Source organism: Paraburkholderia sp. BR10936, assembly GCF_040965735.1.
GTDB lineage: Bacteria > Pseudomonadota > Gammaproteobacteria > Burkholderiales > Burkholderiaceae > Paraburkholderia > Paraburkholderia nodosa_A.
In genome coordinates, this window is sequence record NZ_JBFRCM010000001.1 from 680,014 (window position 1) to 736,534 (window position 56,521).

Below are 56,521 nucleotides of genomic sequence, written 5' to 3' on the forward strand. Positions count from 1 at the left end.
CGGCGAGCGAGTCGGCGGTCACGAAGAAGCCGAGGTTGCGCTTGACGATGCGGCGCTCGTCCTCGGTCAGACCGTTCGGGTCCTTCCACAGGGCGATGTCGCGGGACATGTTGATTTCCTGCGGCATCCAGTGGTTCGCGCAGCCTGCCAGGTATTTTTCCCAAGCCCACTTGTACTTGAACGGGACCAACTGATTCACGTCGGTCTGGCCGTTGATGATGCGCTTGTCGGCGACATTCACGCGCGCTTCGGTCGAGACCGGCGCTTGCGGCGGCGGTGCAACGGCGAAGTCGCTGGCGAAGATGTTGGTCGCCGTGGAAGCCTGAGGAGCGGAACGCAGACCAAACTGCACCTCGGCAGCCTGGACAGCCTGACCCGCGGGGTTGCGCATTGCGTTTTGCTGCGCACCGCTCGACGGAGTTACGGCCGTGATCTCGTCATCCCAGTTGAGCATAAATGTCACCATCAATTTAGATCGGTTTGTACCATCTTTTCGTGAGCGATAAAAGGGTTCGCACACGAAAAATCCTGTTTTCGATTCGCGTTGCGACCTCGATACAACACTTTGTTATCGCATCGTGTCGATTGCATCGCGTGAGCACTGTGTAGAGAGCACTGATTCGTCGTGCTCACTTCGCATGTGCGATGTGCTTCGAAGGTCTTCGCGACATCGAGAGCGTGTGTGAAAGACGGGGTTCGCCGCGCGCTTTTCGCTCGCGCTGCGAGCGCGTTTTCACTCGCCGCTCACTGCCTGCCGCGCGCGGCGCTGGAAGCTCGCGCGGCCTTGAGTCTTGTCCCTGCGAGAAACTCCAGGGATTCCTTCCTGTTGCCTCTTTCGCGTACCGCAACGCGCGTGGTGCGAGTTGCCGGGAGAGCCGGCGCGCATTGCGCGCGCCTCGTTCGTTGTTACATCTCGCTACGACTGCTTCGACTACTGTTTACTACTGATGCTGCGGTCCTCGCATGATGCGAGCGGCCTTGCACCGCACGCATCATGCGCAGCCAGCTTTACTGGCAAGCCTCGCACTCTTCGAAGCCGGGGTCGCCCGGACGCATCATGCACACCGGACCATCGGCTTCCGGCGCCGCCTCAACCGCGGCTTGCGGTGCGGCCTGCATCGTGGTCGACCCTGCTGCACCGCCGAATGCGCCGCCCGTTGCACCGCCGAACGCGCCGCCTGCATTGCCGCCGCCCTCGCCGCCCGTCGGCACGGCGTTGAGCGCGCCGTGCGCAACCGTCGACTTCTCGACGTGCGTCGCCCCCATCGTGCGCAGGTAGTACGTGGTCTTCAGACCGCGCACCCATGCGAGCTTGTAGATCTCATCGAGCTTCTTGCCCGATGCGCCCGCCATGAAGATGTTCAGCGACTGCGCCTGGTCGATCCACTTCTGACGACGCGATGCGGCTTCGACGAGCCACGTCGGGTCGACTTCGAACGCCGTTGCATACACAGCGCGTAGATCGGCCGGCACGCGGTCGATGCGCGAGAGCATGCCGTCGAAGTACTTCAGGTCGGCGACCATGACTTCGTCCCACAGGCCGCGCGCCTTCAGGTCGCGCACCAGGTAGTCGTTCACCACCGTGAATTCGCCCGAGAGGTTCGACTTCACATAGAGGTTCTGGAACGTCGGCTCGATGCAAGGCGACACGCCGATGATGTTCGAGATGGTCGCGGTCGGGGCGATCGCGATGCAGTTCGAATTGCGCATGCCGTGCGTCGCGATGCGCTCGCGCAGCGACGTCCAGTCCATCGATTCGCTCGAGTCGACTTCGACGTAGCCGCCGCGTGCTTCGGCGAGCAGCTTGAGCGTGTCCTGCGGGAGGATGCCGCGATCCCACAGCGAGCCGCGGTAGGTCGAGTAGCGGCCGCGCTCGGCTGCCAGCTCCGTCGACGCCCAGTACGCGTAGTAGCAGACGGCTTCCATCGAGCGGTCGGCGAACTCCACGGCTTCCTGCGAAGCAAACGGCGTGCGCAGAACGTGCAGGCAGTCCTGGAAGCCCATGATGCCCATGCCCACCGGACGGTGCTTCAGGTTCGAGTTGCGTGCCTTCGACACCGCGTAGTAGTTGATGTCGATGACGTTATCGAGCATGCGCATCGCCACGCTGATGGTGCGCTTGAGCTTGTCGTGGTCGAGCGCGAACGTGCCGTCGGCCTGTTCCACCATGTGCGCGACGAGGTTCACCGAGCCCAGGTTACACACGGCGATTTCGCTGTCGCTGGTGTTCAGCGTGATTTCCGTGCACAGGTTCGACGAGTGGACGACGCCCACGTGCTGCTGCGGCGAACGGATGTTGCACGGATCCTTGAACGTGATCCACGGGTGACCCGTTTCGAACAGCATGCCGAGCATCTTGCGCCACAGTTGCGCGGCCGGCAGCTTCTTGAACAGCTTGATCTCGCCGCGCGCGACCTTTTCTTCGTAAGCCGTGTAAGCCTGTTCGAACTCGGCGCCGAACTTGTCGTGCAGATCCGGGCAGGTCGAGGGCGAGAAGAGCGTCCAGTCGCCGCCTTCCATCACGCGCTTCATGAACAGGTCGGGAATCCAGTTCGCCGTGTTCATGTCGTGGGTGCGGCGGCGGTCGTCGCCCGTGTTCTTGCGCAGCTCGAGGAATTCTTCGATGTCGAGGTGCCACGATTCCAGGTAGGCGCACACCGCGCCCTTGCGCTTGCCGCCCTGGTTCACGGCGACAGCCGTGTCGTTCACGACCTTCAGGAACGGCACGACGCCTTGCGACTTGCCGTTGGTGCCCTTGATGTGCGAGCCGAGCGCGCGCACGCGCGTCCAGTCGTTGCCCAGACCGCCGGCAAACTTCGAGAGCAGCGCGTTGTCCTTGAGCGCTTCGTAGATGCCGTCGAGGTCGTCGGCAACCGTCGTGAGGTAGCACGACGAGAGCTGCGAGCGATGCGTGCCCGAGTTGAACAGCGTGGGCGTGGACGACATGAAGTCGAACGACGAGAGCACGTTGTAGAACTCGATCGCGCGCGCTTCGCGGTCGATCTCGTTGAGCGAGAGGCCCATCGCGACGCGCATGAAGAATGCCTGGGGCATTTCGATGCGCGTGCCGCCGACGTGCAGGAAGTAGCGGTCGTACAGCGTCTGCAGACCGAGGTAGCCGAACTGCAGGTCGCGGCTCGCGTCGAGCGCGTTGCCGAGACGCTTGAGGTCGAACTGCTGGAGCTTGTCGTCGAGCAGGCCCGCTTCCACGCCGCGCTTGATGAACTGCGGGAAGTAGTCGGCGTAACGCACGGCCATTTCGGCTTGCGTCACTTCCTCTTCGAGAATTTCGCGACGGATCGTGTGCAGCAGGATGCGCGAGGTCACCTGGCTATACGCCGGGTCCTTTTCGATCATCGTGCGCGCAGCGAGGATGGCCGAGTCGTAGACCTGGCTCATCGGCACGCCGTCGTACAGATTCTTGACCGTCTCCGCGACGATCGGGTCGGCGTTGACCGCGTCGCCGAGACCGTCGCACGACGAGTCGATCAGCGCGCGCAGCGCCTGCATGTCGAGCGGGCGCGTCACGCCGTTGTCCGTGACGTTGATGCCGGGCGCTGCGCTCGCTGCCGTTTCCGGCGCGTTGGCGCGCTCCTGGTTGCGCTTCTCGCGATACAGCACGTAGGCGCGCGCGACGTTGTGCTCGCCGCCGCGCATCAGCGCGAGTTCGACCTGATCCTGGATGTCTTCGATGTGGAACGTGCCGCCGTTCGGACGGCTGCGCACGAGTGCGCGCACGACGTTCTGCGTGAGCTGTTCGACGAGCTCGCGAATGCGCGCAGACGCCGCGCCCTGGCCGCCGTTCACGGCGAGGAAGGCCTTCGTCATCGCGATCGCGACTTTCGAAGGTTCGAACGACACCACGCTACCGTTGCGGCGAATCACCTTGTGGTCGGCGAACTGCTGCGCGCTCGTCTGGCCGTCTTGCGGTTGGCCACCCAGCGTGTGCGCGGCGGGCGCGCCTTCATACCGGGTCGAGACGTTATCGGTCGTTTGCATGTGCAAAGCTCCTGGGTCCTGGAAAGGTGCGAAGAGAGTTCGCGGATTAAGACGGACGCCGACGTCGTGCCCCCGTGTGCACGCTCGATCGGGCAGAGAAAAAAGTCCAGCCTGGCGAGGCTGCCGGATGCGACAAGGCAGATGAATCACGGACTGCTTCGGTCTTCATCGTGGATGTCGCGATCATTGGCTGTACCTTCTCTCTCGATTACAGCCGGTGCGCCGGTTCTCTCGGCCGGCGGCACCGTACAAAGTTTCTGTTTTTTCTATGCCGGTAACGCGCGCGGCGCCTTGCGAGTGAAGCGGGGCGCCGCGGTACAACACAACATATGGTGTGAAGCCTTGTTTCGGGTACCAAGTATAGTGGAAGAAACAGTACGATCAAATGGCTTTTTTTGCTGGTCCTATCTTGACAAGACCACAAGCCAAGCGGCGCGGGGCCTGGCGGCGAATGCCCCTTCGAGTGGTCTGCGAGGCGCGCGCGAAGACCCTGCGTTTGCGCGCAAAAGGTGCTTATTTCTTGTGCAGCTTGAGAGGGTTCAGCAGGCGATCGAACGTGTCACGACGCCGCGTCCTGCGCGCCGTGCCCCTGGATATAGGGGAAGCTGGCATCGGCGAGCTGCGTATCGTGTTTGAGGCGCGCCCAGTCGAAGTGCGGGCCGGGATCGGTCTTGCGCCCGGGCGCGATGTCCGAATGGCCCGCCAGCGCCTCGATCGGATAGTGCGCGACGAGCGCCTTCACGAGCGCCGCGAGCGTCGCGTATTGCGGCGCCTCGAAGGCCGTCGTGTCGCTGCCTTCCAGTTCGATGCCGATGGCGAAATCGTTACAGCGCTCGCGCCCGAAGAAGCTCGACGCGCCCGCGTGCCACGCGCGCTCGTCACACGAGACGAACTGCTCGAGCGTGCCATCGCGATGAATGACGAAGTGCGCCGAGACGCGCACGCCGCGCAGGTTGGCGTCGAAGTACGGATGCGCGTCGCAGTCGAGGCGGTTGAGGAAGAGATCGGCGATCTCGGGGCCGCCGAAGACGTTGGGCGGCAGGCTGATGTTGTGGACGACGATGAGCGTCGGCACGGCGCCTGGCGGGCGGGCCTCGAAGTTGGGCGAAGGCAGTTGGCGTGCGCCGGGCACCCAGCCCTGCGCATCGACTGCGTACGCGCGCGATCCTGGCAGTCCTGGCGATCCAGCAGCGCTCATCGTGCGGGGCGATCCTGGGCCGTGGTGCGCGCGTCCCAGGCACGCGCGTGCTCGGAACTGCAGAACGAGCGCGCGCCGACACTCACCGATTCACTGCGCGGCGCATGCACGCCACACTCGGCGCAGCGCACCATCGGCTCGGGCAGCGCAGCCTTGCCGCTCGTGCTCGCGCCGCCAGTGGCGCTTTGCGCGGCGCCCTGTCCCGGCTGCGCGCCCTGTCCCGGTTGCGCACCGGCGCGCGTCTGCGTCTGCGCACGGCGCAGCGCCTTGACGAACCACTGTCCGACCACGAACAGCAGGACGAGGAGAAGAATCTGTCTCATCGGAACACGCGACTCACACGACTCAAACCACAGGGCGGTGCAGCAGCACCTCGAAGACGAAACGGCTGCCCACATAAGCGAGCAGCAAGGCGATGAACGATGCGATCACCCAGCGCAGCGCAGCGCGGCCGCGCCAGCCGGAAATCTTGCGCGCGGTGAGCAACGCACCGAACATCAGCCACGAGAGAATCGCGAAGACGGTCTTGTGATCGAGCGAAAGCGGCCGGTCGATCAACTGCTCGCTGAACACGATGCCCGAGACGAGCGTGGCCGTGAGCAGCACGAAGCCCGCGCCGATCAGGCGGAACAGCAGCTTTTCCATCGTGAGGAGCGGCGGCAGCGTCTCGATCCAGTTCGAGAGCCAGCCACCGCCGCGATTGCCCGCGTTGCGCTGGAAGCCGGCGCCCTTGAGCGCATGCAGCCGGCGCTCGACGGCGAGCATCAGCACCGCATGCAGCGCGGCGATCGCAAAGAGCCCGTAGGCGATGTTCGCGATGACGAAGTGCAGCTTGAACATCGGCGCGGCCGCGTAGGGCAGCACGCGCACGCCGCCGAACACGAGCGGCAGGATCGACGCGACGGCCGCCAACGGCAGCAGCAGGAGGCGCAGGCCGTCGAGCGCAAAGAAAAAGCTCTCGATCCAGTAGATGCCCGCGCCGAGCCAGAACATGGCCGACAACGCGAAGGCGAAGCCGAACACCATTTCGTTGGCGGGGAAGATCGTCATGTGCAGGAGCACGCCGTGCGCGGCGAGCGCGGCGAACAGCAGCGCGCGCGAAAGCGGGCCGAAGGTCCGCGCGCGCAGGGTGTCGCCGCCCGCGCCGAGCGTCACCGGAACGGGAGGCACGCTGCCGAGCAGCGGCGCGGTGCCCGCGCGGCGCAGCGCGCGCCAGTCGGCGGCGCACAATCCGCCGTACAGGAGCACGGTGAGGGCATACAGTACAATATCCATGTTCGAAGTTTACTATAGGCCCCCTGGCCGCGCGCTCCCCTAACGATTCGGCGACGAAACGCGGCGCATTCCCGTTTTGCGCGCGCGGGCCGGGCCGCACTGCTCACCGCCTCCCCATGCTCGACAATCTCACTCAACGGATGGCGCGCGTCGTCAAGACGCTGCGCGGCGAAGCCCGGCTGACCGAAGCCAATACGCAGGAAATGCTGCGCGAGGTGCGTCTCGCCCTGCTCGAAGCGGACGTGGCGCTGCCCGTCGTGCGCGAATTCATCGCCAAGGTGAAGGAGAAGGCGCTCGGCGAAGAAGTGATCTCCAGCCTCTCGCCGGGCCAGGCGCTCGTCGGCGTGGTGCAGCGCGAGCTGACCGCCGTGATCGGCGGCGACTACGAAGGCCGTGCCGCCGAACTCGATCTCGCCGTCACGCCGCCTGCCGTCATCCTCATGGCGGGTCTGCAGGGCGCCGGTAAGACCACCACCACCGGCAAGCTCGCCAAGCTCCTGCGCGAGAAGTACAAGAAGAAGGTCCTCACCGTTTCGTGCGACGTCTACCGCCCTGCCGCTATCGCGCAGTTGAAGACGGTGACGGAACAGGTCGGCGCCGACTTCTTCCCCTCGCAGCCGGACCAGAAGCCCGTCGAGATCGCCGCCGCCGCGGTCGACTGGGCCAAGCGCCACTATCACGACGTGCTGCTCGTCGACACGGCCGGCCGCCTCGGTATCGACGAGGCGATGATGAACGAGATCACCGCGCTGCACGCCTCGCTCAAGCCCGCCGAAACACTGTTCGTGGTCGACGCCATGCTCGGTCAGGACGCGGTCAACACCGCGAAGGCGTTCAACGACGCCCTGCCGCTCACCGGCGTCGTGCTCACCAAGCTCGACGGCGACTCGCGCGGCGGCGCGGCGCTCTCCGTGCGCCACATCACGGGCAAGCCGATCAAGTTCGTCGGCGTCGCGGAAAAGCTCGATGGCCTCGAGGTGTTCCACCCGGACCGCATGGCGAACCGTATTCTCGGCATGGGCGACATTCTCGCGCTCGTCGAGGAAGCGCAGCGCGGCGTGGACGTCCAGGCCGCGCAAAAGCTCGCCGACAAGGTCAAGAAAGGCGGCGACTTCGACCTCAACGACTTCCGCGCGCAGCTCTCGCAGATGAAGAGCATGGGCGGCCTGTCGTCGCTCATGGACAAGCTGCCCGCGCAGTTCCAGCAGGCCGCCTCGGGCGCCAACATGGGCCAGGCCGAGAAGCAGATGCGCCGCATGGAAGGCATCATCAACTCGATGACGCCCGCCGAACGCGCCAAGCCCGAGCTCATCAAGGCCACGCGCAAGCGCCGCATTGCGGCGGGCGCGGGCGTGCAGGTTCAGGAAGTGAACCGCATGCTCAACCAGTACGAGCAGATGCGCACCATGATGAAGAAGCTCAAGGGCGGCAATCTGCAAAAGATGATGCGCGGCATGAAGGGCATGATGCCCGGCATGCGCTGATCTTGCGGGCCGCGCGGCGCACATCGCGCGCACGGCGGCCCCATTCGACGCGGCGCGCGACGGACCGAATGCGCGGGTTTATGCTGTAGCGCGCGCCGCCGTTATTTTCCACACTTCAATAGCTACAGCTACCTTCCCGCCAGAGTCATGAATCGCGAAGAAGCCCTGCACATTTTCCGCCACTCCGAAGAGATCGTTTCGGAGGGCGACGTCAATGCGTCGATCGGCCGGATGGCCGAAGCCATCCGCGCCGAAATCAGCGAGGACTTCCCGCTCGTGCTGTCGGTGATGGGCGGCGCCGCCGTGTTCACCGGCATGCTGCTGCCGCACCTCGACTTCCCGCTCGAGTTCGACTACATCCACCTCACGCGCTACCGCAACGCGATCAAGGGCAGCGCCGAGATGCAGTGGCGCGTGGCGCCGCGCGAGTCGGTGAAGGACCGTGTGGTGCTCGTGCTCGACGACATCCTCGACGAAGGCGAGACCATGGCCGCGATTCGCGACCGCATCATGGACATGGGCGCGAAGCGTTTCCTTTCGGCCGTGCTGTGCGAGAAGACGCTCACGAAGGCCAAGCCGCTGCATCCCGACTACTGCGGTTTTTCGGTGCCGGACCGCTACGTGTTCGGCTGCGGCATGGACGCCAAGGGTTACTGGCGTAATCTGCCGACTATCCGTGCGCTGACCGAAGGCGCGTGAAGCGCGCATTGACTGTCTGACGCACCATGAAAAAAGCAGCCCGCGGGCTGCTTTTTTGTTGCCTGCGACGCGCGCTGCACGCGGCGTCAGAGGTGATGCACGAAGGTCGCGATGCCCGCGAGGATCATCTCCACCGATATCGCCACGAGCACGAGGCCCATCAGCCGCTCGAAGGCCGTCACTACGCGCTCGCCGAGCCACTGCTGGATGCGCTCCGCCATCACCAGCACGACCGCGCAGATCACCATCGTCACGACGAGCGCGGTCATCCATTCGTAGAGTTTGCCCGGCGCCTGAGAGGTGAGCAGCATGACCGTGGCAAGCGCCGAAGGCCCGGCCAGCGCAGGAATGGCGAGCGGCACGATGAGCGGCTCGCCGCCCTTGTCGCCGCTGCCGAACGGGCCGCCCGGATGCGGAAAGATCATGCGCAGCGCGATGAGGAACAGCACGATGCCGCCGCCGATGCGCAGCGAGGTATCGGTGAGCCCCATCATGCGCAGGAAGCTGTTGCCGGCGACCATGAAGATCAGCAGGATCACGAACGCAATCGCGACCTCGCGCAGGATCACGATGGCGCGGCGCTGCTTGGCAACGCCGCGCAGGCAACTGATGAAGAGCGGAATATTCCCGAGCGGGTCGGTGATGAGGAGCAGCAGGACCGTAGCGGACAAAAAACTGTACTCCACGCTCGCAGCGCTCCTTTAACCGGGATGGATCGTCGTTAAACCGCGAGTGCCGCGCGGATCTTCTGCGCCACCGTCTGCGCGGCCTCATCGGCCGCGAGCAGCGTCGCTTCGGTATCGCGGCGGCCCTGGTACTCGATCTTGCCGTCCTTCAGGCCCCGCTCGCCGATCACGAGACGATGCGGCACGCCGATCAGCTCCCAGTCGGCGAACATCACGCCCGGGCGCTCGCCGCGGTCGTCGAGAATCACGTCGACGCCCGCTTCGAGCAGTTCGTTGTAGACGCGCTCGGCGTGCTCGCGCACGAGCTCGCTGCGGTCCATGCCCATCGGGCACACGACGACCTGGAACGGCGCGATCGACTCAGGCCAGATGATGCCCTTCTCGTCGAAGTTCTGCTCGATGGCTGCACCGAGGATACGCGTGACGCCAATGCCGTAGCAGCCCATCTGCATCGGCGCAGGCTTGCCGTTCTCGGCGAGGAACGTGGCGTTCATCGCTTCCGAGTACTTCGTGCCGAGCTGGAACACGTGGCCCACTTCGATGCCGCGGCAGATGTCGATCACACCCTTGCCGTCCGGCGAGGGGTCGCCCTTCTTCACGTTGCGGATGTCGGCAACGACCGGCTCCGGCAGATCGCGGCCCCAGTTCACGCCCGTGGTGTGGAAATCGACTTCGTTCGTGCCCACGACGAAATCGCTCATGTTCGCGACCGTGCGATCGGCGATCACCTTGACCGGCTTCTTCGTGCCCAGCGGACCGAGGTAGCCGGGCGGCGTGCCGAACCACTCGACGATTTCCGCTTCGGTCGCGAAGCGGAAGCCGCTCAGGCCTTCGAGCTTGCCGACCTTGATCTCGTTCAGATCGTGGTCGCCGCGCAGCATCAGCAGCCAGATCGTGGGCTCGGCGCCTTCGTTGTCCGTCGCGAGGATGATCGACTTGATCGTGCTTTCGAGCGGGATGCCGAGAAGTTCAGCCACAGCCTCGCATTTCGCCGCGCCCGGCGTGGGCGTCTTCGTGAGCGCTTGCGTGGGGGCGCCGCGCTGCGCGATGAGCGGCAACGCTTCGGCGGCTTCGACGTTGGCCGCGAAGTCCGAGGTCGGGCAGTAGGCGATGTCGTCCTCGCCCGTTTCCGCGATCACGTGGAATTCGTGCGAGCCGCTGCCGCCGATCGAGCCGTTGTCGGCCGCGACTGCGCGGAACTGCAGGCCGAGACGCGTGAAGATGCGCACGTAGGCGTCGTACATTTTCTGGTACGAGAGCTTGAGACCTTCGACGTCCTTATCGAACGAATACGCGTCCTTCATGATGAATTCGCGCCCGCGCATCACGCCGAAACGGGGACGGATTTCGTCGCGGAACTTCGTCTGCACCTGGTAGAAGTTCACCGGCAGCTGGCGATAGCTCTTGATCTGGCCGCGCGCGATGTCGGTGACGACCTCTTCGTGCGTCGGGCCCATCACGAAGTCGCTCTGCTTGCGATCCTTGAAGCGCAGCAGTTCCGGCCCGTATTGTTCCCAGCGACCCGACTCCTGCCACAGCTCGGCCGGCTGCACGGCCGGCATGAGCAGCTCGATGGCGCCGGCGCGGTTCATTTCTTCGCGCACGATCTGCTCGACCTTGCGGATCGAACGCAGACCGATCGGCAGATAGTTGTAAATGCCGCCAGCGATGCGACGGATCATGCCCGCGCGAACCATCAGCTTGTGGCTAACGATTTCCGCGTCAGCGGGCGCTTCCTTCAGGGTGCCGATAAAGAAACGGGAGGCTTTCATTCAAATTATCCAAAAGCGGCGGCCCGGTGCAGACCGCCCGAAGAAGTGACCAACGGAGGAGTTCACGAACCCGCCATTATGACAATGTGCCGCATGCGGCGCCGATGACGCGGGCCAGATGCCAGACCGATCGCGCCCCGAGACCGTTTTGCGCGGCCGCGGCCATTCGCTCGCTTTTCGGACGGCGGGTCACGGACGGCGGGTGCGTGAGGGCCGTTATCTGTTTATAATCAAAGCAATTTTAAAGGATTCGAAGGTGGTTGTATGCTGGATCGTGAGGGGTTTCGCCCGAACGTCGGCATCATCCTCTTGAACGCGCGAAACGAGGTGTTTTGGGGCAAGCGGGTTCGCGAACATTCCTGGCAGTTTCCGCAAGGGGGCATCAAGTATGGTGAAACCCCCATGCAGGCAATGTTTCGGGAGTTGCACGAAGAAACCGGTTTGCATCCGGAGCACGTCAAGATCGTCGGTCGCACACGCGACTGGTTGCGTTATGAGGTGCCGGACAAGTTCATCAAGCGCGAAGTGCGCGGCCATTATCGCGGCCAGAAACAGATCTGGTTTCTGCTGCGGATGGTCGGGCGCGACTGCGATATCTGCCTGCGGGCAACGGAGCATCCTGAGTTCGACGCGTGGCGCTGGAATGAATACTGGGTGCCGCTCGAAGCGGTCATCGAGTTCAAGCGTGACGTCTATCAACTCGCGCTGACCGAACTCTCGCGCTTCCTGCGCCGGCCCGCGCCGCGTCAGGAGCGTCTGGGCGTGCAGGCTCACGAGGTGCGCTACCCGCGCATCGTGACGTCGGCGCACGCAGACGCGGTGCACGCCGAGCCGTATGAGGCCATGCCGGAAGGCGTAGCCGCACGGACAGCGCGCACGCCGATCGAAAGCGATTGCGAGTCGGCGCAGAGTATCATCGAGCCTGCGCAGGACGAGCAGGATCAAGGGGCTTGAGCCAACGCAAAGAACGCCCGAACCGGCGGGGTCCGGCGCATCACGCGCCGGGCCCCGCCGGTTCGCATTCGCGGCGCAGTTCGTTCGTAACTGACGCCCGTGCTTCGAGGAAAACCAATTTGAAACGATTTGCTCTTGCTGCGGCATGCGCCGCAGGCGGTGTGCTGCTTGTGTCAGGACTGGCCGCGTGCTCCAGTTCCGGTCCCACGAACAAGGACGACAGCGCGTTCGTCTACCTTCTGGACCGCAAGGGCGAATGGCAGGAGAACAAGCTCGAAGGCTTGCCGCCGCTGCCGCAGGCCGGCGCGACGCTGCTGCCGTTCGACGTCTCGAACAACTCGCCGCTCAAGTTCGCCATCGACCCCGCATCGCTCACGGTCGGCACGGATGGCGTCGTGCGCTACACCATCGTCATCTCGAGCCCGAGCGGCGCGCGTAACGTGAACTACGAAGGGATTCGTTGCGACACCTACGAGTGGCGCCTCTACGCGAGCCTCGACGCCGATCACAACGGCTGGGACCAGACCGTCGCGAACAACTGGTCGCGCATCGAGAACGGCACGCTCAATGCGTACCAGTCGAGGCTCTATCAGGACTACTTCTGCGCCAACAAGATGCCGATCGCGAAGGCGTCGACCCTTATCGAGAACCTGCGCTACGGCCGCACGCAGTCGACGCTGGTGCGTTAAGCCGCGCCACGCCATGCTGCGAAGGGCATGAAAAAAGCCGCTGCGGCCTTTGGCCACAGCGGCTTTTTGACTTTTGGCGCTGCGCGGCTGCGCGGGAACGCTCGTCAAACCAGCACGAGATTGTCGCGGTGAATCAGTTCCGGCTCGAGCATATAGCCAAGGATGCCCTCGATCTCGCCGCTCGGATGACGCTGGATCAGCTTGGTTTCCGCGCTGCTGTAGTTGGTGAGTCCGCGCGCCACTTCCACGCCCGCGCCGTTCAGGCAAGCGATCACTTCACCTCGCGCGAACGCACCCTGCACGCCGGTCACGCCGATGGGCAGCAGGCTCTTGCCATCCGCCGTGAGCTTCTGCACCGCACCGTCGTCGATCACGACGTGGCCGCGCACCTGCAGATGGTCGGCCATCCACTGCTTGCGCGCCGCCATGCGCGCCGTACGCGCGATGAGCTGCGTGCCGATCGCCTCGCCCGCAGCCAGACGCACGAGCACTTGCGCTTCGCGCCCGCTTGCGATCACCGTATTCGCGCCGCTATTCGCGGCGCGCTTGGCCGCGAGGATCTTGGTGAGCATGCCGCCGCGGCCGATGCTCGATCCCGCGCCGCCCGCCATTGCCTCAAGCTCCGGCTTGCCTGCATCGGCTTCCTGCACGAGCGTCGCGCCCGGGTCCTTGCGCGGATCGGCCGTATAAAGGCCGCTCTGGTCGGTGAGGATGATGAGCGCGTCGCCTTCGATCAGGTTCGCGACGAGCGCGCCGAGCGTGTCGTTGTCGCCGAACTTGATTTCGTCGGTGACCACGGTGTCGTTCTCGTTGATGATCGGCACGACGCCCAGGCGCAGCAGCGTGAGCAACGTCGAGCGCGCATTGAGATAGCGTTCGCGGTCCGCCAGATCCGCATGCGTGAGCAGGATCTGCGCAGTGCGGATATCGTGCTCGGCAAAGCGGCTCTCGTAGACCTGCGCGAGCCCCATCTGCCCGACTGCCGCGGCAGCCTGAAGCTCGTCGATTTCGCGCGGCCGCTTCGTCCAGCCGAGCCGTTGCATGCCTTCCGCGATCGCGCCCGAACTCACGAGCACGACTTCCTTACCCTGCGCACGCAGCGCCGCAATCTGCTCGGCCCAGCGGCCGATTGCCGCATGATCGAGCCCGCGGCCGTCGTTGGTGACGAGGCTCGAACCGACTTTCACTACCAGACGCCGCGAATCGGCGATGACGGAACGCATGCTGCGCGGTCTCCCAAATGACTGATGACGCGTGAAGATTCCTTGGCGCGACCGGCGCGGCTCGCGCACCGGCCGGTGCGGCGAATTACTCCTGCGGCTGCTGCGCGTTCCCGCCCTGCCCCTCGCGGAAGCGCACGTCCGAGGCGAGGTCTTCGGCTTCGGCCGCACGGCGCGCGTCCGAGTGCGAGGAGACGTAGTCGTACACCGCGTAACACAGGTTTTCGCAGCCCTGCCCCGTGAGCGCGGAAATCTCGAACACGGGACCGTCCCACTCGAAGCGCTTCACGAAGTCGGCAATACGCTCGGCGCGCTCCTCCTCCGGCACCATGTCGAGCTTGTTCAGCACGAGCCAGCGCGGCTTGTCGTAGAGCGTCTCATCGTACTTGCGCAGCTCGCCGACGATCGCTTTTGCCTCCGCAACCGGATCGACGCTTTCATCGAACGGCGCGAGGTCGACCAGATGCAGCAGCAGGTTCGTGCGCTGCAGATGTCGCAGGAACTGGTGGCCGAGGCCCGCGCCTTCGGCGGCGCCTTCGATCAGGCCCGGAATATCGGCGATCACGAAGCTCTTGCTCGGCCCCACGCGCACCACGCCCAGATTCGGCGCAAGCGTCGTGAACGGGTAGTCGGCGATCTTGGGCTTCGCATTCGACACCGAGGCGATGAACGTGGACTTGCCCGCGTTCGGCATGCCGAGCAGGCCGACGTCGGCCAGCACCTTCAGTTCCAGCTTGAGCATGCGGCGCTCGCCGGGCTTGCCGTCGGTCTTCTGACGCGGCGCGCGGTTCGTGGACGACTTGAAATGCAGGTTGCCGAGGCCACCTGCGCCGCCCTTCGCGACCATCACCTGCTGCTCGTGCTCGGTCAGGTCGGCGATCAGCTCGCCCGTGTCCTGGTCGGTGATGACCGTGCCCACCGGCATACGCAGCGTGATGTCGTCGCCGCCCTTGCCGTAGCAGTCGGAGCCGCGGCCGTTCTCGCCGTTGCGCGCCTGGTGCTTCTTCGTGTAGCGGTAGTCGATGAGGGTGTTGATGTTGCGGTCGCCGACAGCGTAGACGCTGCCGCCGCGCCCGCCGTCACCGCCGTCCGGCCCGCCGAACGGGACGAACTTCTCGCGTCGCATCGACGCGCTGCCATCGCCCCCATCGCCGGCGATGACTTCGATCTTCGCTTCGTCAATGAACTTCATGAGTTACTCCGTCCCGTGGATATCGATATTTTGCCCGCCATGGCCAAAAGTGGCCAACAACGCACCGCAAGTCAAACGCAAGCCCGTTACGACCCCGAAAGACTGCGGATAAATAAAAAGGCCCCGCAAACTTCGCGGGGCCTTCCTTGCGTCGCGTGCAGCCCGCTCGCGAGCGGTCTAAAGCTTGAAAGCTTAGGCCGCTGCCGGGACGACGTTGACCAGTTGCTTGTTGGCTGCGCCCTTGATCGTGAACGCGACGTGGCCGTCGACCAGCGCGTAGAGCGTGTGGTCCTTGCCGATGCCGACGTTCAGGCCGGGGTGCATGCGCGTGCCGCGCTGGCGAACGATGATGCCGCCTGCGAGGATCGCCTGGCCGCCGTACACCTTCACGCCAAGTCGTTTCGACTCTGAGTCGCGGCCGTTACGTGACGACCCGCCTGCCTTTTTGTGTGCCATTTGTTTGCTCCTTTACCTGCGTGCGCTTACGCGTTGATCGCGTCGATGCGCAGTTCGGTGTAGTTCTGGCGGTGGCCGCCATGCTTCTGGTAGTGCTTCCGGCGACGCATCTTGAAGATGGTCACTTTGGCGTGTCGGCCTTGCGACACAACGGTGGCCTTGACGGAAGCCCCACTGACCAGCGGCGTACCGAACTTAATCGATTCGCCTTCGCCCACTGCGAGAACCTGGTCGAGCGTGATTTCTGCGTCAATGTCAGCCGGTATCTGTTCTACTTTAAGTTTTTCGCCAACGGCAACTTTGTACTGCTTGCCGCCGGTTTTTATGACCGCGTACATTGAGAACCTCACTCTGAGTAATCTTTTCAGGCACACTGCGCGCCCGAAACCTTAGATTATACATAGAGTTAGCTGCGCGGTCAAAAGACATGCAAGTCCGTTGCGCGACTGCTAGCGAGGGGTTGGGGGCCCGTCAGACAGGCTCCAAGGCTATCCGCACGGCATAGCGCCAGCATCCATGCGGCCGCCCGGGCCGCGTGAAAATAGAGGGAGCCATCGGCAGGGCGGCAGCGGAGCGTCCGGCATGCAGTCGATTCGCCTTATAATCCGCGGCACTACCCCTATTTGCCATCATGTCGTCCACCGCCACTCCATCCCCCAGCGCAGCCACCCTGCTTGCCCCCATCGCCAGTGACATGGAGCAGGTGAATCGTGTCATCCGGCAGAGCCTGGCGTCCGAGGTGATGCTGATCAACCAGATCTCCGAGTACATCATCGGCGCGGGCGGCAAGCGGCTGCGCCCGGCGCTCCTGCTGATGGTGGCCGGCGCGCTCGGCGACCACGGCACGGAGCGCCATGTGCTCGCGGCGGTCGTCGAGTTCATTCACACGGCGACCCTCCTGCACGACGACGTCGTCGACGAATCGGACCTGCGGCGCGGCCGCCAGACGGCCAACGCGCTGTTCGGCAACGCCGCCAGCGTGCTGGTGGGCGATTACCTGTATTCGCGCTCGTTCGAGATGATGGTGGGCGTCGGCAAGATGCGCGTGATGGAAATCCTCTCCGCCGCCACGACGATCATCTCCGAGGGCGAAGTCCTGCAGCTGCTGAACATGCACGACGCCGACGTGGACACCGACCGCTACATGCAGGTGATCCGCTACAAGACCGCCAAGCTTTTCGAAGCCGCGGCGCAGCTCGGCGCGGTGCTTTCGGGAGCGGATGCGCGCACCGAGGAAGCGGCCGCCGAATACGGGCGGCGCATCGGCACGGCATTCCAGATCATGGACGACTGGCTCGACTACACGGGCACGCCTGAATCGATGGGCAAGAACGCGGGCGACGACCTGCGCGAAGGCAAGCCCACTCTGCCGCTCATCTGGCTGATCGAGCACGGCACGGCCGCGGAAGCCGCGCTTGCACGCGAAGCGATCGAGCAAGGCGGCACGACGCGCTTCGACGAAATCTTCGCGGCAATCACGCGCTCGGGCGCGCTCGAGCACACGCTGCAATGCGCGCGCACCGAGGCCCAGGCCGCCGCCGACGCGATTTCAGCGTTCCCCCCTTCCATTTACAAAGATAGCCTGCTAGAATTATGTTCTTACTCAACGACGCGCCAGTCTTGAAACAGGCGAAGCGAGTTGTGGAGTCCAGCAGTCAATTCGGGGTGTAGCTTAGCCTGGTAGAGCGCTACGTTCGGGACGTAGAGGCCGGAGGTTCGAATCCTCTCACCCCGACCAGAATTCGAGAAAAACCGCGCATGCATTGCGCGGTTTTTTTTCGCCTGTATCTCCCGCACTTCCATCCTGTCCGGCAACTCGCGGCGCGTAACCGGCAACCGCCTTGTCCGTTCGGCCAACCGCCCTGGAACTGCGGTACCCCTCTGTTATAGTTTCCCCATCCGCCCCCCTCATTGTCTCGACGCGTGGACCACCTTCCCTTATGGGCGCAGATATGCGCCGTCTTCGTCCTGCTCATCTGCTCCAGTTTCTTCTCCATCTCCGAAACGGCGATGATGGCGCTCAATCGCCATCGGCTCAAATACCTCGCCAATCACGGCACGCTCGGCGCGAAGACCACCCAGAAGCTGCTCGCGCGCACCGACCTGCTGCTTTCGGTGATCCTGATCGGCAACAATCTCTTCAACACCATCATCCCGGTCCTCACGACCTCGATCGCGCTCCATACGTTCGGCCGCAATAACCTCGTGCTCTCGATCGCGACGGGCATCGTCGCGTTCCTCATCATCGTGTTCGCGGAAATCACGCCGAAGATTGTGGGCGCAACGTTTCCGGAAAAAATCGCGCTGCCCGCGAGCCTCCTGATCGCGCCGCTCATGCGTGTGACGAAGCCACTCATCTGGTTCGTCAACATGTTTGCGAACACCATCCTGCGCATCCTGCACATCAATACGCACAAGGCGCATGACCAGCGGCTTTCCACCGAGGAGTTGCGCACCATCGTGCTCGAGTCGGGCAGCTTCATGCCGACCAAGCACCGCAGCATCCTGCTCAACCTGTTCGACCTGGAGAACATCACCGTCGACGACGTGATGATTCCGCGCCGGCGCATCGAGGCGCTCGACTACGACGCCCCGCTCGAAGACATCCTGCATCAGCTCGAGACCTGCTATCACAACAAGCTGATCGTCTATCAAGGCGACATCGACCGGGTGCTCGGCGTGCTGCATGTGCGCAAGACGTTGGCCGCGCTGCACAACCAGGAATTCGAGCGCGAGACGCTGCGCGAACTGCTCGCCGAGCCGTACTTCGTGCCCACGGGCACGCCCGGATTCCAGCAACTTCAGTACTTCCAGGAAAGCCGCCATCGCATCGCGCTCGTCGTGAACGAGTACGGTGAGATGGAAGGACTCGTGACACCCGAAGACATCATCGAGGAGCTGATCGGCGAATTCACCACCTCGATGCCGCGCAGCGGCACCGGACGCGGCGGCTGGAACGACGAAGGCGAATGTATCGTGCCGGGCAGCATGCCTTTGCGCGAACTCAATCGCTGGCTTCATATCAAGCTGCCCACGGATGGGCCCAAGACGCTCAACGGCCTGATCCTCGAAGTGCTCGAAGAGATTCCCGAAGGCGACGTGTGCCTGCAGATCGGCGACGTGAAGCTCGAAGTGCTACGCAGCGACGACCAGGCCGTACGCACGGTCAAGCTCTTCAAACCCGGCGCCAAGCCGCGCCAGGGCACGCTGCAAAAGGCGAAGAAGCTGCTGCCGGGACGTTAGCCGTTCGGCCGGGTGGCGGCGCAGTGCGCCTCGCGCCATGATGAAGGCGTCATCTGTTCGAGGCGGCTTCGCGCCGGCATGCCGATGCTTTCTACTCCTTATCGTGCGCGCCCTTTCGCCGCCGCGGTTGCCGAAGGCGGTACGGGTGGTGGCTCGACGGCGCGCACATCTGCGCCTGTCTCTGTACCGCAGCTAGACGACGCACCCGCCGTTCGGCTGCTCTCCGAAACGCTGCGCGAAGCCGCGCGGCGCAACGCCTCCGATCTGCACATCGAGCCGATGGAACACGGCTGGCGCGTGCGTCTGCGCATCGACGGCGTACTGCACGAAATGGCGCGGCCGCCCGCGCATCTGCGCGATGCGTTCGTCACGCGCATCAAGGTGCTCGCCCGCATGGACATCGCCGAACGACGCATTCCGCAGGACGGCAGGCTGCGGCTCGCACTCTCGGGGGCGTCGCAAGCCGCCGAGGACTATCGCGTGAATTCGCTGCCCACACTTCATGGCGAAAAGCTCGTCTTGCGCAGGCTCGAAGCGCTTCCCGCCGAACTGTCGCTAGCCGAACTCGGGCTCGATGAAGCGCAACAGCACGCCGTAGCCGAAGCGATCGGCGCGCCGCATGGTCTTGTCCTCGTCACGGGCCCTACCGGCAGCGGCAAGACGCTCTCGCTCTACTGTTTCCTGCAAAGGCTCAACGGCACGGCACACAATCTCTGCTCGGTGGAAGATCCCGCCGAAATCCAGCTTGCGGGCATCAATCAGGTCAACGTGCGCGAGAAGGCCGGGCTCACCTTTGCGGTGGCACTGCGTGCGCTGCTGCGCCAGGATCCCGACGTCATCATGATCGGCGAGATTCGCGACGAAGAAACCGCCAGCGTGGCCGTCAAGGCCGCGCAGACCGGCCACCTCGTCCTCTCGACCGTGCACACGAACGACGCCAGCGCGGCTTGCGCACGGCTCGTCGACATCGGCGTAGAGCCGTACAACCTGGCAGGCTCGCTGCGGCTCGTCACGGCGCAACGCCTCGTGCGGCGGCTATGTCAGCAATGCCGCGTGCGCGGCGAGGCTTCGCCGGCGGCGCTCGTCGCGGCAGGCCTGACCACGCACGGCGGTAACATGATGCAGCCTTATGTCGCGCGCGGCTGCGAGGCTTGCCACGGCATCGGCTATCGCGGCCGCGTGGGAATCCACGAGGTCTTGCCGATCTCGGAAACCATACGCGACCTGATCGTCACAAGGCGCGGCGCGCACGAAATCGCTCGGGAAGCACGCAGAAGCGGTGTCGCAACCTTGCGCGACGCGGCGCTCGCGCGCGTGCGCGACGGCACCACGAGCCTCGCCGAAGCGCTTGTCGCAACGGATGCGCCATGAGCGCCGCGCACGCCCCTCAAGGCCCATCCGAGTGGCGCTTCGCGTGGCGCGGTCTCGATGCATCGGGCGCGACGAGGCGTGGCACGCTGATCGCGCTCGACGCCGCGGCGGTGCGCGACGCACTCAAGCGCGAGCGCATCACTGTGCTCGCCATCGAGCGCAGGTCGAGCGCGGGCGCGCCTAAAGCACGCCACGCGGACGTCACGTGCTTTACACGCCAGCTAGCGAGCCTCCTGCGCGCCGGCCTGCCACTTGCGAACGCGCTCGAACTGCTCGCGCTCTCGCCCGGGCCAAACGGCATGCCACGCATTGCCGCGGCGCTCGCGCGCGACATCGCCGGCGGACTGCGCTTCGCCGACTCACTCGCGCAACATCCGGCGCGTTTCAACGCGCTGTATTGCCAGCTCGTTGCCGTAGGCGAAGCCTCGGGAGCGCTCGCCGCCGTACTTGCCCGCCTCGCCGACGACCGCGAGCGTGCCGCTGCGCAGCGCGCCAAAGTGCGCGCCGCGCTCACCTACCCCGTCGCGGTGCTGTTGCTCGCGCTTGTCATTACCGCGGCGTTGCTGGTCTGGGTCGTACCCACGTTCAAGCAGATCTTCGACGGCTTCGGCGCCGCACTGCCCGCGCCCACGCAAATCGTGCTGATGCTGTCGGCGGGCGCCGCGCGCTGGAGCGTGCCGGCCGCCGTAGCTGCAGCCACCGGCGCGCTCGCCATGCAAGCGGCCTTGCGCCGCTCGGAAACCGCGCGCATCGCTTTCGGACGCACGCTGCTGAAGCTCCCGCTTTGCGGCACGCTGCTCACAACGCTGTGCGCCGCCCGCTGGAGCCGCGCGCTCGGCACGCTCCTCGCCGCCGGCACGCCACTCGCCGACGCCTTCGATTCGCTCGCGCACGCAAGCGGCAACGCATTCTTCGATCGCGCGAGCGCAGGTATCAGCGAGCGCCTGCGGCACGGCGAGCGGCTCGCCGCAGCCATGCGCGCGGCGGGATGCTTTCCGGCCGATGTGGTTCAGCCCGTTGCGGTTGCGGAAGAATCGGGCGCGCTCGACGCGATGTTGCTCGATGTGGCCTCGCTCGCCGACCGTCAGGTCGACGAAAAGATCGCGCTCGTCTCGAGCCTGTGCGAGCCGCTCGTGATCGTCGTGCTTGGTGCGCTGGTCGGCGGCCTCGTCGTCGCGATGTATCTTCCCATCATTCAACTGGGCAACGTGGTGTAGCATCGCTGCCAGATTCCGGTTCCGTCTCATGCCCGCCCAACTCCTGTCCGCGCCCGATACCGCAACGCCGCTCGCAGCCGCTCTCGCCGGTCTGCCATTCGGCGTGCTCATGGTTTTCGCCATTGCGTTCGGGCTCGTCATCGGCAGCTTTCTCAACGTCGTCGTGCACCGGCTGCCGATCATGCTGGAGCGCGCGTGGCGCGCCGATGTGGCCGAAGCGACCGGCACGCCCGGTCCGCTCTTCGAAGAAGACGGGTTGCCCGCGCGCTACAACCTCTGGCTCCCACGCAGCGCGTGCCCGCACTGCGGCCACGTCTTGCGCGCCTGGGAGAACATCCCTGTGCTCAGTTGGCTCGCGCTGCGCGGGCGCTGCTCGCACTGTCATGCGCGCGTGAGCGTGCGCTACCCGCTCATCGAAATCGCGAGCGGGGCCTGCGCGGTCGGCGCAGTGCTCGCCTTCGGGCCCACCGGCAAGGCGCTCGCCGCCTTCGCGCTGTGCGCCACGCTCATCGCCGCAAGCGCTATCGACCTCGAACACCAGATGTTGCATGACGAGATCACGCAACCGCTGCTGTGGGCCGGGTTGCTGGTCAATTTTGCCGGCACCTTCGTCGCGCTGCGCGAAGCGGTGATCGGTGCGGTCGCGGGTTATCTGGCGCTCTGGTGCGTGTACTGGGTCTTCAGGCTGTTGCGTGGCGTGGAAGGCATGGGCCACGGCGACTTCAAACTGCTCGCCGCGCTCGGCGCGTGGCTCGGCTGGAGCGCGTTGCCGCAGATCGTCGTGATCGCCGCAGTGGCCGGCGCGCTCGTCGGCATCATCGCTACGTTGACGGGACGCATGCGTTTCGAAGAACCGTTGCCGTTCGGCCCGTATCTGGCCGCTGGCGCGCTCGTCACATTGTTTGCGGGCACACCGCTGTATGGCGTATTTGCGTGGGGGAACTGATCAAATGTTCGCGGTCGGATTGACGGGTGGCATCGGTAGCGGCAAGTCCACGGTTGCTGATGGCTTTGCCGCGCGCGGCGTAACGATCGTCGACACCGATCTCATCGCGCATCGCATTACCGCGCCGCACGGCGTCGCGATGGCGCAGATCGTTGCGGAATTCGGCCCTGAATTCGTCGCGCCCGACGGCTCGATGGACCGCGCGCGCATGCGCGCGCTCGTGTTCGGCGACGAGTCCGCGCGCAAGCGGCTCGAGGCCATCACGCACCCGCTGATCCGCTCCGAGACCGAACGCGAAACGCGAGAGGCCAGCGGGCCTTACGTCATCGTGGTCGTGCCCCTGCTCGTAGAGTCGGGCACCTGGAAGACGCGTGTCGATCGCGTGCTCGCCGTCGATTGCAGCGTGGAAACGCAGATCGAGCGCGTCATGCGCCGTAACGGCTTCGCACGCGAGCAAGTGCTCGCGATCATCGCGCGGCAGGCCACGCGCGAGGCACGCCTCGCGGCCGCCGACAACGTGGTGGTAAACGACAACGGCGCGACGCTCGAATCGCTCGATCAAGACGTCGACGCATTGCATCAGACGTATCTCAGGCTCGCGGCCGAAAAGGCCGGCAAGACGTAAAACGCGCCATCGGCGCGCGATTAGCGGGTCACATCGGCATAGCGCCGGGCCGGCGCGATTGCGACCGTGGTCCCACGGCATTAGAATGTCCTGCAATCCGTCACCTACCACGCCCGAGGCGAGCGCGCTTGATTCTTTACGAGTATCCCTTCAACGAGCGAATCCGAACGCTGCTGCGCCTCGAAGACCTGTTCGAGCGCTTCACGTTTTTCCTGACCCAGGAGGATCCGAGGGAACATCACGTCGCGCTCACGACGCTCTTCGAAATCGCCGAAGTCGCAGGCCGCGCCGATCTGAAGTCGGATCTCATGAAGGAACTCGAGCGGCAGCGCCAAACGCTCGCGCCGTTCCGCGGCAATCCCGGCATCGAGCAGAATGCGCTCGAAACCGTGCTGGGCGAAATCGAGCAAACGCTCGCTGGCCTCACGCAGATGCAAGGCAAGACGGGCCAGCATCTGATGGACAACGAGTGGCTCACGAGCATCCGCAGCCGCGCGATCATTCCCGGTGGCACCTGCAAGTTCGATTTGCCGTCGTATTACGCCTGGCAACAGTTGCATCCCGATCAACGCCGTCAGGACATCGCGAAGTGGGTCACGCCGCTGCTGCCGTTGCGCGACGCCGCCGCCATCGTGCTGCGTCTCGCGCGCGAGTCGGGCCAGGCGTCGAAGGTGATGGCGATGCAGGGCAGCTATCAGCAGATGCTGTCGGGCCGCGCGTATCAGCTCATGCAGGTACGCGTGGCACCGGAATTGCGCATGATTCCCGAAGCGAGCGCCAACAAGTACATGCTGTGGGTGCGCTTCACCGTGCAGGACGGCGATCTGCGTCCGCGAGCCGTCGATCAGGACGTGCCGTTCCAGCTCACGCTCTGCAGCTTGTGAAAGCAAACGCGTCGCCAGGCCAGACTCAACGCAAACCAAGTTCTATCGCATGACCACTGTCGTCAAATGTCCGAGCTGCGGCAAGGAAGTCCGCTGGGTGCCGGAGAACCGCTTCCGGCCGTTCTGCTCCGAGCGTTGCAAGCAAATGGATCTCGGTGCATGGGCAGCCGAAAAGTACCGTATTGGCGGCGCCGACGATGAAACGCCGCCGGAAGACGCGCCGCCCACGGATACGCGCCAATAACGATTAAAGCGCCGCGACGCGCTTGCGCCAGGCGAAAAAAAGGCCGCTGTGCGTGATGCACAGCGGCCTTTTGCATCGTGGCGGCCTCGTAGGCCGTTATTCCGCCGCAAGCCACTCCAGCACAGGAATCGTCGCAGGCAAGAGCGGCTCGACGCTCGCCGGCAGCGACTGCCAGACGAACGCCTGACCTTCGCGACCGTGCGGCTCGCCGGTCCACTCGGTCACCTTGCAGAAGTAGAGCCGTACGTAGGCGTGCGGGTAGTCGTGTTCGAGCGTGTGCCACAGGTGGCACGCCTTCACGTCGATGCCCAGTTCCTCGTGCAACTCGCGCGCGAGCGCCGCTTCGACGCTCTCGCCCGCTTCCAGCTTGCCGCCCGGAAACTCCCAGTAGCCTGCATAAGGCTTGCCTTCGGGGCGCTGGGCGAGCAGGTAGCGGCCATCGGGCTGCACCAGCACGCCCACCGCGACTTCCGTCACGGGGCGCGTCGTTGCGGAAGCGTCGTTTGCGCTGTTGGCCTCGGCGCTCATGCCTCTTGCGCCTTCTTGCCCGACCAGTCGCGTGCGAATTGCCACGCCACGCGGCCCGAACGCGAGCCGCGCTCCAGCGCCCAGACGAGTGCGTCGCCGCGCGCCGATTCGACTTCGGCGTCGTCGCAGCCGAAATGGCGCAGCCAGTGGGCGACGATCGTCAGATAGTCGTCCTGCTTGAACGGATAGAAGCTCACCCAAAGCCCGAAGCGCTCGGACAGCGAGATCTTTTCTTCCACCACTTCGCCCGGATGAATCTCGCCGTCGGGCATGTGCTTGTACGTCTCGTTGTCGCTCATGTACTCGGGCAGCAGATGGCGCCGGTTCGAGGTCGCGTAGATCAGCACGTTGTCCGATTGCGCGGCCACCGAGCCGTCCAGCGCCACCTTCAGCGCCTTGTAGCCCGATTCGCCTTCCTCGAACGAGAGATCGTCGCAGAACACGATGAAACGCTCGGGGCGCGTCGAGATGAGATCGACGATATCGCCGAGGTCATGCAGATCGTCCTTGTCGACTTCGATCAGGCGCAGGCCCTGTTGCGCGTACGCGTTCAGGCAGGCCTTGATCAGCGACGACTTGCCGGTGCCACGCGCGCCGGTGAGCAGCACGTTGTTCGCGGGCTTCTTCTGCACGAACTGGCGCGTGTTGCGGTCGATGAGATCTTTCTGCCGGTCGATGTTCTGCAGGTCGTCGAGCGAGATCAGCGAGATCGCGGGCACCGGCTGCAGGAAGCCGCGCCCCTGGCGCTTGCGCCAGCGAAACGCGACGGCCGCGTTCCAGTCGACATCGGGTGCCGACGGCGGTAACACGGCTTCGAGGCGGCCGAGCAGCGCTTCGGCGCGGGTCAGAAACTGTTCGAGCTTATCCATGTGGTGAGCGCGCTTGAAATCAGGAGCGGTAATCCGCGTTGATGCTCACGTAGTCGTGCGAGAGGTCGCAGGTCCAGATCGTGGCCTGCGCGTCGCCGCGGCCGAGCAGCACGCGAATCAGGATCTCGCTCTTCTTCATGACGCGCTGGCCGTCTTCTTCGCGGTAGTCCGGGTTGCGACCGCCCGCTTTCGCCACGAGCACGTCGTCGAGATACAGGTCGATCTTGTCGACGTCGAGGTCCGTCACGCCGGCATAGCCGATCGCGGCGAGGATACGGCCGAGGTTGGGGTCCGATGCGTAGAACGCCGTCTTCACGAGCGGCGAATGGCCGATCGCATAAGCGATCTGGCGGCACTCGGCCACGTCCTTGCCGCCTTCCACCTGCACCGTCATGAACTTGGTTGCGCCTTCGCCGTCGCGCACGATGAGCTGCGAGAGTTCCTGGGCGACGGCCGTCACGGCGTCGCGCAGCGCGGCGTAAGCGGGCGTGTCCGTCGACGTGATCGCGGGCAGGCTCGACTTGCCCGAGGCGATCATGATGAACGAGTCGTTGGTCGAGGTATCGCCGTCGATGGTGACGCAGTTGAACGAGCGGTCGGCCACGTACTTCACGAGTTCGTCGAGCACGGGCTGCGCAACGTTCGCGTCGAAAGCGAGGAAGCCGAGCATGGTCGCCATGTTCGGCTTGATCATGCCAGCGCCTTTGCTGATGCCCGTGAACGTGATGGTGTGGCCGTCGACCGTGACCTGGCGCGACACGGCCTTCGGCAGCGTGTCGGTCGTCATGATGGCCTGCGCGGCGTCGTACCAGTTCGCGGCCCGGCGATTCGCCAGCGCGGCGGGCAGGCCCGCCTTCAAACGGTCGATCGGCAGCGGCTCGAGGATCACGCCGGTCGAGAACGGCAGCACCTGCGAGGACTCGAGGCCGGCCAGGCGCGCGAGTTCATCGCAGGTCTCGCGGGCGTGCTTCATGCCCGGCTCGCCGGTGCCCGCGTTCGCGTTGCCGGTGTTCACCACCAGCGCACGAATGCCCTTGCCGCCCGCGCGCACCTTCGCGAGATGTTCGCGGCACACCGTCACCGGCGCGGCACAGAAGCGATTCAGCGTGAACACGCCGGCCACGCTCGCGCCTTCGTCGACGGAGATCACCAGGACGTCCTTGCGATTGGGCTTGCGAATGTTGGCTTCCGCCCAGCCGAGCGTCACGCCGGCGACCGGATGAAGTTGTGCGGGATCAATCGAGGGGAAATTGACAGCCATGGTGGCGACCTGTCGAAATGGCGATGCCGGCCAGGGCGCTGGAGCCTGGCCGGCATCGGGAATCAAAACGCAAGGCCCACCATGGGAAGCGGGCCACCGGAATCTACGTTCAAGCCTGCGTCACGCGATCTTGCCGTGACACTGCTTGTACTTCTTGCCGCTGCCGCACGGGCACGGATCGTTGCGGCCCACCTTCGGCATTTCGCTGCCCACCGGCGGCGTATGGCTCATGGCCGCGCCCACCATTGCAGCGGCGGCGTCGGCAGCCACCGGTGCGGCAGCCGCCGGAGCCGGCGCCGCGTCGGCTTCGGCGAATTCGGCATGGCGGAACTCGACGTTCTCGACATGATGGCCCTGCTCTTCGATCTGCTCGGCCGCCTGTTCGAGCTGCTCCGGCGACTGGATCTGCACGTTCATCACGATACGCGTGACTTCGAGCTTCACGGCTTCGAGCATCGCGGCGAACAGTTCGAACGCCTCGCGCTTGTACTCCTGCTTCGGGTTCTTCTGCGCATAGCCGCGCAGATGGATGCCCTGACGCAGGTGGTCGAGCGCCGCGAGGTGTTCGCGCCAGCTGCGGTCGAGCGTTTGCAGCATGACCGAGCGCTCGAACGCGCTGAACGATTCGCGGCCCACGAGCGCCACCTTCTGCTCGTAAGCTTCGTCGCCCGCGGCGAGCACGGCCTCGAGAATTTCATCGGCATCGATCGACGACGACTCGTTGATCATCTCCTGGATCGCGAGGTCGAGCTGCCATTCGTTGCGCAGCACTTCTTCGAGCTCGGGCACGTCCCACTGCTCTTCGATACTGCCGTGCGGCACGAACTGGCGCACGATGTCGGTGATCACGCCATGACGCATCGCGCCGATCGTTTCGGTGATGTCATGCGCTTCGAGCAGTTCGTTGCGCTGCTGGTAGATCACCTTGCGCTGATCGTTCGAGACGTCGTCGTATTCGAGCAACTGCTTGCGGATGTCGAAGTTGCGCGCTTCGACCTTGCGCTGCGCCGACTCGATCGAGCGCGTGACGATACCCGCCTCGATCGCCTCGCCTTCCGGCATTTTCAGGCGGTCCATGATCGCGCGCACGCGGTCGCCCGCGAAAATGCGCAGCAGCGGGTCTTCGAGCGAGAGATAGAAACGCGACGAGCCCGGGTCGCCCTGACGGCCCGCACGACCGCGCAGCTGGTTGTCGATCCGACGCGACTCGTGACGCTCGGTGCCGATGATGTGCAGACCGCCCGCGGCCTTTACCCGATCGTGCAGCGTTTGCCACTCGTCGTGCAGTTGCTGGATGCGGCGCGCCTTTTCGTCGGCGGGAATCGCTTCGTCGGCTTCGATAAACGCTGCCTGCTTCTCCGCATTGCCGCCCAGCACGATGTCGGTACCGCGGCCTGCCATGTTGGTGGCGATGGTGACGCGCTGCGGACGGCCCGCTTCAGCGACGATCGCGGCTTCACGCGCGTGCTGCTTCGCGTTGAGCACTTCGTGCGGCAGACCGGCCTTCGTGAGCAGGTTCGAAAGCAGCTCCGAGTTTTCGATCGACGTCGTGCCGACCAACACCGGCTGACCACGCTCGTAGCATTCGCGGATATCGCGAATCACGGCGTCGTAGCGTTCGTTCGCCGTCTTGTAGATCTGATCCTGCTTGTCGATCCGCTTGGGTGTCCGGTTCGTCGGGACCACCACCGTTTCGAGGCCGTAGATCTCGTTGAATTCGTACGCTTCGGTGTCGGCCGTACCCGTCATGCCCGAGAGCTTCGCGTACATGCGGAAGTAGTTCTGGAACGTGATCGAAGCGAGCGTCTGGTTCTCGCTCTGGATCTTCACGTGTTCCTTCGCTTCCACGGCCTGGTGCAGGCCGTCCGACCAGCGGCGGCCGGCCATCAGACGGCCGGTGAATTCGTCGACGATGATGACTTCGCCGTTCTGCACCACGTAGTGCTGGTCCTTGTGGAACAGCGTGTGGGCACGCAGCGCGGCGTACACATGGTGCATCAGCGTGATGTTCTGCGGCGCATAGAGGCTTTCGCCCTGGCCGATCAGGCCCCACTCGGAGAGCATGCGCTCGGCCTTCTCGTGGCCCGATTCCGTGAGGAACACCTGGCGCGCCTTTTCGTCGAGCGTGTAGTCGCCCGGCTTTTCCACGCCCGTGCCGTCGGCCTTCTCTTCGCCGATCTGCTGCTCGAGCAGCGGCGGCAGCGCGTTCATGCGCACGTAGAGTTCGGTGTGGTCTTCGGCCTGGCCCGAGATGATGAGCGGCGTACGCGCTTCGTCGATCAGGATCGAGTCCACCTCGTCGACCACCGCGAAGTTCAGCGTACGCTGCACGCGCGCCTCGGTCTCGTAGACCATGTTGTCGCGCAGGTAGTCGAAGCCGAACTCGTTGTTCGTGCCGTAGGTGATGTCCGCGGCGTACGCTTCCTGCTTCGTCGCGTGGTCCATCTGCGACAGGTTGATGCCGACGGACAAACCGAGGAAGTTGTAGAGGCGCGCCATCCATTCGGCGTCGCGCTGCGCGAGGTAGTCGTTCACCGTCACGACGTGCACACCGCGGCCCGACAGCGCATTCAGGTAGACGGGCAGTGTGGCGACGAGCGTCTTGCCTTCGCCGGTGCGCATTTCAGCGATCTTGCCGTAATGCAGCACCATGCCGCCGATCAGCTGCACGTCGAAGTGGCGCATTTTCAGCACGCGCTTGCTCGCCTCGCGGCAAACGGCGAACGCCTCGGGCAGCAGTTCGTCGAGCGATGTACCTTTGGCCACGCGCTCGCGGAACTCGGCCGTTTTCGCGCGCAGCTGCTCGTCGGTGTACTGCTCGATCTTCGGTTCGAGCGCGTTGATCGCCGCGACCGTCTTCTGATATTGCTTGATCAGGCGCTGATTGCGGCTGCCAAAGATTTTCTGTAAGAAACCGGTGGTCATCGGATCGGTGTCTGCGTCGCGGCTTCGGCCGGGATTCCTGAGGGTGGGTTCAGCGGGTTGTGCAGGGTGTGCACTACGCATCCGGACCGGCGGGACCTCGGCGGCTTTAGCCCAAAATGGTGGATTCGAATCGGGCATTTTAGCACGCGCCCTCTCACCCGCCTGTGTCAGCGCGAAGACGGCTCTGGCGCGCGCGGTGCCCGCACGGACGGCCTTCCCGCCGGGCGGCGAAGGGCCGCGATGCGGCCCTGGCCGAATGGCCTGAAGGCGCTTGAATGAGCGGTGCGCAGGCTACAATGACGACATCGCAGTGCCGCCTGCGCGCTCGCCCATCCTTACGCCACATGAGCCGTTTCTCGCCGTTTTCAAGGTCCAGGGGACCACGCGCCCCCCAGCCGCTCGCCGAAGTGCTGAGCCGCACGGACGCGTTCGCGCCGCTGCGCGCCGGCGTGGAGCAGATCGCGGCGATCCAGCGCGACCTGAATGCGCTGCTGCCCGACTATCTCGCGGCGAGCGTCGAGCCCGGCTTCATCAAGGACGGCACGCTGGCCCTCTTCACTGCGCACAACGCGCTCGCCGCGCGGTTGCGGCATCTGGAGCCGCGGCTCGTGGCCGATCTGCAGGCGCGCGGCTGGGCATTGAACAGCGTGCGCATCCGCGTGCGTCCTCAGGCCGTGAAAGATCCGGCACCGCCCAAGCAGGCGCGCATGACGCCGGTTGGCGCGGCAGCGCTTCAGGCGCTGAGCGAAACGCTCGAGGCCTCGCCGCTGCAGGCAGCCCTCGCGAAGATGGCGGCGCGCCACATGAAAAAGCGCTGATCCGGTGCGCCCAGGGCTCGCGACCGCGCTCACGAAGCCGCGCAAAAAGAAAAAGGGCAGCATATCGCTGCCCTTTTTACTGCCTATACGCTCGAAACTCAGGCGAATGCGGTCTGTGCCTCGTAGCCGAAGCCGCGCGGCGCCTTCTGCGGATCGTCGAACGTGACGATCTCGTAGGCGTCCTCATTCGCGAGCAGCTCGCGCAGCAGCGCGTTATTGAGGCCGTGGCCCGACTTGTATGCGTCGTACGCTGCCAGCAGCGGATGGCCGACCACGTACAGATCGCCGATCGCGTCGAGCATCTTGTGCTTCACGAACTCGTCGTCGTAGCGCAGGCCGTCGTTGTTCAGAATGCGGTACTCGTCCAGCACGATGGCGTTGTCCATGCTGCCGCCGCGTGCGAGGCCGAGCTCGCGCATCATCTCGACTTCGTGCGCGAAGCCGAACGTCCGGGCGCGCGCGATTTCACGCACGTACGAGGTATTCGCGAAGTCCACTTCGAGCGCCTGGCCCGTCTTGTCGACAGCCGGATGGCGGAAGTCGATCGTGAACTTGAGCTTGAAGCCGAAGTAAGGCTCGAGACGTGCGAACTTGTCGCCGTCGCGGATCTCCACGGGCTTCTTGACCTTGATGAACTTCTTCGGAGCGTTCTGCTCCTCGATACCCGCCGACTGGATCAGGAACACGAACGAAGCCGCGCTGCCGTCCATGATCGGAATTTCCTCGGCGGTCACGTCCACGTAGAGGTTGTCGATGCCAAGGCCTGCGCAGGCGGACATGAGGTGCTCGATCGTCGAGACACGTGCGCCGTCTTTCTGCAGCACCGAGGCGAGGCGGGTATCGCCAATCGCCATCGCCGACGCGGGGATGTCCACCGGCGTCGGCAAATCCACGCGCGAAAACACGATGCCCGTGTTCGGCGCCGCCGGACGGAGCGTCAGGTCGACCTTGCGCCCCGAATGCAGGCCGATGCCGACTGTCTTCACGATTGATTTGATGGTTCGCTGCTTCAACATGGTCTTCTTGCTCATTGAAAATCCCAATCGGGACTTTTTAATTCATAGCACGAATTATACTCCAGTTGCGCCGAGTCCGTCTTTTTCACCGGCGTGACAAACTGTTTCCCCGTGTTACCCAATGGGGATGGAGCGCGGGCCGATGCCCGGAACGGAGGCGTTCCCGGGGTAATCGGCCCGCTGGGCTCACGTAATGGCCTGTCACATTTACGCCGCAGGTGCACGTTGCTTCGGGGCAACGCCGCGCCCGCGAACGCGCTCATGCGCGGGTCAACGTGGCGAGTATGCTCGCAGCATCGCTCACTTCGAACTTGCCGGGTGCTTCGACGTGCAGCGTCTTGACCACGCCGTCGTCGACCACCATCGCATAGCGCTGGGAGCGGATTCCCATGCCACGCGCCGACAAATCCTGCTCCAGTCCGAGTGCACGAGTCAACGCTGCGCTGCCGTCGGCCATCATGCGTACCTTGCCCGAGGTACGCTGATCGCGTCCCCACGCGCCCATGACGAACGCGTCGTTGACGGACACGCACCAGACCTCGTCGACACCGGCCGCGCGCAGCGCGTCGAAGTGTTCGACGTAACCCGGCACGTGCTTCGCGGAGCACGTTGGCGTGAATGCGCCCGGCAATCCGAAGATCACCACGCGCTTGCCCGCCGCTTCCTTTTGCACGTCGAAGCTGTTCGGCCCCAGCGTGCAACCCTCGCGCGCGTCTTCGACGAACTCGAAGAGGGTCGCTTCGGGCAGCGTTTCACCCTGTTTGATCATGACTCGTCCTTCGCAACGATGCGCAAGCGTGTCGCGCTGGCGTCGTGCAATGTTGGGCAACGATGTACTCCAAGGTTACACAGGAACGCCTGGCGACACCGCGCCTTTCCCCCACGCTCAACGCGTGGCGGGCAACCGTCCCTGCCGCGCATCCTCGCGGATGCGGCCTTGCTGGTCTTGCTCGCCTTCATTGCTACGCAGCGCGCTGTCTGTCTGCGGGCGAGGGCAACGCGTGCCCTGCCGCAGTCAGATCGGCTCGCGTGTCAGTCCGCCTGCTTGCGCAGGAACGCCGGGATATCGTACGTGTCGACGCCCTTTTCCTGCAGCGCCTGCACGTGCGAAGCCGCGGTGTCGCGCGACGTGCGCCACACTGCCGGCGTGTCGAGCGCGCCGTAGTCGGCCGTGTTGCCGTGGCCGCTGTGCTGCGGTGCGTACGAACCCGCCGGAGCCGGGATCGGCTGGTTGTCCGTGCCCGTGCGCAGCAGTTGCATCGGCGCGGCTTGCTGCTTCTTCGCAGCGCGGCCGAGGCCCGTTGCCACCACCGTCACGCGCAGAGCGTCGCCCATCGCGTCGTCGTACACCGCACCGAAGATCACCGTCGCGTCTTCTGCAGCATAGCTCTTGATGGTGTTCATCACTTCGCGCGTTTCCGACAGACGCAGCGAACGGCTCGACGTGATGTTGACCAGCACGCCGCGCGCGCCCGACAGATCGACGCCTTCGAGCAGCGGGCTCGCCACGGCCTGTTCCGCCGCGAGGCGTGCGCGATCGACGCCGGCGACCGTCGCCGTGCCCATCATCGCCTTGCCCTGCTCGCCCATCACCGTCTTCACGTCTTCGAAGTCGACGTTCACGAGACCGTCGACGTTGATGATTTCGGCGATGCCTGCGACTGCGTTGTTCAGAACGTCGTCCGCGCACTGGAAGCACTTGTCCATCTCGGCGTCATCGCCCATCACGTCGAACAGCTTGTCGTTCAGGACGACGATCAGCGAGTCGACGTGATCCTCCAGTTGCTGCGAGCCGGCTTCCGCCACGCGCATACGCTTGCCGCCTTCGAACTCGAACGGCTTGCTCACCACGCCAACGGTGAGAATGCCCATCTCCTTGGCGATCTGCGCGACGACCGGGGCTGCGCCCGTGCCGGTGCCGCCGCCCATGCCGGCGGTGATGAACACCATGTGCGCGCCGCGCAGTGCGTCGGCGATGCGCTCACGGGCTTCTTCTGCTGCCGCGCGGCCCATCTCCGGCTTCGCACCGGCGCCGAGGCCCGTGTTGCCGAGTTGAATCACGGCCGATGCACGCGAGCGCGAGAGCGCCTGTGCGTCCGTGTTCATCACGATGAAATCGACGCCTTGCACGCCGCGGTTGATCATGTGCTGCACGGCATTGCCGCCCGCACCACCAACGCCTACCACCTTGATGATGGTGCCGTTGGTTTCGGTTTCCAGCATCTGGAATTCCATGTTGCCTCCGTCAAGAAAAAGATTCCGCTCCTCGGCCGTTATCCAGTGGAAGATCGGGCAACCTTCCACTGCGCGCTAGCCGCCGTCACCAGCGCGATTTTCGAAGCTTGTACTTCGCCTTCTGTCCTGCGACTTCTGTCGTCAGAAGTTGCCGAGGAACCAGTCCTTCATGCGTGAAAAGACCTGGCCCATCGACCCCGACTGCACTGCAACCTTGCGCCCGCGCATACGCTGCGAGCGGCCTTCGACGAGCAGGCCCATCGCCGTCGAGTAGCGCGGATTGCGCACCACGTCGGCCAGACCGCCTGCGTATTCCGGCACGCCGATGCGCACCGGCTTCAGGAAAATGTCCTCGCCCAGCTCCACCATGCCCGGCATCATCGCGGCGCCGCCCGTCAGCACGACGCCCGAGCTCAACAGTTCTTCGTAGCCCGACTCGCGCACCACCTGCTGCACGAGCGAAAAAAGCTCTTCCACGCGCGGCTCGATCACGGCGGCAAGCGCCTGGCGCGACAGCGTGCGCGGACCGCGCTCGCCCAGCCCCGGCACTTCGATCATCTCGTCCGGATCGGCGAGCGCCTGCTTCGCGATGCCGTAGCTCACCTTGATGTCTTCCGCGTCGGGCGTGGGCGTGCGCAGCGCCATGGCGATGTCGCTCGTCACCTGGTCGCCCGCGATCGGAATCACCGCGGTATGGCGAATCGCGCCTTCGCTGAAGATCGCGATGTCGGTCGTGCCGCCGCCGACGTCGACGAGCACCACGCCCAGTTCCTTCTCGTCCTCGGTCAGCACCGCCAGCGACGAAGCGAGCGGCTGCAGGATGAGGTCGTTCACTTCGAGACCGCAGCGGCGCACGCACTTCACGATGTTCTGCGCCGCGCTCACCGCGCCCGTCACGATATGCACCTTCACTTCCAGACGGATGCCGCTCATGCCGATCGGCTCGCGCACATCTTCCTGGCCGTCGATGATGAATTCCTGCGTGAGGATATGCAGCACCTGCTGGTCGGTCGGGATGTTGATCGCCTTCGCCGTTTCGATCACGCGCGCGACGTCCGCCTGCGTGACTTCCTTCTCCTTGATGGCAACCATGCCGCTCGAGTTGAAGCTGCGAATGTGGCTGCCCGCAATACCGGTGAATACGTTAGTGATCTTGCAGTCGGCCATGAGTTCCGCTTCTTCGAGCGCTCGCTGGATAGACTGCACAGTGGCCTCGATGTTCACCACCACGCCCTTCTTGAGACCTTTCGATTCGCTCTGGCCGAGACCGATCACTTCGTAGTGGCCTTCGCCCTTCAATTCGGCGACGACGGCCACCACCTTCGACGTCCCGATGTCGAGGCTGACCAGCAGATCCTTATAGTCTTTACTCATATCGTGCTCGTTGCGTGTGATGTCCTGTTACTTCTTGCCCGGAGCGGGCGTGTCACTGATGAAGCGCATACCGGCCGCCCTTATCGCAAACCCGTTCGGATAACGCAAGTCCGCGTATTCGATTGCTTTGCCCCAACGTTGCGTCACCGCCGACCATGCCGCGATGAGGCGGTGCGAACGCTCGCTCAGTGTGTCGGCGTTGCGCTCGCGGCCCAGCTCCACCTGCATGCCGTTCGAGAGCTTCACCGTCCATGCGTAACGCGGCGAGAGCGTCACTTCGTCGGGCGTGAGCCCGAGCGGCGCGAACCACTTCTCCAGGTCGCGGTAGCGCGCAACCACCTCGGGCGCGGTGCCGTCGGGGCCGTCGAACGCGGGCAACTCTTCGTCGAGTTCGCCCTGGTTCGCCGTGAACAGCTCGCCGTCCGTGCTCACGAGCTGATCGCTGCCCCACGTGCCCAGCGGTTTGTACTCTTCGAGCGTGACAGCCAGTGCGTTGGGCCACACGCGGCGCACACTCGCATGACGCACCCACGGCATCTGCTCGAACGCGGCGCGCGCCGTATCGAGATCGACCGTGAAGAAGTTGCCCTTCAGCCGGCCGACCACGCTCGCACGCACGGTGGGCGAGTTGATGTGCTCGGTATCGCCCTCGATGCGGATCTCTCGCAGCGCGAAGTTCGGACGCTGCACGAGCCAGTAGCAGCCCGCCGCCAGCAGCGCGAGCGCGAGCAGCGCGTGCAACGCGTTGGCGGCAAGGTTGAGCTGGCGTACGTTATTCCACATTTCGAGATTGTCGCTTCACTACCGGTTCGGCAATTCGTCGGTCAGAGATTAATCAGGGGTTCAATCTTTTAGCGTCTGTGCCAGCACGCGCACCACCAGATCGCGATACTCGATGCCTACCGAGCGCGCGGCCTTCGGCGGCAGCGAGTGATCGGTCATGCCCGGCGCCGTGTTCACTTCGAGGAAGTACGCGTTGCCTGCGCCGTCCATCATGAAATCGGCGCGGCCCCAGTCGGTGCAGCCGAGCACGTCGAATGCGCGGCGCGCGAGCTTCTTCAGTTCCGCCTCTTTCTCCGGCGCGACGCCGCAGGGAATCAGATACTGCGTCGTGTCGAGGATGTACTTCGCGTCGTAGTCGTAGAACTCACCCGCCGGCACGATCTTGATGATCGGCAGATCGAGGTCGCCCGCGATGCACGCGGTGTACTCGCCGCCGCCTTCGATGCTCTTTTCCACCAGCACGATCTTGTCGAACTTCGCGGCTTCTTCGAGCGCCGGCACGAGTTGGCTTTCCGCCTTCACCTTGATCACGGCCACGCTCGAGCCTTCGCTCGCGGGCTTCACGAAGAGCGGCAGGCCGAGCTTCGCGACGATCTGCGGCGCGCGCGCCGCGTAGTCGTCGCCGCGCAACACCGCTTCGAACGGCGGCGTGGGAATGCCGAGCTGCTGCCACACGAGCTTGCTGCGGAACTTGTCGAGCCCGAGCGCGGAGCCGAGCACGCCCGTGCCCGTATAGCGAATGCCGTAAAAGTCGAGCGCGCCCTGGATCTGGCCGTTCTCGCCGTAGCCGCCGTGCAGCGCGTTGAACGCGCGCACGAAACCTTCGTCCTTGAGCGCGGAAAGCGGGCGCTCGGACGGGTCGAACGGATGCGCGTCGATGCCGGCGCTCTGCAGCGCCTGCAGCACCAGCGTGCCCGACTTGAGCGATACCTCCCGCTCAGCGGACACGCCGCCGTACAGCACCGCGACCTTGCCAAATTGTTTCGGATCGATACTGCTCATGTCACTCACGCCTTCTGTTCCTGTTGGGCGATTCGACCCGGCACGCCGCCGATCGAACCCGCGCCCATCGTAATCACCACATCGCCGTCGCGCACGACAGCTGCTAGCGCCTCCGGCACTTCATCCACGGTCTCGACGAACACCGGCTCGACCTTGCCCGCCACGCGAATCGCGCGTGCGAGCGCGCGGCCATCGGCTGCGACGATCGGCGCTTCGCCGGCCGCATAGACATCGGTCAGCACGAGCGCATCGACGGTCGACAGCACGCGCACGAAGTCTTCGAAACAGTCGCGCGTACGCGTATAGCGGTGCGGCTGGAACGCCAGCACGAGACGGCGCTCGGGAAACGCGCCGCGCGCCGCTGCGATCGTCGCGGCCATTTCCACCGGGTGATGGCCATAGTCGTCGATCAACGTCCAGGCGCCGCCGCCGTTGACGGGAATTTCGCCATAGCGCTGAAAACGACGGCCTACGCCGTTGAATTCCGCGAGCGCGCGTTGAATATCGGCGTCCTTCACTTCGAGTTCGGTCGCGATCGCAATCGCGGCGAGCGCGTTCTGCACGTTGTGCGTGCCCGGCAGATTCAGCACGATGTCGAGCGACGGCGCGTCTTCGCGCATCACCGTGAAGTACATCTTGCCTTCTCGGGCAATCACGTTGACCGCGCGCACCTGCGCGTCGGACGCGAAGCCGTAACGGATGATCGGCTTCGAGACGAACGGCAGAATCTCCTTCACATTCGGGTCGTCCACGCACAGCACCGCAATGCCATAGAACGGCAGGCGATGCGTGAACTCGATGAACGCCTGCTTCAGGCGCGCGAAATCGTGCCCGTAGGTGTCCATGTGATCGGCGTCGATGTTCGTAATGACTTCGATCACCGGGAACAGGTTCAGGAACGATGCGTCCGATTCGTCGGCTTCCGCCACGATGAAATCGCCCGTGCCGAGGCGCGCGTTCGCGCCCGCACTGATCAGGCGCCCGCCGATCACGAAGGTCGGATCGAGCCCGCCCGCGGCCAGCACGCTCGCCACGAGCGAGGTCGTGGTGGTCTTGCCGTGCGTGCCTGCAATTGCGATGCCCTGCTTTAGACGCATCAGTTCCGCGAGCATCACGGCGCGCGGCACGATGGGAATGCGGCGATGGCGTGCCGCGAGCACTTCGGGGTTGTCGCTGCGCACCGCGGTCGAAACGACCACGGCATTCGCGCCTTCGATGTTTTCTTCGGCATGGCCGATCGCGATGCGCGCGCCGAGCGCGGCGAGTCGATCGGTGACCCCGTTCTTCGCGAGGTCCGAGCCGCTTACCTGATAGCCGAGGTTGACGAGCACTTCGGCGATGCCGCTCATGCCCGCGCCGCCGATGCCAACGAAATGGATATGTTTGACGATGTGTTTCATTGCTTTCCTCCCGCACTTACGCCCGCCACAGCCGCGCAGATGCGCGCGACCTGATCGGCGGCGTCGGGTTTCGCGAGCGCGCGAGCGCGCCCGGCCATTTCCGCCAGCGATGTTCTGGTCTGATGCCGCAACCAGTCGGCGAGTCCTTCCGCCGTCAGGTCGCGTTGCTGCACCACGAGCGCTGCGTCCTTGTCGGCAAGGAACGCGGCGTTGGTGGTCTGGTGGTCGTCCACGGCGTAGGGGAACGGCACAAAGCATGCCGCCACGCCCACGGCCGCGATTTCGGCCACCGTCATTGCGCCCGAACGGCAGATCACGAGATCCGCGTTCCGGTAGGCGCTCGCCATGTCGTCGATGAACGGCACGAGCTGTACCGTGTCATTCAGTTCGAGTCCGGCGTCGAGATAGTTTTGACGCAAGGCGTCGATGTGCTTCGCGCCCGCCTGATGCACGATATGCGGACGCTCTTGCGGCGCGAGCAGCGACAGCGCGCGCGGCACCACTTCGTTGAGCGCCGTGGCGCCGAGACTGCCGCCCACTACGAGCACGCGCAGCGGACCGCTGCGCGCGGCGTAGCGCGCCGCCGGCGCGTCGACGTGTTCGAGCGCCTCGCGGATCGGGTTGCCGGTCCACTCGGCGTTCGGCAAGGCGCCCGGAAACGCCACGAGCACGCGCCTGGCCAGCTTCGCGAGCACCTTGTTCGCCAGACCCGCAATCGAATTCTGTTCATGCAGCACGAGCGGACGGCCCGAAAGCGCGCTCATCACGCCCGCCGGGAACGTGATGTAGCCGCCCATGCCGAGCACGACGTCGGGCTTCACGCGGCGCAGCGCCGCGAGGCTCTGCGTGCAGGCGCGCAGCAGGTTCAGCGGCAGCATCAGCTTGGTCTTCATACCCTTGCCGCGCACGCCGCCAAAGCGCACGTATTCCATCGTGATGCCGTGCTTCGGAACGAGCGTCGCTTCCATGCCTGCGGGATTGCCGAGCCACACCACGCGCCAGCCCCACTGCTCCATGCGATGCGCGACGGCAAGCCCCGGGAACACGTGTCCCCCGGTGCCGCCGGCCATCACCATGAGCGTGCGCGTTGCTGCGGTCATACCTTGCCTCCGCGCATCAAGACCCGGTTCTCGTAGTCCACGCGCAACAGCAGCGCCACCGCGATGCAGTTCAGCAGGATGCCCGAGCCGCCATAGCTCACGAGCGGCAGCGTGAGACCCTTGGTCGGCAACAGCCCCAGGTTCACGCCCATGTTGATGAAGGCCTGCGCACCGAACCACACGCCAAGCCCCTTGGCGACGAGACCGGCGAACGTGCGGTCGAGCGCGAGCGCCTGGCGGCCGATCTCGAACGAGCGGCGCACGATCCAGTAGAACAGCAGGATCACGACGAGGACGCCGACGAAACCGAGTTCCTCGCCGATGACGGCGAGAATGAAGTCGGTGTGCGCTTCCGGCAGATAGTTGAGCTTTTCGACGCTGCCGCCAAGACCCACGCCGAACCACTCGCCGCGACCGAACGCGATGAGCGAGTGCGTGAGCTGGTACGCCTTGCCCTGCGCGTAGCGGTCGTCCCACGGATCGAGGTACGCGAAGATCCGCTCGCGGCGCCACGGCGACGCCCACACGAGCAGCGTGAAGGTGCCCACTGCCGTGGCCACGAGGCCGCCGAACAGCTTGCCGTTCACGCCGCCGAGGAACAGCACGCCCATGGCGATCGCGGCGATCACCATGAACGCGCCCATGTCAGGCTCGAGCAGCAGCAGCGCGCCGACCACGCCCACGGCGAATGCCATCGGCAGGAAGCCTTTCGCGAAGCTATGCATGTATTCCTGCTTGCGCACCGTGTAGTTCGCAGCGTAGATCGTCACGGCGAGCTTCATGATTTCCGACGGCTGCATGTTCGTGACGCCGAGCGGAATCCAGCGACGCGCGCCGTTCACGCCCTTGCCGATGTGCGGAATCAGCACGACCACCAGCATGGCGAGCGAGATGAGAAAGAGCTTGGGCGCGTAACGCTCCCACGTCGAAACGGGAATACGGAACGCAACGAGCGCCGCAACGGTAGCGATCACGAGCGAAACGAGGTGGCGCACGAGGAACGCCCAGTCGCGGTACGAGGCGTACTTGGGCGAATCGGGCATGGCGATCGAGGCGGAGTACACCATCACCACGCCGAGGCCCAGAAGCGCGATGACGGCCCACAGCAGCGAGTGGTCGTAGTCGAGCATGCGCGAGCGTCCGGGACGCACGCCGTTGACGACGCTCGCAAGACCGCCCGAGCGCGCGCCGCCGCTCGACGAGCCGCCGGCCTGGCCGTTTTCGCGCGAGAGGCGCGCACCGAATCGCTCGGACCAGCTCATATCATCGTCCCCCGTTCTGCAGCGATTGCTTCTACGGTGTCGTGGAACACGGCTGCGCGATGGGCGTAGTTGCGGAACATGTCGAGGCTCGCGCAAGCGGGCGAAAGCAGCACGACGTCACCGGGTTGCGCGAGCGCCGTCGCCGCGCGCGTGGCTTCTTCGAGCGTGGCGTGGTCGCTCATCGCGATGCCGGTTTCTTCGAGCGCCGCGCGGATCTTCGAGGCGTCGCGGCCGATCAGCATCACGGCGCGGCACCAGCGCGCAACCGGCGCGACGAGCGGATCGAAGTCCTGGCCCTTGCCGTCGCCGCCGGCGATCAGCACCGTGCGCTGCGCGAGGCCGTCGAGCGCTGCCACCGTCGCGCCGACGTTCGTGCCCTTGCTGTCGTCCACGTAGTCGATGCCGTCGATCGATGCGATCAGCTCCACGCGATGCGGCTCGCCGCGATACTCGCGCAGGCCGTGCAGAAGCGGCGCGGGCGCGAGATCGATCGCGCGCGTGAGCGCGAACGCCGCGAGCGCGTTGGCCGCGTTATGCAGACCGCGAATGCGCAAGGCGTCGGCGGGCATGAGGCGCTTCATGCCGAGGTTCACGGGCGCCGCTTCCTGCTGCTTGCGACGACGCGGGGAGACAGGCACGTCGGCCGCGTCGAGGTCGTGGGCCTGCACGAGCCACTGCATGCCGTTCTCGCGCAACAGACCCAGGTCGCCGTCGTTCTCGGGTTCATTCAGGCCGAAGGTCACGACCTTCGCGTCGCCGCTCGCCTTCACGCTCGCGAGCGACATGACGCGGGCGTCGTCGCGGTTGAGCACGCGCGTCGTGCGCGGCCCGAAGATGCGGCCCTTCGCGGCCGCATAGGCGTCGAGGCCGCCGTGCCAGTCGAGATGGTCCTGCGTGATGTTGAGGACCGCGGCGGCGTCCGGCTCGAACGTGTGCGCCGTCTCCAGCTGGAAGCTCGACAGTTCGAGCACCCAGACGTCGGGCAGCGCGGTGTTGTCGATGGCTTCGGCGAGCTTGTCGAGCATGGCCGGGCTGATGTTGCCCGCCACCGCGACGCGCTTGCCCGCGCGCTCGCAAAGCATGCCTGTGAGGCTCGTCGTGGTGGTCTTGCCGTTCGTGCCGGTGATGGCGAGCACCTTCGGTGCGTAGCCGCTCTCGCCCAGATGGCGCAGCGCCTGCGCGAAGAGTTCGAGTTCCCCCCACACTTCGATGCCGCGTTCGCGCGCCGCCGCGATCAGCGGCACGAGGTCTTCGGCGAGCGGCGAGAGGCCCGGGCTGATTGCGACGAGCTCCACGCCGTCGAGCAGCGCCGTCGTGAACGGACCGCCGACGAAATCGGCGTCGATGCCGCGCGCGGCGAGTTCGGGAAGATTGGGCGGCGCTTCGCGCGTGTCGGCAATGCGCAGGCGGCAACCATGCCGCGCGCACCAACGCGCCATCGCGAGACCCGATTCCCCGAGTCCCAGCACGAGCACCATCGGCTTTTGCCGATCCCGAAACTTCTCGCCGAACATCGCTTGCTTCCCTTGCTTACTTAGAGGCTCAACGCAGCTTGAGCGTGGACAGACCGATCAGACACAGCATCAGCGTGATGACCCAGAAACGCACGACAACCTGCGTTTCCTTCCAGCCAGACAGCTCGAAATGGTGATGCAGCGGCGCCATCTTGAAGATGCGGCGCCCTTCGCCGTAACGCTTCTTCGTGTACTTGAACCAGGTGACCTGCAGCATCACCGAGAGCGTCTCCGCAACGAAAATGCCGCCCATGATGAAGAGCACGATTTCCTGACGCACGATCACCGCAATGGTTCCCAGCGCGCCGCCGAGCGCGAGCGCGCCCACGTCGCCCATAAACACTTGTGCTGGATACGTGTTGAACCAGAGGAACGCGAGCCCTGCCCCGCCCATCGCCGAACAGAAGATGAGCAGTTCGCCAGCGCCGGCAATGTGCGGAAAGAGCAGATACTTCGAGTAGACCGAGCTGCCCATCACGTAGGCGAACACGCCGAGCGACGCGCCAACGAGCACGACCGGCATGATCACGAGACCGTCGAGGCCGTCGGTGAGGTTCACGGCGTTGCTCGCGCCGACGATCACGAAATACGTGAGCGCAATGAAGCCCCACACGCCGAGCGGGTAACTGATCGACTTGAGGAACGGCAGCAGCAAGTCGGCGCGCGCGGGCAGGCCCATCGACAGGCCGCTACGTACCCATGCCATGAAGAGATCGAACACGCGCACGTTGCTCGCTTCGGACACACTGAACGCGAGGTACACCGCCGCGAACAGACCGATCACCGACTGCCAGAAGTACTTCTCGCGCGAAGACATGCCGCGCGGGTCCTTGTAGACGACCTTGCGATAGTCGTCGACCCAGCCGATCGCGCCGAAGCCGAACGTGACGAGCATCACGATCCAGATGAAGCGGTTCGTAAGATCGCCCCACAGCAAGGTGGAAACCGCGATGCCCAGCAGAATGAGCACGCCGCCCATGGTGGGCGTGCCGGACTTCACGAGGTGAGTTTGCGGGCCGTCCGTGCGCACGGCCTGGCCGACCTTCATTGCGGTGAGCTTGCGGATCACCCACGGGCCGAGGAAAAGCCCGATCGCCATCGCGGTGATGGTGGCCATCACCGCACGGAACGTCAGATAACTGAACACGCGCAAGAAGCTTGCGTCATTCTGCAGCCATTGCGCCAGCGCCAGTAGCATGCCTTGTATTCCTTCGTATTTCAGTGCGCACCGGACTTCGCGTCCGGCGCAGGGTTTTGCGGATTCGTGAGTGCCGCTACTACGCGCTCCATCTGCATGAAGCGCGAGCCTTTCACGAGAATCGTTGCGCCAGCGCCGTAACCGGCACCAGCCAGTGCGCGCACGAGTTCGCTCACGTCGGCGGCATGCAGCGCCTGCGCGCCGAACGCCGTCGCGCTGTCACGCGCTGCGTCGCCGAGCGTGTAGAGCGCGTCGATGCCGCGTTCCCTCGCGTAAGCGCCCACCTCGCGGTGAAAGGCGGGACCGTCGTCGCCGACTTCGCCCATGTCTCCGAGCACGAGCACACGCGGCGACGTGCGCAAAGCCAGCACGTCGATCGCTGCACGCACCGAGTCGGGATTCGCGTTGTAGGTGTCGTCGATCACCGTCGCGCCCGTCAGCTCGCCAAGCGCCGCGCGCTTCACCTGCAAGCGGCCCTTCACCGGCTCGAACGCCTCGAGCCCGCGGCCGATCGCTTCGAGCGAGACGCCCGACGCAATCGCCGCCGCCGTGGCCGCGAGCGCGTTGTGCGCGTTGTGTGCGCCCAGCACCTTCAACTCCACTTCGAGATGGCCTTCCGGCGTCGCGATCGCGAGACGGTTGCCCGCGAGCCTGTCGACGAGCTTGCCGGTGACTGCCGCTTCAACCGCACGCGTATCGGTATGCAGCGCGAAGTCGAAGATGCGCGAACCCGTCGCCGCCACGCGCCAGATGCTCGCGTAGGCATCGTCGGCGGGAAACACCGCGACGCCCGTGGGCTTGAGCGTGTGAATCACGCTCGCATGCTCTAGCGCGACGGCTTCCACCGTCGCCATGAATTCCTGATGTTCGCGCTGCGCGTTGTTCACCACCGCGACCGTCGGCTCGGCGAATTTCGCCAGCAACTCGGTCTCGCCCGGGTGATTCATGCCGAGTTCGACCACCGCCAGCCGATGAGCGCCGCTCAAACGCAGCAACGTTAACGGCACGCCGATGTCGTTATTGAGGTTTCCGGTGGTCGCGAGACGCAAATTTTCTCCAACGGCCGCCGCGAAGATCGACGCGATCATTTCCTTGACCGTCGTTTTGCCGTTACTGCCCGTCACGGCGACGAGCGGCATCGAGAAGCGGCGGCGCCAGCCGAGCGCGAGCGCGCCGAGCGCCTTGCGCGTGTCGTCCACGCGCAGCGCGGGGATGCGCCAGTCGCCGGGGCTGCGCGAAACGAGCGCCGCGCTCACCTGGCGGTTCGCAACTTCGCCGAGAAAGTCGTGCGCGTCGAAGCGGTCGCCCTTGAGCGCGACGAAGAGATCGCCGGGGCCGGTGGTGCGGCTGTCGGTCGAAATGCGCTCGAACGTGGCGTTCTCGTCGCCGAGTACGCTCGCGCCGGGAATCAGCGCCGCGGCTTCCCGCAGGGAAAGCATCGTCATTCACCACCTCCGCGCCCGTGCGTGGCACGGGCGGCGAGTGCAAGCCGCGCGTGGTCCTGATCGGAGAACGCGCGCTTCTTGCCCATGATTTCCTGGGTCGCCTCGTGGCCTTTGCCGGCCAGCACGACGACGTCTTCGCGCGCCGCGCCGCGCACCGCCTGCAGGATCGCACTCGCGCGATCCTCGATGCGGCGCGCCTTCGCGGCGTCGCGCATGCCTTGCGCGATCTGCTCGATGATCGCGGCCGGCGACTCGCTGCGCGGGTTGTCGCTCGTCACGACGACCTGGTCGGCGAGGCGTTCCGCGATCGCGCCCATGAGCGGGCGCTTGGTCGCGTCGCGATCGCCGCCGCAGCCGAACATGCAGACGAGCTGGCCGCCGCGTGCGGCCGCCATCGGGCGCAGCGCTTCGAGCGTTTTTTCGAGCGCGTCCGGCGTATGCGCGTAATCGATCACGATGAGCGGCTCGTCGTGATCGGCGCGGCCGCCAAGACGCTCCATGCGGCCGTTCACCGGCTGCAGCTTCGAGATCTCGTTGAGCGCCGCGACGAGCGGCACGTTCGCCGCAAGCAGCGCGCCGAGCACGCCGAGCAGATTGCTCACGTTGAAGAGTCCGAGAACATGCGCCTCGACTTGCGCCTCGCCCCAATCCGACGTTTCCAGATGGAACGCCGTGCCGGTGGCGGTCGCGCGCACGTCGTTCGCGCGCAGCCACGCGTCGGCGACGGGTGCGTCGGCGGCGGGCGTCGCCACGCTGTACGCAATCGTGCGAGCCTTGCCGCGCGTCGCGGCGATCAGGCGGCGGCCCGCTGCGTCGTCGGTGTTGATGATCGCGGCGCGCAGGCCCGGCCATGCGAACAGACGCGCCTTCGCGGCCTCGTAGGCCTCGAACGTGTGGTGATAGTCGAGATGGTCTTGCGTGAGATTCGTGAAGACGCCGATGTCGAACGACGTGCCGTTCACGCGGCCCTGATGCAGCGCGTGCGAGGAGACTTCCATCGCGATCGCCTGTGCGCCAGCACCGCGCAATTGCGCGAGGCTGCGCTGCAGCTGCGGCGCGTCGGGCGTGGTGAAGCCCGTATGCACGAGCTGGCCCGGAAAGCCCGTGCCCAGCGTGCCGACGATCGCGCACTTCTGGCCGATGGCCGTCAACGCCGAGGCGATCCACTGGCTGCACGACGTCTTGCCGTTTGTTCCCGTCACGCCGACCACGAGCATGGCATCGCTCGGGTCGCCATACCAGCCGCTGGCGATTTCGCCCGCGAGCGCGTCGAGCTGCGGTACAGCCAGCGCAATCGACGCGTCGAGCTTCTCGCCCGCATACCCTTCCGGCTGATACAGCACGGCTGCAGCGCCCCGCTCGATCGCGTTGGCGATGTGCGGGCGGCTGTCCGCGCCCTCGACGGCGTAGGCGAGAAACACATCGCCCGGCTTGAGCGAGCGCGTATCGGCGTGCAGGCCCGCTTCTGGCGCGACGTGCGCGCGCAGCCATGCGAGCGCGTCCGCGATCTGCCGGTGCGCGGGATGCTGGGTGCGCGTGGCGCTCATCGGACGACTCCGGGTCGATTTTTCGCGTTGTCCGCGACGGTCATGTGATGCGCGGCTGCGGCGCTTTTCGCGGTAGGCGTGTTCGCCGCGTGCTTCACGGGCGCAGCGGGCGCGTTCGCGACGGCCGGGGCCGAGGCGGCGGCGCTGTTGTCCTCGACGACGAGCTGCTTCACCGGCATATCCGGCGGAACGTTGAGCGAGCGCAGCGTATCGCCGACGATGCCCGAGAACACCGGACCCGACACGGCACCGCCGAAGTGGCTGCCGGCCGTCGGTTCGTCGACCGTGACGGCCACGACGATGCGCGGATTCGGCATCGGCGCCATGCCGACGAACGACGCGCGGTATTTCGAATGATCGTAGCCGTGCGGGCCGTGCTTGTACGCCGTACCGGACTTGCCGCCCACGCGGTAGCCGGGTACGGCGGCGTCGGGCGAAGTGCCGTCCTTCGACACCACGCTCTCCAGCATCGTGCGCACTTCACGCGCCGTGGTCGGCGCGAAGACCTGGGTGCCCTGCACCGGCTGCGTGTCGCCGGGGTGGCGGAAGATCGTGACCGGCAGAATCTGGCCGTCGTGCGCGATCGCCGTGTACGCGCGCGCGAGCTGGAACAGCGAAACGGAGAGGCCGTAGCCGTAGGACATCGTCGCCTGCTCGATGCGGCGCCAGCTTTTCCACGGACGCAAACGGCCCGCCGCCGCGCCGGGGAACCCGACCTTCGGCGCCTGACCGAGACCGATGCTGGTGTACATGTCCCACATTTCTTCGGGCTTGAGCGTCATCGCGATCTTGGTCGCGCCGATGTTGCTCGACTTCTGGATCACGCCGCCCACCGTCAGCACGCCAAAACCGGCGTCGTCGGTGATGGTCGCACCGTCGAGGGTGAAGTGGCCCGCGCCCGTATCCACCAGTGTACTCGGCGAGACGCGGTGCAGATCCAGCGCAAGCGACACCGTGAAGGGCTTCATGATCGAACCCGGCTCGAACACGTCGGTGAGGATGCGGTTGCGAAGCTGCTCGCCCGTGAGATGCGAGCGGTCGTTCGGGTTGTAGGTCGGATAATTCACGAGCGCGAGCACTTCGCCCGTGCGCACGTCCACCACCACCGCAGCGCCGGCCTTGGCCCTGAACTTCTCGACGGCAGCCTTCAGGTTCGAATAGGCGATGTACTGAATCTTGCTGTCGATCGACAGTTCGACGTCCTTGCCATCGTGGGGCACGACCGTCTCGTCGACGTCCTCGACGATGTGGCCCATGCGGTCCTTGATGACGTGGCGAATGCCCGGCACGCCCGCGAGCACCTTCTGGTCCGACAGCTCGACGCCTTCCTGGCCCTCGTCCTCGACGTTGGTGAAGCCGATCAAGTGCGCGGTGACGTCGCCTTCCGGATAGAAGCGCTTGTATTCGTTGCGCTGGTAAATACCCGGAATGTCGAGCGCCGTCACTTTCTGCGCGACGTCGAGCGGCACCTGGCGCTTCACATAGACGAAGGTCTTGTCTTCGTGGAGCTTCGCACGCAGCTCTTTCGTGTTCATGCCGAGCAGCGCGCCGAGCTGGTTGAGCTTGTCGGCGCCGAGATCGTCGGGCACGGCTTCGGGAATCGCCCAGATCGCGCGCACGGGCAGGCTCGTGGCGAGCACGAGGCCGTTACGGTCGAGAATCTTGCCGCGCGTGGCCGGTAACTCGATCGTGCGCTGGTAGCGGCTTTCGCCCTGCTTCTGATAGAACGCGTTGCCTGGCCCCTGAATCCAGAATGCGCGCGCGGCAAGCGCGACGAACGCCATGAAGAGCAGGAATACGACGAGCTTCGAGCGCCACATCGGCAGGCGCACGGAGAGAATGGGGTTGGCGCTGAAGGCAACGCTCTTGCGGCGATTGTCCTTTTTCATCGCGTGCCTCCGCGGCGGGCAGGCGTAGGCGCGGCGCCCTGCGGGGGCGCCGAGGTCGGCACGGGTGCGTCGACGGCGGTTGCGCTGCCGGGCGCGAGCGTCAGATATTGCGTGCGTCCGGTCGTGACGGGCTGCATCTTGAGCGAGTCGGTGGCGATCTGTTCGATGCGCGACGTTCTCGACAGCGCGCTCTGCTGATATTGAAGCTGTGCGTAGTCCTGCTGAAGCTGATGCTCCTGCGACTGCGCACGTTGCAACTGGATGAAGATCTGGCGCTGCTGATTGGTGGCGTTCACGACGGAAAGCGCGCACCCCATGACGACGATCAGCAGGAAGATGTTCAGACGATTCATGGCGTGACGCGCTCCGCGGTGCGCATCACGGCCGAGCGGGCGCGCGGATTCGCGGCGACTTCTTCGTCGCTCGCGAATACGCGGCCGAGCAGCTTGAGCGGCGGGCTCGGCAGGTCGACGGCGCGGATCGGCAAGCGGCGATCGACCGCCGGCGCGCTTGCGTGCGCCTGCATGAACCGCTTGACGATCCGGTCTTCGAGCGAATGAAAGCTGATGACCACCAGCCGCCCCCCCTGTTCCAGCAACGACAGTGCTGCTTCTAGAACGACCTGCAGCTCCGCAAGCTCTTGATTGACGTGAATCCGTATAGCTTGAAAGGTGCGGGTTGCCGGGTCCTTACCCTTCTCACGGGTTTTGACGACGTTAGCCACGATTTGGGCAAGCTCGCCCGTGCTGTCGAGAGGCCCGAGACGGTCGGACTCTGCCCGGCGAGCAACAAGCGCCTTTGCAATCTGAAAAGCAAACCGTTCTTCCCCATAATCCCGAATTACCTCCGTCAGTTCCTGCAACGTGGCCCGAGCGAGCCAGTCAGCGGCGGACTCGCCGCGCGTCGGGTCCATCCGCATGTCGAGCGGGCCATCCGCGCGGAAACTGAAACCGCGCTGCGGATCGTCGAACTGCGGCGACGACACGCCAAGGTCCAGCAATATTCCCGACACACGCCCTACCCCGCGCGACGCGAGCTCGTCGCGCAGCGAAGCAAAACTCTCATGCACGATCGAGAACCGCGCGTCGTTCACGGTTTGCGCCGTCGCGATCGCCAGCGGGTCCTTGTCGAACGCGATCAGGCGCCCGGCCTCGCCGAGACGCCCGAGGATCGCGCGACTGTGCCCGCCGCGACCGAACGTGCCGTCCACATAGACGCCGTCCGCGCGCGTGACCAGCGCGTTCACCGCTTCGTCTAGCAGCACCGTGCGATGCTGCAGTCCCTGTCCCATCGCAGATGCCATAGCGTTTTGAACCGCGATCAGAACGTGAAATTTTTCAAGGCGTCGGGCATGCCCTGCGCCATCGCCGCCTGTTCCTTGGCGGCGTAGGTCTGCGCATCCCACAACTCAAAATGACTACCCATGCCGAGCAGCATGACTTCCTTTTCCATTCCTGCCGCCAGACGCAATTCAGGTGAGACGAGCACGCGGCCAGCACTATCGACATCGACGTCGGACGCATTGCCCAGAAAAATACGGCGCCACCAGTGCGCGTCCATCGGCAACGCGGCGACCTTCGAGCGGAACACTTCCCATTCGGGGCGCGGAAATAGCAACAGGCAGCCGTCCGGGTGCTTGGTGATCGTCACCCGTCCTTCTGCCTGTTGTTGCAGCGCTTCCCGATAGCGAGACGGAATCGACATCCGTCCTTTCGCATCGAGTGTTAGCGCCGACGCCCCCTGGAACAATTTGCTCCCCCTTATGCGGCGCTTTTGGCCGCCCGCCTAAATCCCGGAAAATCTACCTGAATACGCGCCTGAAATCACACAAAAATACACTTTCTCACACTGTCTCCCACTTTAGAGGAACGCCCAACGAGGGTCAAGGGAGACCGGACGTTTTTTGACGAAATTTATCCGCTAGAACAAGGACTTAGCGGCACTTGTTGAAGTCGCGACAAAAGCCAAAAACCGTTATGAATGAATGAGCTAACGCAGGTTCTGAAGGTGATACGTGAAAAGCGCGGCGATAAACGGCCTACGGAGGGATCGAGCGGGGGGCTTGCGGGGATTAAAACCGGGGGCTGAAAGCTCTGAAAGATTAATCCGAGTATGGACCGACAGCGATTGCCGGCCCATACGCATTAATCAGATGTAGTAGGCGGTTCGCGTCATCACTTTCGATGCTACACGCATTAGCGAACGCACCGGCAAAGGCAATTCGACTCCGCCCAGATCGGCGGCCGATTTTGCGTGCGAGATTTCGTCGGCGCGCATTTGCTCGACGACCGCGCGCGACTCGAGATCGGCGGGCGGCAAGCTGTCGAGGTGGCTGTCGAGATGATGCTCGACCTGGCGCTCGGTTTCGGCCATGAAGCCGAGGCTCACCTTGTCGCCCAGGCGGCCGGCGGCGAAACCGATCGCGAGCGCGCCTGCGTACCAGAGCGGATTAAGGAGGCTCGGACGCGAGTCGAGCGCCTGTAGCCGGCGCGAGGTCCACGCGAGGTGGTCCTCTTCCTCGCGCGCGGCTTGCTCGAAGGCCGCCCTGAGCGAGGGCGAGCGCGCCGAGATTTTCTGCGCCTGATACAGCGCCTGCGCGCACACTTCACCGACGTGATTGACGCGCATGAGGCCGGCGGCGTGCGTGCGCTCGGCAGCCGTGAGTTCGCTGCCGGCTGGTACGGCATCGCCCTCGGGCGTCACTTCGATGGTCACGGGGGAAGGCTGCGGCATCGGACGCGTCATGCGCGACACGCCGGTGAGAGAGCGCAGGCCCCGGTCGAATTCGGTAATCAAGTCATCTAGCGTCATCCAGCCTCCCTTTCGTTTCGTTGGCGAGCCGGATTGGTCGCTCGCCCGGACTGCCCTTTCACCACTACACAAACTCACGGACATCCGTCAATCCGGGGCAGCGCCGATAGATAGCTGCATATTCTAGACCATGTTGTGTAAACGAAACAGGTACTTAGCGAGGCCCAGGCTTTTCCTTTGTGACTGTTAACCCTTTTGTTACATTACGTGCAACTTCTCGCGAAGTTAGAAGGACAGGACCCTACGCAAGATAAAAAACTGGTCCCGTTAAAAGACGCAAAAGATTCGCAAACACTGGAGATCATTCAATGAAGAAGTCGCTTCTCGCGCTGGCTGCGCTGGGCGCGTTCGCGGGCGTTGCTCACGCTCAGAGCAGCGTCACGCTGTACGGTATCATCGACGAAGGTTTCAACATCAACACGAATTCGGGTGGCAAGCACCTGTACAACCTGTCGAGCGGCGTGATGCAAGGCAGCCGTTTCGGCCTGCGCGGCGCTGAAGACCTCGGCGGCGGCCTGAAGGCAGTCTTCGTGTTGGAAAATGGTTTTGACGTGAACACCGGCAAGCTCGGTCAGGGCGGCCTGATGTTCGGTCGTCAGGCTTATGTCGGCCTCTCGAGCGCACAGTTCGGCACGGTCACGCTGGGTCGCCAGTACGACTCCGTCGTCGACTACGTGGGCCCGCTCGAAGCAGGCGACCAGTGGGGCGGCTACATTGCTGCTCACCCGCAGGATCTGGACAACTTCAACAACGCCTACCGTACGAACAACACGGTCAAGTTCACCAGCGCCAACTACGCTGGCCTGACGTTCGGCGGCACGTACAGCTTCGGCGGCCAGGCAGGCGACTTCTCGGCGAACCAGATCTGGTCGTTGGGCGCTGGCTACAACAACGGTCCCCTCGTCCTCGGCGTTGGATACTTGAACGCACGCACGCCGAACGCTACCGGCGGCCTGTTCAACAACGGCGGCACCGCCTCGCCGCAGACGGGTGTAAAGGGTGTTACGGGCACTTCGTTCAATCCGGTGTACGGCGGCTTCGCATCGGCCAACACGTACCAGGTCATCGGCGCAGGCGGCGCATACACGTTCGGCGCAGCAACGCTCGGCCTGACGTACTCGAACGTCAGCTTCCGCAACCTCGGCCAGACGTCGACCTCGCTGTTCCAACGCGGCACGAATGCCAACTTCAACAACGTCGAAGCGAACATCAAGTACCAGTTCACGCCGGCCCTGCTGGCAGGCTTCGCGTTCGACTTCACGGACGGCAGCAGCGTCACGCGTGCGAACGGCACGAGCGAAAGCGGCGCGAAGTACTTCCAGTACGCACTGGGCACGGACTACTTCCTGTCGAAGCGCACGGACGTCTACCTGATCGGCGTGTACCAGCACGCTACGGGCTCCGACTCGACGGGCAACACCGCTGTCGCGTCGATCAACGGCCTGACGCCGTCGAGCACGAACAACGTGTTCACGGCTCGCGTCGGTATCCGTCACAAGTTCTAAGAAGAACAGTCGCTGTAATCTCGAAGGCGCCTCCGGGCGCCTTTTTTCTTTGGTGCTTCGTGTCGTTTCGCGACAGTGCGCACGACAAAAAAGCGGCCCGCCCTCGACGGGCAGGCCGCTCTTCGCTTTTGACTCGCTGGCCTTTCGCTTCGCTCTTGCGTTTTCAGGCGCGACCGTCGCGCAGCTCGCGGCGCAGGATCTTGCCGACGTTGCTCTTGGGCAGATCGTTGCGGAACTCGATGATCTTCGGCCGCTTGTAGCCGGTGAGCTGCGTCTTGCAGTACTCGAACACGTCCTTGTCGGTGAGCGCCGGGTCCTTCTTGACGATATAGAGCTTCACCGCCTCGCCGGAATTCTGGTCCGGCACGCCCACCGCCGCCACTTCGAACACGCCCGGCAGCTTGGCCACGACATCCTCGACCTCGTTCGGATACACATTGAAGCCCGAGACCAGAATCATGTCCTTTTTTCGGTCGACGAGCTTGATGTAGCCGCGCGCGTTGATGAGACCGATGTCGCCCGACTTGAAGTAGCCGTCCGGCGTCATGACCTTCGCCGTCTCTTCCGGCCGCTGCCAGTAGCCCGCCATCACCTGCGGCCCACGGATGCAGATCTCGCCCGCCTCGCCGATCGGCAGTTCGTTGCCGGCGTCGTCGCGAATCGAGATTTCAGTGGAAGGCAGCGGCAAGCCGATCGTGCCGGTGTATTCCGTCGCCGTGACCGGATTGCAGGTCACGCTGGGTGAGGTTTCCGAGAGGCCATAGCCTTCGACGATCGGCGTATGCGTGCGCTCGTACCAGCGCTTGGCCACCGCTTCCTGCACCGCCATGCCGCCGCCGTTCGCAACGAGCAGGTGCGTGAAGTCCAGATTGCCGAATTCCGGATGGTTGAGCATCGCGTTGTAGAGCGTATTCACCGCGGGGAAACACGTGATGGAGTAGCCGCGCAGCTCCTTGATCATGCCGGCGATGTCGCGCGGATTCGGAATCAGGATCGCGAGACCGCCGGTGCGCAGCGTCAGCAGCCCGCAAACGGTCAGCGCGAACACGTGATAAAGAGGCAGCGCCGCGACCGTCACCGGTTGCGTACCGGACGGCAATTTCGCCAGCGCGGGCTCGGTCCATGCCGCCGACTGCAGCACGTTGGCGATCAGGTTGCGATGCAGCAGCGTCGCCCCCTTGGCCACGCCGGTCGTGCCGCCCGTGTACTGCAGGAAGGCGACGTCCTCGGGCGTCTGTTCGACGCGCTTGAAGCCAGTGCGCGCACCTTCGGCGAGCGCGTCGTTGAAGCGCACGTGGCCGGGCAGGTTCCAGGCAGGCACCATCTTCTTCACGCTTCGCACGACAAAGTTGACGATGAAGCCCTTCGCGCCAAGGAGGTCGCCCATCGCCGCGACCAGCACGTGCTTCACGCGCGTATTGGCGACGACCGCGCTTACGGTTCCGGCAAAATTCTCGAGGACGACGATCGCCTCGGCGCCGCTGTCCTTCAACTGGTGTTCGAGTTCGCGCGGCGTGTAGAGCGGATTGACGTTCACGACGACATATCCCGCGCGCAGCACTGCGGCGAGCGCGACCGGATACTGGAGCACGTTGGGCATCATGAGCGCGATGCGCGCACCACGTGCGATGCCGCGCGACTGGAACCACGCGGCCAGACGCTGGGAGAGATGGTCCAGCTCGCCGTAGGTGATCGTCTTGCCCATGCAGGCGAAAGCGGGCTTTGCACGGAATTCGCTGAAGCTCTCCTCGAGCAGCGCAGTGATGGACGCGTAACGGCTTGCGTCGATTTCAGCGGGAACGCCGGGCGGGTACGATTTCAGCCAGACTTTTTCCATGCAGCGTCTCCTCCTTGATTTTTCGAATGGTCGTGCTAAAAAATTGGATCGTAGCATGGCGACCCAGCTTTTATGTCAGCAAATCAGCGAGTTAGAAAGGCCCCTCGAACGCACGTTGCGGGGCGGCTAGCGGTAGCTTGAGGCGCTTTCAGGCGCGCTCGACCTCGACGAGGCAGTCATAGAAAGTCGCTGAGCCGCCAAGATCGGTAAGCGCCTGGCTCGTCACTTCGTTGGCGTTGCGGCCATCCGGCGCAAGCTTCTTCCACCAGATCGACAGGCCGACCACGAGACCGCTGCGCGCCCGATCGGTCACACGCGCCCGCGCGCGCATCGAGCCGCGGTCGTTGAACACACGAACCTCGTCGCCGTCGGCAATCTCGCGGCGGGCCGCGTCGGCCGGATGGAGGTCCACGTGCGGCTCCCCTTCGGTCGCGCGCAAGCTTTCCACGTTCACGAAGGTACTGTTCAGGAAGTTGCGCGCAGGCGGCGAGATCATCGCGAGCGGATAACGCGCGGCGAGTTCGGGCGCGCCATCCGCCGACTCGTGCGGCGGCAGGTAATCGGGCAGCGGATCGAGCCCGGCCTTCGCAAGCGCCTCGCTATGGAACTCGCACTTGCCCGTCGGCGTGCGAAAACCGCCGTTCGCAAACGGCGCTTCGGCGATGTTCAGCTTCAGCCAGCCTTCGCGCTTGAGCGCCGCCCAGTCGGCGCCGCCCAGTGCGGGATCGTTCCAGTCGAATGCATGGGCCGCCACGTCTTCATCGCTTTCGAACAGCGCCGGCTCTGTCAGACCCATCGCGCGTGCGATGCAGCGGAAGATTTCGGTATTCGGCCGCGCCTCGCCAACGGGCGCGATGGCCGGCAAGTTCGCCATGACGTGCGTGTGGCCGTACGACTTGTGGACGTCGAGATGTTCGAGCTGGGTCGTGGCCGGCAGAAGTAGATCGGCGTAATCGGCGGTGTCGGTCTGGAACTGCTCGAGCACGATCGTAAAGAGGTCCTCGCGCGCGAAGCCAGCCGCGACCTTCGCCGACTCGGGCGCAACCGCAACCGGATTCGAGTTGTAGACGACGATCGCCTCGACCTTCGGCCCGAATGCGGCGTCGCCTTCGTGCGTGAGCGCGTTGCCAATCTGGTTCATGTTGACGATGCGCGGCTGATGCTGCGGCCAGCCCGGAATCAGATCCGGACGCTGGAGCGCGTTCGCATCGACGGGCGCCCAGCCAGACGACGAAAGCAGCACGCCGCCCGCGCGCTCGCGCCATGCACCGGTCAACGCGGGCAGGCAGGCGATGGCACGCACGGCGTTGCCGCCGCCGCGCACGCGCTGCAGGCCATAGTTCATGCGAATTGCCGCCTTGCGCGTCGAGGCGTAGAGGCGCGCGAGATCGACGACTGCCTGCTCCTCGATGTCGCAGATCGCGGCGACACGTGCGGGCGTATAGGTCAGCGCACGCGCCTTCAGCGCGTCGAAGCCGTGCGTGTGGGCCGCAATGTAATCGTGATCGAGACGGTCCTCGGTGATCAGTACGTGCATCATGCCGAGCGCGAGCGCGCCGTCCGTGCCGGGCTTGAGCGCAATGTGCTGATGGCACTTTTCGGCCGTCAGCGAGCGATAGGGGTCGATCGCGATCAGCTTCGCGCCGTTGCGTTTCGCTTCCTGCGCGCGGGTCCAGAAGTGCAGGTTCGACGCAATAGGGTTGGCGCCCCAGATCAGGATCACTTCGCTTTCCGCGAAATACTCGGTGAGCATGCCGAGGCTCGAGCCGAACGTATAACGCAGGCCGGCGGCGCCCGCCGCCGCGCAGATCGCGCGATCGAGACGCGATGCGCCGAGCTTGTGGAAGAAGCGCTGGGCGATGCTATCGCCCTGAACGAGTCCCATCGTGCCGGCATAGCTGTACGGCAGAATCGCTTCGGGCGCGCGCTGCGCGATTTCGCCGAGGCGTTCGGCCGCGATGCGACAGGCTTCCTCCCAGCTGATCGGCTCGAAACGCCCTTCCCCCTTGCGCCCCACACGCTTCATCGGCTGCGTCAAACGTTTCGGA

General features: G+C 64.8%; 49 protein-coding genes and 1 tRNA gene (2 of these 50 running past the window's edge). 15 read left to right on the forward strand and 35 right to left on the reverse strand.

Annotation, left to right across the window (positions count from 1 at the left end; translation table 11 throughout):
• The 5 genes from AB4Y36_RS03180 to AB4Y36_RS03200 form a co-directional block, all read right to left on the reverse strand.
• Positions 1–454, reverse strand: partial view of a ribonucleotide-diphosphate reductase subunit beta gene (locus AB4Y36_RS03180; protein ID WP_028207823.1) — the 5' end (the start) only. Its footprint begins 770 nt before the window's first position; the window shows 454 of its 1,224 coding nt (coding positions 1–454); the start codon lies at positions 452–454; its stop codon lies off the left edge, out of view.
• 554 nt (positions 455–1,008) lie between these two features.
• Positions 1,009–3,999: a ribonucleoside-diphosphate reductase subunit alpha gene (locus AB4Y36_RS03185; protein ID WP_342948391.1), complete on the reverse strand. Its 2,991-nt coding sequence runs from the start codon at positions 3,997–3,999 to the stop codon at positions 1,009–1,011.
• A gap of 559 nt (positions 4,000–4,558) precedes the next feature.
• The gene (gene ampD / locus AB4Y36_RS03190; RefSeq protein WP_342948390.1) at positions 4,559–5,197 is read right to left on the reverse strand and encodes a 1,6-anhydro-N-acetylmuramyl-L-alanine amidase AmpD; all 639 of its coding nucleotides are present in this window, start codon (positions 5,195–5,197) and stop codon (positions 4,559–4,561) included.
• Complete coding sequence (locus tag AB4Y36_RS03195) at positions 5,194–5,520, reverse strand: PP0621 family protein (RefSeq protein WP_368615873.1); 327 nt, start codon at positions 5,518–5,520, stop codon at positions 5,194–5,196. Before AB4Y36_RS03195 ends, ampD begins: the two co-directional genes overlap by 4 nt.
• 22 nt (positions 5,521–5,542) lie before the next feature.
• The gene (locus AB4Y36_RS03200) at positions 5,543–6,472 is read right to left on the reverse strand and encodes an inner membrane protein YpjD (protein ID WP_368682263.1); all 930 of its coding nucleotides are present in this window, start codon (positions 6,470–6,472) and stop codon (positions 5,543–5,545) included.
• A gap of 116 nt (positions 6,473–6,588) precedes the next feature.
• Between AB4Y36_RS03200 and ffh the strand changes: the two genes are divergently transcribed.
• Positions 6,589–7,956, forward strand: coding sequence for a signal recognition particle protein (gene ffh, locus AB4Y36_RS03205; protein WP_069268510.1), 1,368 nt, complete (start codon positions 6,589–6,591; stop codon positions 7,954–7,956).
• A 147-nt stretch (positions 7,957–8,103) separates the two neighbouring features.
• Positions 8,104–8,655 carry a hypoxanthine-guanine phosphoribosyltransferase gene (locus AB4Y36_RS03210; protein ID WP_028207817.1) on the forward strand — a complete coding sequence of 184 codons (552 nt, stop codon included), beginning with the start codon at positions 8,104–8,106 and terminating at the stop codon, positions 8,653–8,655.
• Positions 8,656–8,741: 86 nt separating this feature from the next.
• Here AB4Y36_RS03210 and AB4Y36_RS03215 read toward each other — a convergent pair whose 3' ends face one another.
• Entirely contained in the window at positions 8,742–9,341 is a 600-nt protein-coding gene (locus AB4Y36_RS03215; protein WP_368682264.1) for a MarC family protein, read from the reverse strand.
• Between the two features lie 35 nt (positions 9,342–9,376).
• Positions 9,377–11,113, reverse strand: a complete 1,737-nt coding sequence (locus AB4Y36_RS03220) for a proline--tRNA ligase (RefSeq protein ID WP_342948387.1) — start codon at positions 11,111–11,113, stop codon at positions 9,377–9,379.
• 264 nt (positions 11,114–11,377) lie between these two features.
• Between AB4Y36_RS03220 and AB4Y36_RS03225 the strand changes: the two genes are divergently transcribed.
• Both AB4Y36_RS03225 and AB4Y36_RS03230 read left to right on the forward strand, forming a co-directional pair.
• Positions 11,378–12,067 (forward strand): RNA pyrophosphohydrolase, encoded by a 690-nt coding sequence (locus AB4Y36_RS03225; RefSeq protein WP_069268507.1) that lies wholly within the window; start codon positions 11,378–11,380, stop codon positions 12,065–12,067.
• A 119-nt stretch (positions 12,068–12,186) separates the two neighbouring features.
• The gene (locus AB4Y36_RS03230) at positions 12,187–12,756 is read left to right on the forward strand and encodes a CNP1-like family protein (protein WP_342948386.1); all 570 of its coding nucleotides are present in this window, start codon (positions 12,187–12,189) and stop codon (positions 12,754–12,756) included.
• Between the two features lie 104 nt (positions 12,757–12,860).
• Here the strand turns inward: AB4Y36_RS03230 and proB are convergent, their stop codons facing one another.
• From proB to rplU, 4 genes are all read right to left on the reverse strand, one after another.
• Positions 12,861–13,979, reverse strand: a complete 1,119-nt coding sequence (proB, locus tag AB4Y36_RS03235) for a glutamate 5-kinase (protein WP_368682265.1) — start codon at positions 13,977–13,979, stop codon at positions 12,861–12,863.
• Positions 13,980–14,064: 85 nt separating this feature from the next.
• A complete protein-coding gene (gene cgtA, locus AB4Y36_RS03240; RefSeq protein WP_069268504.1) occupies positions 14,065–15,168 on the reverse strand; it encodes an Obg family GTPase CgtA in 1,104 nt (367 codons plus the stop codon).
• 192 nt (positions 15,169–15,360) lie between these two features.
• Positions 15,361–15,624 (reverse strand): 50S ribosomal protein L27, encoded by a 264-nt coding sequence (gene rpmA / locus AB4Y36_RS03245; RefSeq protein ID WP_028207811.1) that lies wholly within the window; start codon positions 15,622–15,624, stop codon positions 15,361–15,363.
• Between the two features lie 26 nt (positions 15,625–15,650).
• Entirely contained in the window at positions 15,651–15,962 is a 312-nt protein-coding gene (rplU, locus tag AB4Y36_RS03250) for a 50S ribosomal protein L21 (RefSeq protein WP_007180329.1), read from the reverse strand.
• A 293-nt stretch (positions 15,963–16,255) separates the two neighbouring features.
• Between rplU and AB4Y36_RS03255 the strand changes: the two genes are divergently transcribed.
• The 9 genes from AB4Y36_RS03255 (at position 16,256) to AB4Y36_RS03295 (ending at position 24,154) form a co-directional block, all read left to right on the forward strand.
• Positions 16,256–17,248, forward strand: a complete 993-nt coding sequence (locus tag AB4Y36_RS03255) for a polyprenyl synthetase family protein (protein WP_069268503.1) — start codon at positions 16,256–16,258, stop codon at positions 17,246–17,248.
• 37 nt (positions 17,249–17,285) lie between these two features.
• A tRNA-Pro gene (locus AB4Y36_RS03260) sits at positions 17,286–17,362 on the forward strand.
• A gap of 185 nt (positions 17,363–17,547) precedes the next feature.
• Complete coding sequence (locus tag AB4Y36_RS03265; protein WP_083245610.1) at positions 17,548–18,867, forward strand: HlyC/CorC family transporter; 1,320 nt, start codon at positions 17,548–17,550, stop codon at positions 18,865–18,867.
• A gap of 84 nt (positions 18,868–18,951) precedes the next feature.
• The gene (locus AB4Y36_RS03270; protein WP_368682266.1) at positions 18,952–20,238 is read left to right on the forward strand and encodes a GspE/PulE family protein; all 1,287 of its coding nucleotides are present in this window, start codon (positions 18,952–18,954) and stop codon (positions 20,236–20,238) included.
• Positions 20,235–21,455, forward strand: a complete 1,221-nt coding sequence (locus tag AB4Y36_RS03275) for a type II secretion system F family protein (protein ID WP_368605974.1) — start codon at positions 20,235–20,237, stop codon at positions 21,453–21,455. Before AB4Y36_RS03270 ends, AB4Y36_RS03275 begins: the two co-directional genes overlap by 4 nt.
• 28 nt (positions 21,456–21,483) lie before the next feature.
• Complete coding sequence (locus AB4Y36_RS03280) at positions 21,484–22,401, forward strand: A24 family peptidase (RefSeq protein ID WP_368682267.1); 918 nt, start codon at positions 21,484–21,486, stop codon at positions 22,399–22,401.
• A gap of 4 nt (positions 22,402–22,405) precedes the next feature.
• Positions 22,406–23,026: a dephospho-CoA kinase gene (gene coaE, locus AB4Y36_RS03285; protein WP_069268499.1), complete on the forward strand. Its 621-nt coding sequence runs from the start codon at positions 22,406–22,408 to the stop codon at positions 23,024–23,026.
• Between the two features lie 128 nt (positions 23,027–23,154).
• Positions 23,155–23,910, forward strand: coding sequence for a cell division protein ZapD (gene zapD, locus AB4Y36_RS03290; protein ID WP_028207804.1), 756 nt, complete (start codon positions 23,155–23,157; stop codon positions 23,908–23,910).
• A 49-nt stretch (positions 23,911–23,959) separates the two neighbouring features.
• Complete coding sequence (locus AB4Y36_RS03295) at positions 23,960–24,154, forward strand: DNA gyrase inhibitor YacG (RefSeq protein WP_069268498.1); 195 nt, start codon at positions 23,960–23,962, stop codon at positions 24,152–24,154.
• A gap of 96 nt (positions 24,155–24,250) precedes the next feature.
• Here AB4Y36_RS03295 and mutT read toward each other — a convergent pair whose 3' ends face one another.
• From mutT to secA, 4 genes are all read right to left on the reverse strand, one after another.
• Positions 24,251–24,682, reverse strand: a complete 432-nt coding sequence (mutT, locus tag AB4Y36_RS03300; protein ID WP_069268497.1) for an 8-oxo-dGTP diphosphatase MutT — start codon at positions 24,680–24,682, stop codon at positions 24,251–24,253.
• Positions 24,679–25,551: an ATP-binding protein gene (locus AB4Y36_RS03305; RefSeq protein WP_069268496.1), complete on the reverse strand. Its 873-nt coding sequence runs from the start codon at positions 25,549–25,551 to the stop codon at positions 24,679–24,681. The genes mutT and AB4Y36_RS03305 overlap by 4 nt, the downstream gene beginning before the upstream one ends.
• Positions 25,552–25,570: 19 nt before the next feature.
• The gene (gene argJ / locus AB4Y36_RS03310) at positions 25,571–26,812 is read right to left on the reverse strand and encodes a bifunctional glutamate N-acetyltransferase/amino-acid acetyltransferase ArgJ (RefSeq protein ID WP_368615866.1); all 1,242 of its coding nucleotides are present in this window, start codon (positions 26,810–26,812) and stop codon (positions 25,571–25,573) included.
• Positions 26,813–26,932: 120 nt separating this feature from the next.
• Complete coding sequence (secA, locus tag AB4Y36_RS03315; RefSeq protein ID WP_069268494.1) at positions 26,933–29,737, reverse strand: preprotein translocase subunit SecA; 2,805 nt, start codon at positions 29,735–29,737, stop codon at positions 26,933–26,935.
• Between the two features lie 344 nt (positions 29,738–30,081).
• On the opposite strand from secA, the gene AB4Y36_RS03320 reads away from it, so the two are divergent.
• Complete coding sequence (locus tag AB4Y36_RS03320; protein WP_069268493.1) at positions 30,082–30,555, forward strand: DUF721 domain-containing protein; 474 nt, start codon at positions 30,082–30,084, stop codon at positions 30,553–30,555.
• Between the two features lie 98 nt (positions 30,556–30,653).
• Here AB4Y36_RS03320 and lpxC read toward each other — a convergent pair whose 3' ends face one another.
• The 18 genes from lpxC to coq7 all read right to left on the reverse strand — a co-directional run bounded on the left by lpxC (position 30,654) and on the right by coq7 (position 51,131).
• Positions 30,654–31,571, reverse strand: a complete 918-nt coding sequence (lpxC, locus tag AB4Y36_RS03325; protein WP_028207797.1) for a UDP-3-O-acyl-N-acetylglucosamine deacetylase — start codon at positions 31,569–31,571, stop codon at positions 30,654–30,656.
• A gap of 259 nt (positions 31,572–31,830) precedes the next feature.
• Complete coding sequence (locus AB4Y36_RS03330; protein WP_028207796.1) at positions 31,831–32,340, reverse strand: peroxiredoxin; 510 nt, start codon at positions 32,338–32,340, stop codon at positions 31,831–31,833.
• A 263-nt stretch (positions 32,341–32,603) separates the two neighbouring features.
• On the reverse strand, positions 32,604–33,806 hold the full coding sequence (ftsZ, locus tag AB4Y36_RS03335) for a cell division protein FtsZ (protein ID WP_028207795.1): 1,203 nt from the start codon (positions 33,804–33,806) through the stop codon (positions 32,604–32,606).
• Positions 33,807–33,947: 141 nt separating this feature from the next.
• The gene (ftsA, locus tag AB4Y36_RS03340) at positions 33,948–35,180 is read right to left on the reverse strand and encodes a cell division protein FtsA (protein ID WP_042270315.1); all 1,233 of its coding nucleotides are present in this window, start codon (positions 35,178–35,180) and stop codon (positions 33,948–33,950) included.
• A gap of 27 nt (positions 35,181–35,207) precedes the next feature.
• Positions 35,208–35,963 (reverse strand): cell division protein FtsQ/DivIB, encoded by a 756-nt coding sequence (locus AB4Y36_RS03345; protein WP_069268491.1) that lies wholly within the window; start codon positions 35,961–35,963, stop codon positions 35,208–35,210.
• A gap of 60 nt (positions 35,964–36,023) precedes the next feature.
• A complete protein-coding gene (locus AB4Y36_RS03350) occupies positions 36,024–36,965 on the reverse strand; it encodes a D-alanine--D-alanine ligase (protein ID WP_324158721.1) in 942 nt (313 codons plus the stop codon).
• 5 nt (positions 36,966–36,970) lie between these two features.
• Positions 36,971–38,365, reverse strand: coding sequence for a UDP-N-acetylmuramate--L-alanine ligase (gene murC, locus AB4Y36_RS03355; RefSeq protein ID WP_069268489.1), 1,395 nt, complete (start codon positions 38,363–38,365; stop codon positions 36,971–36,973).
• On the reverse strand, positions 38,362–39,465 hold the full coding sequence (gene murG, locus AB4Y36_RS03360) for an undecaprenyldiphospho-muramoylpentapeptide beta-N-acetylglucosaminyltransferase (RefSeq protein WP_368682268.1): 1,104 nt from the start codon (positions 39,463–39,465) through the stop codon (positions 38,362–38,364). Before murG ends, murC begins: the two co-directional genes overlap by 4 nt.
• Positions 39,462–40,727 (reverse strand): putative lipid II flippase FtsW, encoded by a 1,266-nt coding sequence (gene ftsW, locus AB4Y36_RS03365; RefSeq protein WP_069268487.1) that lies wholly within the window; start codon positions 40,725–40,727, stop codon positions 39,462–39,464. The genes murG and ftsW overlap by 4 nt, the downstream gene beginning before the upstream one ends.
• Positions 40,724–42,241: a UDP-N-acetylmuramoyl-L-alanine--D-glutamate ligase gene (gene murD, locus AB4Y36_RS03370; protein ID WP_342948379.1), complete on the reverse strand. Its 1,518-nt coding sequence runs from the start codon at positions 42,239–42,241 to the stop codon at positions 40,724–40,726. Before murD ends, ftsW begins: the two co-directional genes overlap by 4 nt.
• Before the next feature lie 28 nt (positions 42,242–42,269).
• Complete coding sequence (gene mraY / locus AB4Y36_RS03375) at positions 42,270–43,439, reverse strand: phospho-N-acetylmuramoyl-pentapeptide-transferase (RefSeq protein WP_028207787.1); 1,170 nt, start codon at positions 43,437–43,439, stop codon at positions 42,270–42,272.
• A gap of 20 nt (positions 43,440–43,459) precedes the next feature.
• A complete protein-coding gene (gene murF / locus AB4Y36_RS03380; RefSeq protein WP_368682269.1) occupies positions 43,460–44,884 on the reverse strand; it encodes a UDP-N-acetylmuramoyl-tripeptide--D-alanyl-D-alanine ligase in 1,425 nt (474 codons plus the stop codon).
• Positions 44,881–46,431, reverse strand: coding sequence for a UDP-N-acetylmuramoyl-L-alanyl-D-glutamate--2,6-diaminopimelate ligase (locus AB4Y36_RS03385; protein WP_368682270.1), 1,551 nt, complete (start codon positions 46,429–46,431; stop codon positions 44,881–44,883). The genes murF and AB4Y36_RS03385 overlap by 4 nt, the downstream gene beginning before the upstream one ends.
• Complete coding sequence (locus tag AB4Y36_RS03390) at positions 46,428–48,320, reverse strand: penicillin-binding protein 2 (RefSeq protein WP_069268482.1); 1,893 nt, start codon at positions 48,318–48,320, stop codon at positions 46,428–46,430. The genes AB4Y36_RS03385 and AB4Y36_RS03390 overlap by 4 nt, the downstream gene beginning before the upstream one ends.
• Positions 48,317–48,673 (reverse strand): cell division protein FtsL, encoded by a 357-nt coding sequence (gene ftsL / locus AB4Y36_RS03395; protein WP_028207784.1) that lies wholly within the window; start codon positions 48,671–48,673, stop codon positions 48,317–48,319. The genes AB4Y36_RS03390 and ftsL overlap by 4 nt, the downstream gene beginning before the upstream one ends.
• Positions 48,670–49,623, reverse strand: coding sequence for a 16S rRNA (cytosine(1402)-N(4))-methyltransferase RsmH (rsmH, locus tag AB4Y36_RS03400; protein ID WP_069268481.1), 954 nt, complete (start codon positions 49,621–49,623; stop codon positions 48,670–48,672). The genes ftsL and rsmH overlap by 4 nt, the downstream gene beginning before the upstream one ends.
• A gap of 17 nt (positions 49,624–49,640) precedes the next feature.
• On the reverse strand, positions 49,641–50,069 hold the full coding sequence (gene mraZ, locus AB4Y36_RS03405) for a division/cell wall cluster transcriptional repressor MraZ (protein ID WP_028207782.1): 429 nt from the start codon (positions 50,067–50,069) through the stop codon (positions 49,641–49,643).
• 399 nt (positions 50,070–50,468) lie between these two features.
• The gene (coq7, locus tag AB4Y36_RS03410) at positions 50,469–51,131 is read right to left on the reverse strand and encodes a 2-polyprenyl-3-methyl-6-methoxy-1,4-benzoquinone monooxygenase (protein ID WP_368615860.1); all 663 of its coding nucleotides are present in this window, start codon (positions 51,129–51,131) and stop codon (positions 50,469–50,471) included.
• A gap of 308 nt (positions 51,132–51,439) precedes the next feature.
• Here coq7 and AB4Y36_RS03415 point away from each other — a divergent pair, with 308 nt between their 5' ends.
• Positions 51,440–52,636 carry a porin gene (locus tag AB4Y36_RS03415; protein WP_368682271.1) on the forward strand — a complete coding sequence of 399 codons (1,197 nt, stop codon included), beginning with the start codon at positions 51,440–51,442 and terminating at the stop codon, positions 52,634–52,636.
• A 163-nt stretch (positions 52,637–52,799) separates the two neighbouring features.
• Here AB4Y36_RS03415 and AB4Y36_RS03420 read toward each other — a convergent pair whose 3' ends face one another.
• Positions 52,800–54,473, reverse strand: a complete 1,674-nt coding sequence (locus AB4Y36_RS03420; protein WP_368605963.1) for a long-chain fatty acid--CoA ligase — start codon at positions 54,471–54,473, stop codon at positions 52,800–52,802.
• Positions 54,474–54,621: 148 nt separating this feature from the next.
• Positions 54,622–56,521 carry the 3' portion of a molybdopterin-dependent oxidoreductase gene (locus AB4Y36_RS03425; protein ID WP_368682272.1) on the reverse strand. The gene runs 179 nt beyond the window's last position, so the window shows 1,900 of its 2,079 coding nt (coding positions 180–2,079); the start codon falls outside the window, past its right edge; the stop codon is at positions 54,622–54,624.

What these genes read in the sequence shown, in the direction of transcription:
- AB4Y36_RS03185 (WP_342948391.1), bottom strand. Translation starts at nt 3,999, where the DNA reads ATGCAAACGACCGATAACGTCTCGACCCGGTATGAAGGCGCGCCCGCC.
- ampD (WP_342948390.1), bottom strand. Translation starts at nt 5,197, where the DNA reads ATGAGCGCTGCTGGATCGCCAGGACTGCCAGGATCGCGCGCGTACGCA.
- AB4Y36_RS03195 (WP_368615873.1), bottom strand. Translation starts at nt 5,520, where the DNA reads ATGAGACAGATTCTTCTCCTCGTCCTGCTGTTCGTGGTCGGACAGTGG.
- AB4Y36_RS03200 (WP_368682263.1), bottom strand. Translation starts at nt 6,472, where the DNA reads ATGGATATTGTACTGTATGCCCTCACCGTGCTCCTGTACGGCGGATTG.
- ffh (WP_069268510.1), top strand. Translation starts at nt 6,589, where the DNA reads ATGCTCGACAATCTCACTCAACGGATGGCGCGCGTCGTCAAGACGCTG.
- AB4Y36_RS03210 (WP_028207817.1), top strand. Translation starts at nt 8,104, where the DNA reads ATGAATCGCGAAGAAGCCCTGCACATTTTCCGCCACTCCGAAGAGATC.
- AB4Y36_RS03220 (WP_342948387.1), bottom strand. Translation starts at nt 11,113, where the DNA reads ATGAAAGCCTCCCGTTTCTTTATCGGCACCCTGAAGGAAGCGCCCGCT.
- AB4Y36_RS03225 (WP_069268507.1), top strand. Translation starts at nt 11,378, where the DNA reads ATGCTGGATCGTGAGGGGTTTCGCCCGAACGTCGGCATCATCCTCTTG.
- proB (WP_368682265.1), bottom strand. Translation starts at nt 13,979, where the DNA reads ATGCGTTCCGTCATCGCCGATTCGCGGCGTCTGGTAGTGAAAGTCGGT.
- cgtA (WP_069268504.1), bottom strand. Translation starts at nt 15,168, where the DNA reads ATGAAGTTCATTGACGAAGCGAAGATCGAAGTCATCGCCGGCGATGGG.
- rpmA (WP_028207811.1), bottom strand. Translation starts at nt 15,624, where the DNA reads ATGGCACACAAAAAGGCAGGCGGGTCGTCACGTAACGGCCGCGACTCA.
- rplU (WP_007180329.1), bottom strand. Translation starts at nt 15,962, where the DNA reads ATGTACGCGGTCATAAAAACCGGCGGCAAGCAGTACAAAGTTGCCGTT.
- AB4Y36_RS03255 (WP_069268503.1), top strand. Translation starts at nt 16,256, where the DNA reads ATGTCGTCCACCGCCACTCCATCCCCCAGCGCAGCCACCCTGCTTGCC.
- AB4Y36_RS03270 (WP_368682266.1), top strand. Translation starts at nt 18,952, where the DNA reads ATGCTTTCTACTCCTTATCGTGCGCGCCCTTTCGCCGCCGCGGTTGCC.
- AB4Y36_RS03275 (WP_368605974.1), top strand. Translation starts at nt 20,235, where the DNA reads ATGAGCGCCGCGCACGCCCCTCAAGGCCCATCCGAGTGGCGCTTCGCG.
- AB4Y36_RS03280 (WP_368682267.1), top strand. Translation starts at nt 21,484, where the DNA reads ATGCCCGCCCAACTCCTGTCCGCGCCCGATACCGCAACGCCGCTCGCA.
- coaE (WP_069268499.1), top strand. Translation starts at nt 22,406, where the DNA reads ATGTTCGCGGTCGGATTGACGGGTGGCATCGGTAGCGGCAAGTCCACG.
- AB4Y36_RS03295 (WP_069268498.1), top strand. Translation starts at nt 23,960, where the DNA reads ATGACCACTGTCGTCAAATGTCCGAGCTGCGGCAAGGAAGTCCGCTGG.
- mutT (WP_069268497.1), bottom strand. Translation starts at nt 24,682, where the DNA reads ATGAGCGCCGAGGCCAACAGCGCAAACGACGCTTCCGCAACGACGCGC.
- AB4Y36_RS03305 (WP_069268496.1), bottom strand. Translation starts at nt 25,551, where the DNA reads ATGGATAAGCTCGAACAGTTTCTGACCCGCGCCGAAGCGCTGCTCGGC.
- argJ (WP_368615866.1), bottom strand. Translation starts at nt 26,812, where the DNA reads ATGGCTGTCAATTTCCCCTCGATTGATCCCGCACAACTTCATCCGGTC.
- secA (WP_069268494.1), bottom strand. Translation starts at nt 29,737, where the DNA reads ATGACCACCGGTTTCTTACAGAAAATCTTTGGCAGCCGCAATCAGCGC.
- AB4Y36_RS03320 (WP_069268493.1), top strand. Translation starts at nt 30,082, where the DNA reads ATGAGCCGTTTCTCGCCGTTTTCAAGGTCCAGGGGACCACGCGCCCCC.
- lpxC (WP_028207797.1), bottom strand. Translation starts at nt 31,571, where the DNA reads ATGTTGAAGCAGCGAACCATCAAATCAATCGTGAAGACAGTCGGCATC.
- AB4Y36_RS03330 (WP_028207796.1), bottom strand. Translation starts at nt 32,340, where the DNA reads ATGATCAAACAGGGTGAAACGCTGCCCGAAGCGACCCTCTTCGAGTTC.
- ftsZ (WP_028207795.1), bottom strand. Translation starts at nt 33,806, where the DNA reads ATGGAATTCCAGATGCTGGAAACCGAAACCAACGGCACCATCATCAAG.
- ftsA (WP_042270315.1), bottom strand. Translation starts at nt 35,180, where the DNA reads ATGAGTAAAGACTATAAGGATCTGCTGGTCAGCCTCGACATCGGGACG.
- AB4Y36_RS03345 (WP_069268491.1), bottom strand. Translation starts at nt 35,963, where the DNA reads ATGTGGAATAACGTACGCCAGCTCAACCTTGCCGCCAACGCGTTGCAC.
- AB4Y36_RS03350 (WP_324158721.1), bottom strand. Translation starts at nt 36,965, where the DNA reads ATGAGCAGTATCGATCCGAAACAATTTGGCAAGGTCGCGGTGCTGTAC.
- murC (WP_069268489.1), bottom strand. Translation starts at nt 38,365, where the DNA reads ATGAAACACATCGTCAAACATATCCATTTCGTTGGCATCGGCGGCGCG.
- murG (WP_368682268.1), bottom strand. Translation starts at nt 39,465, where the DNA reads ATGACCGCAGCAACGCGCACGCTCATGGTGATGGCCGGCGGCACCGGG.
- ftsW (WP_069268487.1), bottom strand. Translation starts at nt 40,727, where the DNA reads ATGAGCTGGTCCGAGCGATTCGGTGCGCGCCTCTCGCGCGAAAACGGC.
- murD (WP_342948379.1), bottom strand. Translation starts at nt 42,241, where the DNA reads ATGTTCGGCGAGAAGTTTCGGGATCGGCAAAAGCCGATGGTGCTCGTG.
- mraY (WP_028207787.1), bottom strand. Translation starts at nt 43,439, where the DNA reads ATGCTACTGGCGCTGGCGCAATGGCTGCAGAATGACGCAAGCTTCTTG.
- murF (WP_368682269.1), bottom strand. Translation starts at nt 44,884, where the DNA reads ATGACGATGCTTTCCCTGCGGGAAGCCGCGGCGCTGATTCCCGGCGCG.
- AB4Y36_RS03385 (WP_368682270.1), bottom strand. Translation starts at nt 46,431, where the DNA reads ATGAGCGCCACGCGCACCCAGCATCCCGCGCACCGGCAGATCGCGGAC.
- AB4Y36_RS03390 (WP_069268482.1), bottom strand. Translation starts at nt 48,320, where the DNA reads ATGAAAAAGGACAATCGCCGCAAGAGCGTTGCCTTCAGCGCCAACCCC.
- ftsL (WP_028207784.1), bottom strand. Translation starts at nt 48,673, where the DNA reads ATGAATCGTCTGAACATCTTCCTGCTGATCGTCGTCATGGGGTGCGCG.
- rsmH (WP_069268481.1), bottom strand. Translation starts at nt 49,623, where the DNA reads ATGGCATCTGCGATGGGACAGGGACTGCAGCATCGCACGGTGCTGCTA.
- coq7 (WP_368615860.1), bottom strand. Translation starts at nt 51,131, where the DNA reads ATGACGCTAGATGACTTGATTACCGAATTCGACCGGGGCCTGCGCTCT.
- AB4Y36_RS03415 (WP_368682271.1), top strand. Translation starts at nt 51,440, where the DNA reads ATGAAGAAGTCGCTTCTCGCGCTGGCTGCGCTGGGCGCGTTCGCGGGC.
- AB4Y36_RS03420 (WP_368605963.1), bottom strand. Translation starts at nt 54,473, where the DNA reads ATGGAAAAAGTCTGGCTGAAATCGTACCCGCCCGGCGTTCCCGCTGAA.